This window comes from Comamonas sp. CAH-2 (genome assembly GCF_009668305.1).
Classification (GTDB): Bacteria; Pseudomonadota; Gammaproteobacteria; order Burkholderiales; family Burkholderiaceae_C; genus Comamonas; species Comamonas aquatica.
Genome location: NZ_VSWF01000021.1, coordinates 1 through 56,460, shown reverse-complemented (window position 1 = coordinate 56,460; position 56,460 = coordinate 1). Strand labels below are relative to the sequence as shown.

General features: G+C 66.4%; 50 protein-coding genes and 2 pseudogenes (1 of these 52 only partly in view). 24 read left to right on the top strand and 28 right to left on the bottom strand.

Annotated features, from left to right (window positions below):
* From FYM52_RS12475 to nirB, 3 genes are all read right to left on the bottom strand, one after another.
* Positions 1–1,775, bottom strand: partial view of a nitrate reductase gene (locus FYM52_RS12475; protein WP_154164329.1) — the 5' portion only. It extends 1,051 nt beyond the left edge of the window; the window shows 1,775 of its 2,826 coding nt (coding positions 1–1,775); it begins with the start codon at positions 1,773–1,775; the stop codon falls past the left edge of the window.
* A 63-nt stretch (positions 1,776–1,838) separates the two neighbouring features.
* Entirely contained in the window at positions 1,839–2,225 is a 387-nt protein-coding gene (gene nirD / locus FYM52_RS12470) for a nitrite reductase small subunit NirD (RefSeq protein ID WP_154164328.1), read from the bottom strand.
* Between the two features lie 64 nt (positions 2,226–2,289).
* Positions 2,290–4,782 (bottom strand): nitrite reductase large subunit NirB, encoded by a 2,493-nt coding sequence (nirB, locus tag FYM52_RS12465; RefSeq protein WP_154164327.1) that lies wholly within the window; start codon positions 4,780–4,782, stop codon positions 2,290–2,292.
* Positions 4,783–5,216: 434 nt separating this feature from the next.
* Between nirB and FYM52_RS12460 the strand changes: the two genes are divergently transcribed.
* Positions 5,217–5,657, top strand: coding sequence for a CBS domain-containing protein (locus tag FYM52_RS12460; protein WP_154164326.1), 441 nt, complete (start codon positions 5,217–5,219; stop codon positions 5,655–5,657).
* Positions 5,658–5,867: 210 nt separating this feature from the next.
* Here FYM52_RS12460 and FYM52_RS12455 read toward each other — a convergent pair whose 3' ends face one another.
* The 9 genes from FYM52_RS12455 to bioB form a co-directional block, all read right to left on the bottom strand.
* Entirely contained in the window at positions 5,868–6,680 is an 813-nt protein-coding gene (locus FYM52_RS12455) for an ABC transporter ATP-binding protein (protein ID WP_154164325.1), read from the bottom strand.
* Positions 6,677–7,624 (bottom strand): nitrate ABC transporter permease, encoded by a 948-nt coding sequence (ntrB, locus tag FYM52_RS12450; protein WP_043384215.1) that lies wholly within the window; start codon positions 7,622–7,624, stop codon positions 6,677–6,679. The genes FYM52_RS12455 and ntrB overlap by 4 nt, the downstream gene beginning before the upstream one ends.
* 26 nt (positions 7,625–7,650) lie before the next feature.
* Positions 7,651–8,919 carry a CmpA/NrtA family ABC transporter substrate-binding protein gene (locus FYM52_RS12445; protein ID WP_043384212.1) on the bottom strand — a complete coding sequence of 423 codons (1,269 nt, stop codon included), beginning with the start codon at positions 8,917–8,919 and terminating at the stop codon, positions 7,651–7,653.
* Positions 8,920–9,252: 333 nt separating this feature from the next.
* Positions 9,253–10,524, bottom strand: coding sequence for a nitrate regulatory protein (locus tag FYM52_RS12440; protein WP_154164324.1), 1,272 nt, complete (start codon positions 10,522–10,524; stop codon positions 9,253–9,255).
* Positions 10,525–10,600: 76 nt separating this feature from the next.
* On the bottom strand, positions 10,601–10,960 hold the full coding sequence (locus FYM52_RS12435; protein ID WP_042416739.1) for a 5-carboxymethyl-2-hydroxymuconate Delta-isomerase: 360 nt from the start codon (positions 10,958–10,960) through the stop codon (positions 10,601–10,603).
* 38 nt (positions 10,961–10,998) lie between these two features.
* On the bottom strand, positions 10,999–12,231 hold the full coding sequence (bioF, locus tag FYM52_RS12430; protein ID WP_154164323.1) for an 8-amino-7-oxononanoate synthase: 1,233 nt from the start codon (positions 12,229–12,231) through the stop codon (positions 10,999–11,001).
* Positions 12,232–12,310: 79 nt separating this feature from the next.
* On the bottom strand, positions 12,311–12,985 hold the full coding sequence (bioD, locus tag FYM52_RS12425; protein WP_154164322.1) for a dethiobiotin synthase: 675 nt from the start codon (positions 12,983–12,985) through the stop codon (positions 12,311–12,313).
* Between the two features lie 566 nt (positions 12,986–13,551).
* Positions 13,552–14,883, bottom strand: coding sequence for an adenosylmethionine--8-amino-7-oxononanoate transaminase (gene bioA, locus FYM52_RS12420; RefSeq protein WP_154164321.1), 1,332 nt, complete (start codon positions 14,881–14,883; stop codon positions 13,552–13,554).
* Between the two features lie 664 nt (positions 14,884–15,547).
* Complete coding sequence (gene bioB, locus FYM52_RS12415) at positions 15,548–16,543, bottom strand: biotin synthase BioB (RefSeq protein WP_238826201.1); 996 nt, start codon at positions 16,541–16,543, stop codon at positions 15,548–15,550.
* 191 nt (positions 16,544–16,734) lie between these two features.
* Here bioB and FYM52_RS12410 point away from each other — a divergent pair, with 191 nt between their 5' ends.
* A complete protein-coding gene (locus tag FYM52_RS12410) occupies positions 16,735–16,926 on the top strand; it encodes a hypothetical protein (protein ID WP_154164319.1) in 192 nt (63 codons plus the stop codon).
* 504 nt (positions 16,927–17,430) lie between these two features.
* Here the strand turns inward: FYM52_RS12410 and FYM52_RS12405 are convergent.
* Together FYM52_RS12405 and FYM52_RS12400 are read right to left on the bottom strand one after the other, a co-directional pair.
* Complete coding sequence (locus FYM52_RS12405; RefSeq protein ID WP_238826200.1) at positions 17,431–18,282, bottom strand: ScpA family protein; 852 nt, start codon at positions 18,280–18,282, stop codon at positions 17,431–17,433.
* Positions 18,283–18,427: 145 nt separating this feature from the next.
* Positions 18,428–18,631 carry a DUF3460 family protein gene (locus FYM52_RS12400; RefSeq protein WP_154164317.1) on the bottom strand — a complete coding sequence of 68 codons (204 nt, stop codon included), beginning with the start codon at positions 18,629–18,631 and terminating at the stop codon, positions 18,428–18,430.
* Between the two features lie 47 nt (positions 18,632–18,678).
* On the opposite strand from FYM52_RS12400, the gene bamE reads away from it, so the two are divergent.
* Together bamE and FYM52_RS12390 are read left to right on the top strand one after the other, a co-directional pair.
* Positions 18,679–19,182 carry an outer membrane protein assembly factor BamE gene (bamE, locus tag FYM52_RS12395; RefSeq protein WP_154164316.1) on the top strand — a complete coding sequence of 168 codons (504 nt, stop codon included), beginning with the start codon at positions 18,679–18,681 and terminating at the stop codon, positions 19,180–19,182.
* 204 nt (positions 19,183–19,386) lie between these two features.
* The gene (locus tag FYM52_RS12390; protein WP_154164315.1) at positions 19,387–20,049 is read left to right on the top strand and encodes a YitT family protein; all 663 of its coding nucleotides are present in this window, start codon (positions 19,387–19,389) and stop codon (positions 20,047–20,049) included.
* 110 nt (positions 20,050–20,159) lie between these two features.
* Here FYM52_RS12390 and soxZ read toward each other — a convergent pair whose 3' ends face one another.
* From soxZ to FYM52_RS12345, 9 genes are all read right to left on the bottom strand, one after another.
* Entirely contained in the window at positions 20,160–20,495 is a 336-nt protein-coding gene (gene soxZ / locus FYM52_RS12385) for a thiosulfate oxidation carrier complex protein SoxZ (RefSeq protein ID WP_370513840.1), read from the bottom strand.
* Between the two features lie 13 nt (positions 20,496–20,508).
* Positions 20,509–21,009 (bottom strand): thiosulfate oxidation carrier protein SoxY, encoded by a 501-nt coding sequence (locus FYM52_RS12380; protein WP_154164314.1) that lies wholly within the window; start codon positions 21,007–21,009, stop codon positions 20,509–20,511.
* Between the two features lie 87 nt (positions 21,010–21,096).
* Positions 21,097–22,437 carry an FAD-dependent oxidoreductase gene (locus FYM52_RS12375; protein WP_042416827.1) on the bottom strand — a complete coding sequence of 447 codons (1,341 nt, stop codon included), beginning with the start codon at positions 22,435–22,437 and terminating at the stop codon, positions 21,097–21,099.
* 379 nt (positions 22,438–22,816) lie between these two features.
* Complete coding sequence (locus tag FYM52_RS12370; protein WP_154164313.1) at positions 22,817–23,860, bottom strand: YeeE/YedE family protein; 1,044 nt, start codon at positions 23,858–23,860, stop codon at positions 22,817–22,819.
* Positions 23,861–24,260: 400 nt separating this feature from the next.
* The gene (locus tag FYM52_RS12365; protein WP_154164312.1) at positions 24,261–25,538 is read right to left on the bottom strand and encodes an NAD(P)/FAD-dependent oxidoreductase; all 1,278 of its coding nucleotides are present in this window, start codon (positions 25,536–25,538) and stop codon (positions 24,261–24,263) included.
* Positions 25,538–25,879: a c-type cytochrome gene (locus tag FYM52_RS12360; protein WP_154164311.1), complete on the bottom strand. Its 342-nt coding sequence runs from the start codon at positions 25,877–25,879 to the stop codon at positions 25,538–25,540. The genes FYM52_RS12365 and FYM52_RS12360 overlap by 1 nt, the downstream gene beginning before the upstream one ends.
* 343 nt (positions 25,880–26,222) lie before the next feature.
* A complete protein-coding gene (locus FYM52_RS12355; RefSeq protein ID WP_370513839.1) occupies positions 26,223–26,531 on the bottom strand; it encodes a hypothetical protein in 309 nt (102 codons plus the stop codon).
* 60 nt (positions 26,532–26,591) lie between these two features.
* Positions 26,592–28,700, bottom strand: coding sequence for a methionine--tRNA ligase (gene metG / locus FYM52_RS12350; RefSeq protein WP_370513843.1), 2,109 nt, complete (start codon positions 28,698–28,700; stop codon positions 26,592–26,594).
* A gap of 166 nt (positions 28,701–28,866) precedes the next feature.
* The gene (locus tag FYM52_RS12345) at positions 28,867–29,451 is read right to left on the bottom strand and encodes a restriction endonuclease (RefSeq protein ID WP_043384170.1); all 585 of its coding nucleotides are present in this window, start codon (positions 29,449–29,451) and stop codon (positions 28,867–28,869) included.
* Between the two features lie 145 nt (positions 29,452–29,596).
* Between FYM52_RS12345 and apbC the strand changes: the two genes are divergently transcribed.
* The 9 genes from apbC to FYM52_RS12300 all read left to right on the top strand — a co-directional run bounded on the left by apbC (position 29,597) and on the right by FYM52_RS12300 (position 40,113).
* A complete protein-coding gene (apbC, locus tag FYM52_RS12340) occupies positions 29,597–30,691 on the top strand; it encodes an iron-sulfur cluster carrier protein ApbC (RefSeq protein ID WP_154164309.1) in 1,095 nt (364 codons plus the stop codon).
* Between the two features lie 249 nt (positions 30,692–30,940).
* Positions 30,941–33,355: a penicillin-binding protein 1A gene (locus tag FYM52_RS12335; RefSeq protein WP_370513842.1), complete on the top strand. Its 2,415-nt coding sequence runs from the start codon at positions 30,941–30,943 to the stop codon at positions 33,353–33,355.
* Between the two features lie 52 nt (positions 33,356–33,407).
* Complete coding sequence (locus FYM52_RS12330) at positions 33,408–35,930, top strand: ABC transporter permease (protein WP_154164308.1); 2,523 nt, start codon at positions 33,408–33,410, stop codon at positions 35,928–35,930.
* A gap of 211 nt (positions 35,931–36,141) precedes the next feature.
* Positions 36,142–36,513: a TraR/DksA family transcriptional regulator gene (locus FYM52_RS12325; protein ID WP_043384161.1), complete on the top strand. Its 372-nt coding sequence runs from the start codon at positions 36,142–36,144 to the stop codon at positions 36,511–36,513.
* 192 nt (positions 36,514–36,705) lie between these two features.
* A complete protein-coding gene (locus tag FYM52_RS12320; RefSeq protein WP_042416821.1) occupies positions 36,706–37,110 on the top strand; it encodes a group II truncated hemoglobin in 405 nt (134 codons plus the stop codon).
* A gap of 226 nt (positions 37,111–37,336) precedes the next feature.
* Positions 37,337–37,927, top strand: a complete 591-nt coding sequence (locus FYM52_RS12315) for a LemA family protein (RefSeq protein ID WP_081770741.1) — start codon at positions 37,337–37,339, stop codon at positions 37,925–37,927.
* A 14-nt stretch (positions 37,928–37,941) separates the two neighbouring features.
* The gene (locus FYM52_RS12310) at positions 37,942–38,967 is read left to right on the top strand and encodes a M48 family metalloprotease (RefSeq protein ID WP_154164307.1); all 1,026 of its coding nucleotides are present in this window, start codon (positions 37,942–37,944) and stop codon (positions 38,965–38,967) included.
* Between the two features lie 11 nt (positions 38,968–38,978).
* Positions 38,979–39,677, top strand: a complete 699-nt coding sequence (locus FYM52_RS12305) for a Crp/Fnr family transcriptional regulator (protein ID WP_162524716.1) — start codon at positions 38,979–38,981, stop codon at positions 39,675–39,677.
* A 139-nt stretch (positions 39,678–39,816) separates the two neighbouring features.
* Positions 39,817–40,113 (top strand): DUF4148 domain-containing protein, encoded by a 297-nt coding sequence (locus tag FYM52_RS12300; RefSeq protein ID WP_154164305.1) that lies wholly within the window; start codon positions 39,817–39,819, stop codon positions 40,111–40,113.
* A gap of 174 nt (positions 40,114–40,287) precedes the next feature.
* On the opposite strand, the gene FYM52_RS12295 is transcribed toward FYM52_RS12300, so the two are convergent.
* A complete protein-coding gene (locus FYM52_RS12295; protein WP_154164304.1) occupies positions 40,288–41,283 on the bottom strand; it encodes a tripartite tricarboxylate transporter substrate binding protein in 996 nt (331 codons plus the stop codon).
* Positions 41,284–41,500: 217 nt separating this feature from the next.
* Between FYM52_RS12295 and FYM52_RS12290 the strand changes: the two genes are divergently transcribed.
* The gene (locus tag FYM52_RS12290; protein ID WP_045266339.1) at positions 41,501–42,391 is read left to right on the top strand and encodes a LysR family transcriptional regulator; all 891 of its coding nucleotides are present in this window, start codon (positions 41,501–41,503) and stop codon (positions 42,389–42,391) included.
* A 3-nt stretch (positions 42,392–42,394) separates the two neighbouring features.
* On the opposite strand, the gene FYM52_RS12285 is transcribed toward FYM52_RS12290, so the two are convergent.
* Positions 42,395–43,168 (bottom strand): IclR family transcriptional regulator C-terminal domain-containing protein, encoded by a 774-nt coding sequence (locus FYM52_RS12285; RefSeq protein WP_154164303.1) that lies wholly within the window; start codon positions 43,166–43,168, stop codon positions 42,395–42,397.
* A 142-nt stretch (positions 43,169–43,310) separates the two neighbouring features.
* Here FYM52_RS12285 and pobA point away from each other — a divergent pair, with 142 nt between their 5' ends.
* The 10 genes and pseudogenes from pobA to FYM52_RS12240 all read left to right on the top strand — a co-directional run.
* A complete protein-coding gene (gene pobA / locus FYM52_RS12280) occupies positions 43,311–44,483 on the top strand; it encodes a 4-hydroxybenzoate 3-monooxygenase (protein ID WP_154164302.1) in 1,173 nt (390 codons plus the stop codon).
* Between the two features lie 164 nt (positions 44,484–44,647).
* Complete coding sequence (locus tag FYM52_RS12275; protein ID WP_154164301.1) at positions 44,648–45,355, top strand: substrate-binding domain-containing protein; 708 nt, start codon at positions 44,648–44,650, stop codon at positions 45,353–45,355.
* 107 nt (positions 45,356–45,462) lie between these two features.
* A complete protein-coding gene (locus FYM52_RS12270; protein ID WP_154164300.1) occupies positions 45,463–46,818 on the top strand; it encodes an aromatic acid/H+ symport family MFS transporter in 1,356 nt (451 codons plus the stop codon).
* Between the two features lie 67 nt (positions 46,819–46,885).
* Entirely contained in the window at positions 46,886–47,914 is a 1,029-nt protein-coding gene (locus FYM52_RS12265; RefSeq protein ID WP_154164299.1) for an amidohydrolase family protein, read from the top strand.
* Between the two features lie 120 nt (positions 47,915–48,034).
* Entirely contained in the window at positions 48,035–48,718 is a 684-nt protein-coding gene (ligK, locus tag FYM52_RS12260; protein WP_154164298.1) for a 4-carboxy-4-hydroxy-2-oxoadipate aldolase/oxaloacetate decarboxylase, read from the top strand.
* A 14-nt stretch (positions 48,719–48,732) separates the two neighbouring features.
* Complete coding sequence (locus FYM52_RS12255) at positions 48,733–49,665, top strand: amidohydrolase family protein (RefSeq protein ID WP_154164297.1); 933 nt, start codon at positions 48,733–48,735, stop codon at positions 49,663–49,665.
* Positions 49,666–49,740: 75 nt separating this feature from the next.
* A pseudogene (gene ligA / locus FYM52_RS18925) lies at positions 49,741–50,103 on the top strand (protocatechuate 4,5-dioxygenase subunit alpha); the annotation flags it as partial.
* A 147-nt stretch (positions 50,104–50,250) separates the two neighbouring features.
* Entirely contained in the window at positions 50,251–51,144 is an 894-nt protein-coding gene (locus FYM52_RS12250) for a class III extradiol dioxygenase subunit beta (protein WP_370513841.1), read from the top strand.
* Positions 51,137–52,096, top strand: a complete 960-nt coding sequence (locus FYM52_RS12245) for a Gfo/Idh/MocA family oxidoreductase (RefSeq protein WP_154164295.1) — start codon at positions 51,137–51,139, stop codon at positions 52,094–52,096. The genes FYM52_RS12250 and FYM52_RS12245 overlap by 8 nt, the downstream gene beginning before the upstream one ends.
* Positions 52,097–52,583: 487 nt before the next feature.
* A pseudogene (locus FYM52_RS12240) lies at positions 52,584–52,760 on the top strand (integrase core domain-containing protein); the annotation flags it as partial.
* A gap of 451 nt (positions 52,761–53,211) precedes the next feature.
* On the opposite strand, the gene FYM52_RS12235 reads toward FYM52_RS12240, so the two are convergent.
* From FYM52_RS12235 to FYM52_RS12225, 3 genes are all read right to left on the bottom strand, one after another.
* Positions 53,212–54,150 carry a viperin family antiviral radical SAM protein gene (locus tag FYM52_RS12235; RefSeq protein ID WP_154164294.1) on the bottom strand — a complete coding sequence of 313 codons (939 nt, stop codon included), beginning with the start codon at positions 54,148–54,150 and terminating at the stop codon, positions 53,212–53,214.
* 17 nt (positions 54,151–54,167) lie between these two features.
* Positions 54,168–56,015: a hypothetical protein gene (locus FYM52_RS12230; protein WP_154164293.1), complete on the bottom strand. Its 1,848-nt coding sequence runs from the start codon at positions 56,013–56,015 to the stop codon at positions 54,168–54,170.
* 234 nt (positions 56,016–56,249) lie between these two features.
* Positions 56,250–56,460 (bottom strand): transposase (locus FYM52_RS12225; protein ID WP_162524715.1); only part of this gene is annotated, 211 nt, incomplete at its 5' end.

Below are 56,460 nucleotides of genomic sequence, written 5' to 3'. Positions count from 1 at the left end.
TGCCAGGGCTGGGCGGCAAAGCGGGCGCGGCCATCGGCCGTGGGGAAGATGCCCTCGGCATACAGGCGGGCCTGGCCTTGCTGCGCGCCTTCGGGCAGCGGCCACTGCTGCGGGCCGGCGCGGTCCAGCAGTGCCCAGGACAGGCCGGTGATGTCCAGGTCGCGCCCACGGGTGCTGGCGCGGTGCTCGTTCCAGATCTGCTCGGCGCCCAGCTCGGCGTGCTGGGTGTCATAGGCAAACAGGCTGGGCCGACCGGGGCGCAGGCGGGCCTCCAGGCGCTGGGCGATCTGCGCGGCAATCTGCCAGTCGTGCCGGGCCTGGCCCAGCGGGGGCACGGCGGCGCGCACGCGGGAGATGCGGCGTTCGCTGTTGGTGACGGTGCCCAGCTTCTCGCCCCAGGTGGTGGCGGGCAGCAGCAGGTCGGCGTAGGCGGCGGTGGCCGTGGTGGCGAAGGCGTCCTGCAGGATCACGAACTCCGTGCGCTGCAGTGCGCGGCGCACGGTGGCCTGGTCCGGCAGGCTGTGGGCGGGGTTGGTGCAGGCGATCCACAGGGTCTTGATCTGGCCGTCGGCCGCAGCCTCAAACAGTTCGATGGCGGTCTTGCCGGGCTGGGCGGGCACATCGTCCACGCCCCACAGGGTGGCCACCTCGGCCCGGTGATCGGGGTTGGCCAGGTCGCGGTGGGCGCTGAGCAGGTTGGCCATGCCGCCCACTTCGCGCCCGCCCATGGCATTGGGCTGGCCGGTCAGCGACAGCGGGCCGGCGCCCGGCTTGCCGATCTGGCCCGTGGCCAGGTGAAGGTTGATCAGCGCGGCGTTCTTGGCCGTGCCGCTGCTGCTCTGGTTCAGGCCCTGGCAGTACAGGCTGAGCGTGGGCGCACGCTGCAGCCCGTCGGTGGCCGCACCGCCCAGCGCAAACCAGCGTGCGGCCTGCAGCAGATCCGCCGCGCTCAGGCCGCAGTCGCGCGCCACACGCTCGGGCGTGGCTTCGCGCACCAGGGCCTTGAGGGCATCGAAGCCGCAGGTGTGGCGTTCGATGTAGCCGCTGTCGATCCAGCCTTCCCACAGCATGGCGTGCAGCATGCCGTGGAACAGGCGCACATCGCTGCCGGGCTGCAGGGGCAGGAACAGGTCGGCGATCTCGGCGGTCTCGGTGCGGCGCGGGTCGGCGACGATGATCTTGAGCGCCGGATTGGCGGCCTTGGCGTCCTCGATGCGCCGAAACAGCACGGGGTGGGCCCAGGCCGTGTTGCTGCCGGTGATGAACAGGCAACCCGCGTGCTGCAGGTCGTCGTAGCAGGCCGGGGGCGCGTCGGCCCCCAGCGTGGCCTTGTAGCCGGCGACGGCGCTGCTCATGCACAGGCGCGAGTTGGTGTCCAGGTTGTTGGTGCCGAGCAGGCCCTTGGTCAGCTTGTTGAAGACGTAGTAGTCCTCGGTCAGCAACTGGCCGCTGGCGTAGATGGCCACGGCATCCGGGCCGTGCTGCTGCACGGTATCAGCGATGCGGGTGGCGGCGAGATGAAGCGCCGCATCCCAGGCCAGGGGCTGGGGCGTGGCACCGCGCTGGGCGCGCTGCAGCGGCTGCAGCAAGCGGGTCTGCGGGGCCAGCGCAGCAGCGGCGGTCAGGTGCAGGCTGTTGCCCTTGCTGCACAGGCGACCGAAGTTGGCGGGGTGGTCCGGGTCGCCGCGCACGCCGGTGATCTGAGCCCCCTCGGACTGGATGATCACGCCGCAGCCGACGCCGCAGTACGGGCAGGTGGAACGGGTTTCGGTCATGGCGAGAATTTCCAGTGTTTGAGGGCTTTGGCGCAGGCGGGGCGGGCGCAGGCAGCTATGGTTTCAGGCAGCGGGTGCGCAGCGGCGCGCCGGCCCGGCGATGGGGCGTGCCAGGTCGGTGGCCTTGGTGGCCAGCTCGGCCGCATCCAGGTAGACCATGCCGTCCTGCACCTGCACGGCAAAGCCGGGGGTGCAGCCTTCGTCGGGCGCGGCGGCCTGGCCGTCGCACAGGCCGATGGTCCAGTTGTGCATGGGGCAGGCCACGCTGCGGCCGAACACGATGCCCTGCGACAGCGGGCCGCCCTTGTGCGGGCAGCGGTCCAGCAGGGCGAAGACTTCGTTGTCCGCATTGCGGAACAGGGACACGTCCAGCCCCTGGGGGCGGGCGACGCGGCGGGCGCCGAGGACCGGGATGTCGTCGACGGCGCAGATGGCTTGCCAGGTGGTCATAGCTATTCCTTTGGGAGCTTTTGGCGCTCGTGGGTATTGGGCTGAATGGCGATTGGGTGCTGCATCACGCGGTGACTGCCTGGCCTGCGGGCAGGGCGGGAAGGATGGGAATCACGCGCTGGAACTGGCGCGCATCGACATGCGCCTTGTCCAGCTCGAACCAGGGGTCGGGCTCGCCATCCAGCGCAAACTGCAGCTGGGCCCACAGGGCCTGGCGGCCGGCCGCGTCGTCCAGGATGCGGCGCTTGACATAGTCCAGGCCCACGCGGTGCACGTAGTGCACGGTGCGCTCCAGGTACCAGCCTTCCAGGCGGTACAGCTGCATGAAGGCGCCCGTGTACTCCAGCACCTCCTCGGCGGTCTTGAGCTTGGTGAAGAAATGCGCCACCTCGGTCTTGATGCCGCCGTTGCCGGCGATGTGCATCTCCCAGCCGCTGTCCACGCCGATGATGCCCACGTCCTTGATGCCCGATTCCGCGCAGTTGCGCGGGCAGCCGCTGACGGCGAACTTCACCTTGTGCGGGGCGTACATGCGCCACATGGCGCGCTCCAGGTCCTTGCCCAGCTGGGTGCTGTCCTGGGTGCCCATGCGGCACCATTCGCTGCCCACACAGGTCTTCACCGTGCGCAGCGCCTTGGCGTAGGCGTGGCCGCTGGGCATGCCGATGTCGTTCCACACGGCCTGCAGGTCTTCCTTCTTCACGCCCAGCAGGTCGATGCGCTGGCCGCCCGTGACCTTGACGGTGGGGATCTGGTACTTGTCCACCGCGTCGGCGATGCGGCGCAGCTCGCTGGCCGTGGTCTCGCCGCCCCACATGCGCGGGATCACGCTGTAGGTGCCGTCTTTCTGGATGTTGGCGTGGCTGCGCTCGTTGATGGCGCGGCTTTGCGGGTCATCCTGGGCCTCCTTGGGCCAGGCGCTGACCAGGTAGTAATTCACGGCCGGGCGGCAGGTGGCGCAGCCATTGGGCGTGCGCCATTCCAGGTGGCGGAAGACCGCGTCCGTGGTCAGCAGGTGGTGCTGGGCGATGGCCTCGCGCACCGCCTGGTGGCCGTGGCTGGTGCAGCCGCACACGGCCTTGGTCTTGGGCGTGGCGGAGTAGTCGCCGCCGGCGGTGAACATGATGATCTGCTCCACCAGCCCGGTGCACGAGCCGCAGCTGGCGCTGGCCTTGGTGTGCTTGCGCACCTCGTCCAGCGTGAACAGGCCTTTTTCCTGGATGGCCTTGCAGATGGCGCCCTTGGTCACGCCGTTGCAGCCGCAGACCTCGTCGCTGTCGGCCATGGCCGAGGCCTTGCTGTGCCCTTCGTGGCCGGTGTCGCCGATGTTGGACTCGCCAAACATCAGCCGGTCGCGCAGGTCGGCGATGGAGCGGCCTTCGCGGAGCAGCTTGAAGTACCAGCTGCCGTCCACCGTGTCGCCATACAGGCAGGCGCCGACCAGCTTGTCGTTCTGAATCACCAGTTTCTTGTAGACGCCGCCGCCGGGGGCAGAGGGGTCGCGCAGCACGATTTCTTCGGTGTCCGCGCCGCCCTGGAAGTTGCCGGCCGAAAACAGGTCGATGCCGGTGACCTTGAGCTTGGTGGAGGTCAGCGAGCCCTGGTAGCGCCCGATGCCCCATTCGGCCAGGTGGTTGGCCAGCACCTTGCCCTGCTCGAACAGCGGGGCCACCAGGCCATAGGCCACGCCGCGGTGGGCGGCGCATTCGCCCACGGCGTAGATGCGCGGGTCGGTCACGGTCTGCAGCGTGTCGCTGACCACGATGCCGCGGTCCACATGCAGGTGCATGCGCTGCGCCAGCGCGGTGCTGGGGCGGATGCCCACGGCCATCACCACCAGGTCGGCCGGCACCTCGCTGCCATCCTTGAAGCGCACGGCGCGCACGCGGCCGCCCTCGCCCGCCAGCAGTTCCTGGGTCTGGGCCTGCATCAGAAACTGCATGCCGCGCTCGGCCAGCGACTGCTGCAGCATGCGGCCGGCCACATCGTCGAGCTGGCGCTCCATCAGCCATTCGTTGGCGTGCACCACCGTCACCTGCATGCCGCGCTTCATCAGGCCGTTGGCGGCCTCCAGCCCCAGCAGGCCGCCGCCGATGACCACGGCGTGGCGGTAGCGGCTGGCCGCGTCGATCATGGCCTGGGTGTCGGCAATGTCGCGGTAAGCCAGCACGCCCTGCAGGTCGTGCCCCGGAATCGGCAGGATGAAGGGGTTGGAGCCCGTGGCCAGCACCAGGCGGTCATAGGGTGCGCTGACCTGGCGGCCTTCGGCATCCACGCCGTGCACCAGCCGGCGCACGCGGTCGACCTCGGTCACCGTGACCCCGGCATGCAGGGTGATGCCGTGCTCCTGGTACCAGGCCCAGTCGTTGAGCACGATCTCGTCGAGCGTCTGCTCGCCCGCCAGCACGGGCGACAGCAGGATGCGGTTGTAGTTGGGATGGGGTTCGGCGCCGAAGACGGTGATCTCGTACAGATCGGGTGCGATCTTCAGCAGCTCTTCCAGGGCGCGCACACCGGCCATGCCGTTGCCCACCAGCACCAGTTGGGATTTTTTCATCGTGCCCCCAAGGCAGTTCGCCAAAACAAAAAGGCGTCCACACGCGGGGCGGGCCAAAGGCCTGCTGCGTGGGGACGCCGTCGTCCTGCGAGACTGGTGCACCGTTGCACGCGCCCCGCACGCGGCCTGCATCGGCCGCAGGCTAGCTATGCAAGCTGCGTGCCAGGATGACGGGCCCAGCGTTGCGTCTCCGGGGGCGTGGCGCAGGTGCTCTCCTCAGGGGGCACCTGGGCTGGTGGCCCGCACGCCGGGCTGCGCCGCGTTGGGGCAGGGCTGCACCATGCTGGGGGGCGCCGAGCGCCGGTGTGCTCAGCACGGCGCAGGGGCAAGCGCCGGTGGACGACAGGGACATGGGGATAAAGCCCGGTTGCATGGCGCCCCCGGATGGGCTGAAATGGTTTTTCACATCTGTGTTTTTTGCCCGGAGCTGTTCCATGACCACTGTTGCAGAGATCCTCAAGTCCAAGACCTCCAGCCTGGTGTTTGCCATCGCCCCGACGGCGACGGTCTATGAGGCCCTGCGCCTGATGGCCGAGCAGGGCATCGGCTCGCTGCTGGTGAAGAGCGGCGAGACCATCGTCGGCATCTTCACGGAGCGCGACTACGCGCGCAAGATTGCGCTGATGGGGCGGACGTCGGTACAGACGCGGGTGAGTGACGTGATGACCACCGCGGTGCTGTTCGTGCAGCCCAGCCAGACCAGCGAGGAGTGCATGCAGCTCATGACCAGCAAGCGCCTGCGCCACCTGCCCGTGGTGGACAACGGCCAGCTGGTGGGCCTGGTCTCCATCGGGGACCTGGTCAAGGACATCATTTCCGAGCAGAAATTCATCATCGAGCAGCTCGAGCACTACATCAACGGCGGTGGCCGCTAGGCCGGAAATCGCCCCCTGCGCGGCGGCGCCGCTTCCTTCTCTCGGATGGCTTTGCAATTCGGCAAGGCGGATGCCGCCAGCGTGGCGGTGTGGCCCTGGCGCGGCGGCCTTGCTCTGAGGCACGCCGGTATTGTGCGCACCGCGGCGCAAGGCGAAGAGGCAAAAAAGCCCCGACGGCGTGCCGTCAGGGCTTGATGGGCGGTGGCCGGGTCAGGCGGCCTTTTCGACGTGCCCCTGGCGCGTGTAGAGGAAATCGATCACGGCCTTGCGGCAGCGCTGGTACTCGCGGTCCTCGGCCAGGGCGACCCGCTGGCGCGGGCGCGCCAGTGGCACGTGCAGCACTTCGCCGATGGTGGCGGCCGGCCCGTTGGTCATCATCACGATCTTGTCGGACAGCAGCACGGCCTCATCCACGTCATGGGTCACCATGACCACCGTGCTGTGCGTGCGCGCCACGATCTCCAGCAACTCGTCCTGCAGCTTGGCGCGCGTCAGGGCGTCCAGCGCGCCGAAGGGCTCGTCCATCAGCAGCACCTGGGGTTCCATGGACAGGGCGCGGGCAATCCCCACACGCTGCTTCATGCCGCCCGAGATCTCGCCCGGGCGTTTCTGCGCGGCATGGCCCAGGCCGACCAGCTCCAGGGCCGCATCGGTGCGGGCCTTGAGCTGGGCCTTGTTCTCGCGGGCGCCAAACACGCGCTCCACCGCCAGGTGCACATTGCCCCAGCAGGTCAGCCAGGGCAGCAGCGAGTGGTTCTGGAAGACCACGGCGCGCTCGGGCCCCGGGCCCTTGATCTCCTTGTTGGCGCACAGCAGGGCGCCGGCCGTGGGCGTGGTCAGCCCGGCGATCAGGTTCAGCAGCGTGGACTTGCCGCAGCCGGAGTGGCCGATGAGGCTGACGAACTCGCCCTTGGCAATCTGCAGGTGGATGCCCTGCAACGCGGGAAACAGGCCCTTGGCGGTCTTGAAGGTCTGCTCCACGCCCTGGATCTCGAGGTACTTGGTGGACAGCGATGCGTTCATGATTTCACCTCTTCGAACGTGAAGGCCGAAGCCAGCTTGACCAGGGCCCACTCCAGCAGCAGGCCGACGATGCCGATCACGAAGATGGCAATGATGATGTTCTTGACGTTGAGGTTGTTCCACTCGTCCCACACCCAGAAGCCGATGCCCACGCCGCCGGTCAGCATCTCGGCCGCCACGATCACCAGCCAGGCCGTACCCACGGCCAGGCGCACGCCAGTCAGCAGGTAGGGCAGCACGGCCGGGAACAGGATGGTGGTGGCGATCTTCCACTCCGACAGGTTCAGCACCCGTGCCACGTTCATGTAGTCCTGGGGTACGCGCTGCACGCCGACGGCGGTGTTGATCACCATGGGCCAGATGGAGCAGATGAAAATGGTCCAGATGGCGGCCGGGTTGGCCCCCTTGAACACCAGCAGGCCGATGGGCAGCCAGGCCAGGGGCGAGACCGGGCGCAGCAGGCTGATCAGCGGGTTGACCATGCGCGACAGGAAGCTGAAGCGCCCGATCACAAAGCCCAGCGGAATGCCGACCAGCGCCGCCAGCCCAAAGCCCAGGGCCACGCGCTGCAGCGAAGCCAGCACATTCCAGCCCACGCCCTGGTCGTTGGGGCCGTTGCGGTAGAAGGGATCGCTGAAGACCTCGACGGCCTGGGCCCAGGTGGCCTGCGGCCCGGGGATGGACTGGCCGGTGCTGCTGGCCACCACGGACCACAGGCCGATCAGCAGCGCCAGGCCCAGGGCCGGCGGCAAGGCCCAGGCCAGCAGGGCCTCCAGCCGCCTGCGTGCACCGGGACGGACGGGTGCGGTGGCGGTGGGTGTCAAGGGTTTTTCGGCTTTGGACAAGGTACTGCCTGCGCTGGTAGCTATGGATTTTGGGGAGGTGTGCAGGGCGTCGCCGGGGGCAGAACGCTCACGCGGGGAGTGGAAGACGGCGCTGACCATGGGGGTTCTCCGTTAGCGTGGTGGCCTCAGGCCTTGATCTTGAAACTGTCGGCGTACTGGGCGGGGTTCTTGCCATCCCACACCACACCGTCCATGAGCTTGCTGCTGCGCATCGCGTCCTTGGGCACGGCCACCTTGAGCTGGCTGGCCGCCTGGGTGTACAGGTCGATGCGGTTGATCTGCTTGGCCACGGCCAGGTAGTCGGGGTGGCTCTTGAGCAGGCCCCAGCGCTTGTGCTGCGTCAGGAACCACATGCCATCGCTCAGGTAGGGGAAGTTCACCGCCCCGTCGTTGAAGAACTTCATGTGGTGGGGGTCGTCCCAGGTCTTGCCCAGGCCGTTCTGGTAACGCCCCAGGATGCGCTGGTTGATGGCGTCCACGCTGGTGTTGATGTAGGACTTCTGGGCCACGGTTTCGGCCATCTTCAGCTTGTTCTGCAGGCTGGCGTCGATCCAGCGGCCGGCCTCCAGGATGGCCATGATCACGGCGCGGCAGGTGTTGGGGTACTGGTTGGCAAAGTCCCCTGTGGCGCCCAGCACCTTCTCGGGGTGGTCCTTCCAGATGTCCTGCGTGGTGTTGGCGGTGATGCCGATGCCGTCCATGATGGCGCGGTGGTTCCAGGGTTCACCCACACAGAAGCCGTCCATGTTGCCCACGCGCATGTTGGCCACCATCTGTGGGGGCGGCACGGTGATCAGCTTGGCGCCCGACAGCGGGTTGATGCCGGCGGCCGCCAGCCAGTAGTGCATCCACATGGCATGGGTGCCCGTGGGGAAGGTGCCGGCAAAGGTGTAGTCGCGCGGGTTCTGGGCCATGGCCTTGGCCAGGCTGGGGCCGTCCACGGCGCCCTTGTCGGCCAGGGCCTTGGACAGGGTGATGGCCTGGCCATTCTGGTTCAGGCCCATCAGCACGGCCATGTCCTTCTTGGGGCCACCCACGCCCAGGTGCAGGCCATAGACCAGGCCGTAGAGCACATGGGCAAAGTCCAGCTCGCCATTGACCAGCTTGTCGCGCACGCCGGCCCAGCTGGCTTCCTTGCTGGGGACGATGGTGACGCCGTACTTCTTGTCCAGCCCCAGCACCGAGGCCATGACCACGCTGGCGCAGTCGGTCAGCGGGATGAAGCCGATCCGGACCTCTTTCTTTTCCGGAGCGTCGGAGCCGGCGGCCCAGACGCCACCATGGCCCAGCTGGGTGAACAGGGCGGTGCCTGCCGCCGCTCCTGCGGCCTGGCGCAGGAACTGGCGGCGCGAGGCCTGAGGATCGGCGGGGCGGTGTGGGGCGAGCTGTGCCATGGAGGGCTCCTTGAATGCGTGGGCAAAACCGAAAGACGGTCCCGCCAAGCACAACGGCGTCCCGATCCTTCCTGCAGGCAGGGGATGGGGACGCCGTTGTCCATAGGGGGGAATGGGTGGATCCCTGACCGCCTTTGGCCGAGATTCGCCAAGCAAGAAGCAGAAACTGTGCCAGCTGCCACCGGCCCTGGATGTCCCAGGCAGGGCGGCCCGGTGCAGCCCCGTGTAGCCCATGCGGTTGCTGCAATGCAGCAAAGTGGTGCCGACACAGCCTGTTTTTGGTGCGTGGCCGCCCGCATGCCCCGGGTGTGCGGGCGGCAGGCGCTGCCGGGCTCAGCCGGTGTGGCCGGGCAGGGGCAGCAGGTCGGCCATGGCCAGCATGGCTTCGGCCACGTCGATGAGGCGGCGGTTCTGGTTCATCGCCGTCTGGCGCAGCAGCTTGTGGGCCTCGGCCTCACTCATGCCGCGGTGGGTCATCAGCAAGCCCTTGGCGCGCTCCACGGTCTTGCGCTCGGTCAGCGCCGTGCGCACGGTCTCCAGCTCATGGTGCATGGCCTGCAGGCGCAGCGACTGCTCCTGCACCAGGGCCATCACGGACTGGCCCAGCTGGGGCGCGTAGTCGGTGCCGGGGCGCAGCACCAGGCTGGTGTTGGAGGTGCTGAAGAAGTCCGGCAGGGCCCCGGCCGCATCGCTGGCGCTGTGCAGCATGCTTTGCGGGTGGGCCAGGGCCGCCTGGGCGGCCTGCAGCTGGGTGTGGCAGCGCTGCAGCAGCTCGTCGGCCAGCGTGGTCTCGATCTCGTACATGGTGTCCATGCGCAAGGTGCAGGCGTCAAACCAGATCTCGCCCAGCTCCATGTCCAGCGGGGCGTCGGCGGGTGAGGTGCAGCCGATGCGGCGCAGCCGCTCGATGGTGGTCAGGTGGGGGCTGTGCATGCAGGCGGCCTGCCACAGGGCCAGCGGGGTGGCGGGGGCGCATTCGGTAAAGACCTGCAGGCAGCGCTCCTGCGAGTCGATCAGGTGCAGCCAGTGCTGCTGGCGGGTGGCGGTGCTGGTGCCGCTGCTGAAGACCGTGGCGCCGGTGGCGCGTTCCTGGCCGGCCAGCTCCTTGCCCTGCATGAAGTGCAGCATGGCAATCAGCAGGCGCGAGATGTCGGGGTGGGTGGCGCTGTCGGCGGCCTCGAAGACCACGGCCAGCAGGCCAGCGATCAGGCGGATGTAGGCCTGGGTGGCGGCATCGGGGCTGAGGTCCAGCGCGGCGATGCGGGCGCGCAGCGCCGGCAGTGCATCCAGCCCCTGCAGCACATAGGCAATGTGGTTGCACAGGCGCGCGCCATGGCTGCCGCGCAGCGCCTGCAGGTCCAGGGTGTCCAACACGCTGCGCAAGGAACGTGCGCTGTGCGTGCTGGCCTGGACCTGGGTGTGCAGGGCCTGGCGGGCGCGCTGGCCGTGGCTGGCCAGCAGGATGTTCGACAGGCCGCGCTCTTTCTGCAGTGCATGGATCAACTCGCCCAGCTGGCGCACCAGGGTGCTGGTGCGCTGCAGCCGGTGCAGTTCGTCAATTTCGCATTGCCGGGCGGCAATCAGGTAGTGCAGGGCAGTGGACATGGTGGTCACGGCAGGGCGTCAGTGCCTGCTGCCATGCAAATCGCATGCCGCCCTGCTGCGGCGGCCCGGGCAGGGCTTAGAGCTTGCCCTTGAAGTAGCTGGGCTTGTCCATGTCCACGATGTCGACGCTCAGCTGCACTTCCAGGCCGGCTTGCGCAGGAATCACGGACTTCAGCACCGCGGCGATGCGGTCGGACAGCTCTTTCTTGACTTCGGCCGTACGACCGGCCATCAGGCGCAGTTCCACGTGGGCGAAGGCGCGGCCGGCGCTGTTCAGGCCGATGCGGTAGTGGCTCACCTGGGCGATGCGGGTCTTGACATCGGCCTCGTCGCTGACGGTGGGGTGGCCGCAGACGGTAGCGTTGAGCGCTTCCATCAGGGCGGCTTCGTTCAGGCCTTGCAGGTTGTTGGTGTATTCCACATACATATGGGGCATGGTGTATCTCCTGGAATTGAGGGGGCAAAAGTTGGCGCTCATTGTGCCTCGGCGGCAGGCCCCCGATCGGCCAAGACCTCCAAGACCTCCAAGGCATCCACGAGGGCGGCCACATCCGCAGCCGTGTGCGCGGCCGACAGGGCGATGCGCAGGCGCGCCGTGCCCGTCGGCACGGTGGGCGGACGGATGGCAGGTACCCACAGGCCGCGCTGGCGCAGGCCCTCCATCAGCGCCAGGGCGGCGCCGTTGTCGCCGATGACCAGGGCCTGGATGGGCGTGTCCGAGGGAAGCAGGCGCCAGCCGGTGCGCGCCAGCAGCGGCTGCAGCCCCGTGCGCAGCTGCTGGATGCGGGCCTGCAGCTGCGCACGCAGGGCATCACCGTCTGCGATGACCCGCAGGCTGGCCTGCAGCGCGCGCGCCAGCAGGGCCGGTGCGGCCGTGGCGAAGGTGTAGCTGCGTGTGGTCTGCAGCAGCCATTCGATCAGGTCTTCGCTGCCTGCCACCAGCCCGCCCGCCGCGCCGGCAGCCTTGCTCAGCGTGGTCATGTACAGCACGCGCGGGCTGGCGTGGGCGCCCGTCAGTCCCGCGGCGGCCAGGCTGCCCCGGCCTTGCGGGCCGCGGATGCCCAGGCCGTGCGCGTCGTCCAGCATCAGCAGGGCGTCATGGCGTTCGCACAGGGCCAGCAGGCCGGGGATGTCGGCCACATCGCCATCCATGCTGAACACGGCATCGCTGACCACCAGCTTGCGGGCGCAGGGGCTGGCTGCCAGCAGAGCCTCCAGGGCGGCCAGGTCGCCATGCGGGTAACGCTGGATGCTGGCGCGCGACAGGCGGCAGCCGTCGATCAGGCTGGCGTGGTTCAGCGCGTCCGAAAAAATGCCATCGCCCGCACCGACCAGGGCCGGGATGACGCTGGCATTGGTGGCAAAGCCGGCATAGAAATACAGCGCGCGCGGCAGCTGCAGAAACTGCGCCAGATCGTGTTCCAGCGCTGCATTCGCCGTGCTGTGGCCGCTGACCATGGGCGAGCCGCCCGCGCCCACGCCAAAGTGCAGCGCCGCATCGCGCGCGGCCTCGATCAGCGCCGGGTGCAGGGCCAGGCCCAGGTAGTCGTTGCTGCAGAACTGCAGCATGGGCTGGCCGTTGACGGTGATGTGTGCGCCCTGCTGCGGCGCCACGGTGCGGCGGGTGCGGCGCAGTTGCTGGGCATCCAGCGCCGCCAGCTGCCGGGGCAGGGCCTGCAGCCAGGAGGTGGGGGACAAGGTGTTCATGGCTGGGAGTCCTTTCGAGCAGCCGCTGCCCCTGTGGGGCACGGCGACCGCACGCCGTGGTGGGTGTGGGAAGGAGTTGTCATTGCCACGCGAGGGGCAGTTGGACGGGGACGACGCGCGCATCGGGCTGCGCTTGCCAGGGAATGTCGGCCAGCAGTGGCGCACCCAGGTGCTGGCGCAGGTAGGCCAGGTTGGCCTCGGGTTCGCGCATCTGCGGATCGACGCGGCTGGCGATCCAGCCCGCCAGCGGCAGCCCGCTGGCGCGGATGGCATCGGCCGTCAGCAGGGCGTGGTTGATGCAGCCCAGCCGCAGACCGACCACCAGCACCACCGGTAACTGCAGGGCCACGGCCAGATCGGCGATGCGCAGGTGGGGGGACAGCGGCACCTGCCAGCCGCCTGCGCCTTCCACCACCACGGCATCGGCCTGGGCCACCAACTGCTGGTAGGCCTGCAGGATGGGGACCAGCTGCACGGTGACGCCTGCGCGTTCGGCAGCGATGTGGGGCGAGACCGGGTCGGGCAGCAGCACCGGGTTGTCGAGCTGCGGCGGCACCACCAGCGTGGAGGCCGCGCGCAGCGCCAGGCTGTCCTCGTTGGCCCAGCCGCCCTGGCCATCCGGCTCGGCGCCGGACGCCACCGGTTTCATGCCCACCACCCGGCGGTGGTGCCGCGCCAGGGCGTGCAGCAGGGCGCAGCTGGACAGGGTCTTGCCGACGCCGGTGTCGGTGCCGGTGACAAAGCAGGCAATCATGGTTGGGGGCTCCTGATGGATGGTTTTCTTAGGTGGTTGTTGAGGTTTTGGCGACAGGGGCCGGGAGTTCGCCCCGGCGGGCGAGTGACTTTCTTGTCTGCGACAAGAAAATCACCAAAGAAGCGCGTCTGTCGACGGCTGTCCGGCGGAATTCGCTGCGCGCTTGCAGCGCTGCGCTCACACAGCCGCCGGAAGTCAGAAAAACTTCCACCCAGTGCGCGACGCTTGCGCGCGCACCGGTGGCGCTGCGCTTTTTCACGCCTGCATGCTGCATCACTAGGCTGGTTCTTCCTGCAGACCTGCCGCAGCGCAGCTGCGAGACAGGGCTGCCACCCACCGCCTGACTTGCCGTGGTTGTCCGAGCGCAGCGCCGTAGGCGCGCAGCGAGTTCCACGGCAAAGCACTCGGCAGAGTCGCCTTTTCTTTGGTCACTTTCTTTTGGCGAAGCAAAAGAAAGAGACTCGCCCGCCGGGGCGAAATCCCGGCCTCTGTCCTTCACCATGGCAAGTCGCTCACAAGAAATCAAAATTCTTATATATGTTTTTAGCCTCCAGCCCTTGATGCACCTACGCTGACAGCTCTGCTTCTTGCAGCAAGCAGTCCTCCAGCGCTGCCAGCGCCTGGGTCGCCAGGTGCTGCACTTCGTCGGCATCCAGCACATACGGCGGCATGCAGTACAGCGTGTGGCCGATGGGCCGCAGCAGCAGGCCACGCGAACGGGCGGCGGCGTGGTAGCGCTGGGCAAAGTCGGGCAGGGTGGTGGCAATGTCCCAGGCCCAGACCATGCCCATCTGACGGGCATGGCGCACGCGGGGGTGGGTGTTGAGCGGTGCGAAGGCGGTGCTCAGCTGCGCCGCCAGCGCGCGGTTGGCCTGCAGGGTGTCGAGCTGCTCGAACAGCTCCAGCGTGGCCAGCGCGGCGCGGCAGGCCAGCGGGTTGCCGGTGTAGGAGTGCGAGTGCAGAAAGGCCCGTGCCGCCTCGGTGCCGTAGAAGGCCTGGTAGACGGCGTCCGTGGTCAGCACCGCCGACAGCGGCAGGGTGCCGCCGGTCAGGCCCTTGGACAGGCAGATGAAATCCGGCGTGATGCCGGCCTGCTGGTGGGCAAACAGGCTGCCCGTGCGGCCAAAACCGGTGGCGATCTCGTCGACCACCAGGTGCACCTGGTAGCGGTCGCACAGCGCATGGGCCTGGCGCAGGTAGGCGGGGTCGTACATGGCCATGCCGGCAGCGCACTGGATCAGCGGCTCCACGATCAGCGCGGCGGTCTGGGCGTGGTGCTGCTGCAGCCAGGCTTCCAGCGCCGCAGCGGCGCGGTGGGCCACGTCGGCGGCGGTTTCACCCGGCTGGGCGGCGCGGGCATCGGGGCTGGGCACGGTGGCGGACAGGCGCACCAGGGGCGCATAGGCGCTGCGGAAGATGGGCACGTCGGTGACGGACAGCGCCCCCACGGTCTCGCCGTGGTAGCCCCCGGCCAGACCGACAAAGCCGTTTTTTTCGGGCCGACCGACGTTGCGCCAGTAGTGGGTGCTCATCTTTAGTGCCATTTCGGTGGCCGACGCGCCATCGCTGCCATAGCTGGCGTGGCCCAGTCCGGTCAGTGCGGCCAGCTTTTCCGACAGCTCGACCACGGCCGCGTGGGTGCAACCGGCCAGCATGACGTGGTCCAGCTGCTGCAGCTGATCGGTCAGTGCGGCACGGATGTGCGGGTGGCTGTGGCCGAACAGGTTGACCCACCAGGAGCTGATGGCGTCCAGGTAGCGGCGGCCTGCGGTGTCATACAGCCACGGCCCCTGCGCACGCGCGACGGCCAGCAGGGGCTCGGTCTCGTGCCGCTTCATGGGGGTGCAGGGGTGCCAGACGGCCGCGAGGCTGCGGGTGGCGAGGTCAGAGGGGGTCATTGCAAGAACTCCTGAACGTGTGGCGAGAGGCATGGTTCAGCCGCTTGTTTGTAAAAAGTAGAGCGGTTGGCGCTCGGTGGAACTAGGTTTGATGGCTGAATGGCTTTGAACTTTTGAGAACGCTTTGCGGGTTTTGTCGTCGGAGGCCGGGAGTTCGTCCCGGTGGCCGAGTGACTTTCTTGTCCGCGACAAGAAAGTCACCAAAGAAGCGCGTCTGCCGACGGCTGTCCGGCGGAACTCGCTGCGCGCCTATGGCGCTACGCTCATACAGCCGCCGGAAATCAGAAGGACCTCCTTGAGGTGCGCGACGCTTGCGCGCGCACTTTGGCGCGTTGCCTTTTCACTCGTGCATGCTGGAGCACAGCGCTGGTGCTTCGCAGACCTGCCGCAGCTTTGCTGCGAGACAGGGCTGCCACCCAAGGCCTGAATTGCCGTGGCTGTCTGAGCGCAGCACCATCAGCGCGCAGCGAGTTCCACGGCAAAGCACTCGGCAGAGTCGCCCTTGCTTTGCCTCTTTTCATTGGGCGAGACAAATGAAAGGAGGTCGCCCGTCAGGGCGAACTCGCGGTCTCTGTCCCTGAATGGGGCATGGACGGATGCAAGCCCAATCAGCGTCAAAGCCAGTACCTACGAGCGCAATCAGCTCTTCTTTTTCAAGCCATCCTCATTCCGCCGTGGTCGTGGTCTTCAGCCCCTGCAACCCCAGCTTGCGCAGCAACGTGGTGTCGGCCTCCACATCGGGGTTGCCCGTCACCAGCAGCTTGTCGCCGTAGAAGATGGAGTTGGCGCCGGCCATGAAGCACAGCGTCTGCACGGCCTCACCCAGTTGCTGGCGGCCGGCCGACAGACGCACGCGCGCGGTGGGCATGGTGATGCGGGCCACGGCAATCACGCGCACGAAGTCCAACGGGTCCACCGGTTCGCTGTCGGCCAGCGGCGTGCCGGGCACGCGCACCAGGCTGTTGATGGGCACGGACTCGGGGTAGGGATTCAGATTGGCCAGCTGCGCGATCAGGCCTGCGCGGTGCACCGGTGCTTCGCCCATGCCGATGATGCCGCCGCAGCACACGCTGATGCCGGCGCCGCGCACGGCGGCCAGGGTGTCCAGGCGGTCCTGGTACTGGCGGGTGCTGACCACATCCTGGTAGTACTCGGGCGCCGTGTCCAGGTTGTGGTTGTAGTAGTCCAGGCCGGCCTCGCGCAGCGACTGGGCCTGGTGGGGTTGCAGCATGCCCAGCGTGGCGCAGGTCTGCAGGCCCAGGCCTTTCACGGCAGCGATCAGTCCGTTCATCTTCTCGATGTCGCGGTCCTTGGGCGCACGCCAGGCGGCGCCCATGCAAAAGCGGGTGGCGCCGGCATCCTGCGCGGCCTTGGCGGCGCGGGTGACCTCCTCCACGCTCATCAGCTTTTCGGCCTTCACGCCGGTGTCGAACTCGGCCGCCTGCGGGCAGTAGCCGCAGTTCTCGGGGCAGCCGCCGGTCTTCACCGACAGCAGCGTGGCCAGCTCGATCTCGCCATCGGGCCAGTGCTGGCGGTGCACGGTCTGGGCGCGGTACAGCAAGTCCATGAAGGGCAGGTCCAGCAGTTGCTGGATGGCCTCGACCGACCAGCGCTGGTGGCCACTGTCGGCGACGGGGGCGGCAGGATGGTGCCAGTGCATGGGCTGGGCCACAGGGGGGGCACAAGTCTCGCTGGGGTGGGGCATGGGAATGGTTCCTCGAAAAGCCTGCAAGCAGGGATGCCATTCATTGTCAGCACAAAAAAATCGATTGTCCGCAGCGAAAAGTTGGTGGCTGGGTTTGGCAGGAGAAGCTGTGGGTTGGGTTAATTTTGTCGGTTGGATAAAAGAAGTTGGTTGTTTTTGCAGGGGCGTTGTCAGCGAGCTTTGGCTTTTGTGTGCAACGTGCAGCGATTGGCGCCCAATTGCAGGGAGTGGACGGGCCGCAGTTGCATCAATTGCTGCAAAAAGACGGCATTTGTCGGTATGAATTCGCGGTAGTTACGGTTTTTTGGCAAAAAAAGCCAAAATATTTTGTATTGTGAAATTAAAAAAACTGCAGCCCCTGAAAAACAGTGGTTAAAAGTTGAGTGAATTAACGGGGAATGGCGGTGTGGTGCTGGGGTATTGAAAAACCATAGCTGAAGGCGTAGGTCTTGCAAGGTAAACAGCTTGTTTGGATGGTGACTGCGCGGCACCGATAGGGGACTGGTGCGCGCCACCAGGCCGACAAGGCCTAGCGGTCTTGCGGGGTACCAGCGGGAATGGCGCCGTCAGCGCCGCCGCAGCAGGGTGCGGTGGAGGGGGGGCAGGCCGTCGCCAGTCTTGCCGGCAACCCGGTGGTGGGGTGATGCCTTGTGCTGGAGTCGGAGTGCACGGTGAACCGTGGGGCTGGCCGGTGCCCCTGGTGGCCGCGCGCAGCACGACGCAGCGTGCAATGCTGTCCGGGGGCAAGGCTGGCAGTGGGCCGTCTTGCGGAGGCGGCGGGAGGGGCGATGCCCGACGGAGCGGTGTGCGGCTCAGTGCCTGGCCTTTCGCCCTTGGTCGCCTCAGTCGCGCTCGTACAGCTCTTCTTCGAGTTCCAGCGGGGCGCTGGCGGTCGTCGCGGCCGGGCGGTAGGCCAGGCGCACGTAAATGGGGGCGTAGGCCTCGGCCTGGGTGATTTCGATCAGGGTTTCCTTGCCCAGCTCCAGCAGGGCAATGAAGGTGACGACCAGTACGGTGCTGCCCTTGCTGGGATCGAAGATGCGCTCGAACTCCACAAAGCGCTGGCCTTGCAGTTGCTTGAGGATCTGGCTCATGTACTCGCGCACCGACAGCTCTTCGCGCGTGATGCGGTGGTGCTGGACCAGCTTGGCGCGCTTGAGGATGTCGCGCCAGGCGGCTTGCAGCTCGCCCACCGCCACATCGGGAAAGCGGGGCTGCAGGCTTTGCTCGATGTGCACCTGGGCCTTGAGGAAATCGCGCCCGTACTGCGGCAGGCTGCTGATCTGCTGCGCGGCCAGCTTCATCTTCTCGTACTCGAGCAGACGGCGCACCAGCTCGGCGCGCGGGTCTTCGGCTTCTTCCTCGCCCTCTTTCTTCTTGGGCGGCAGCAGCATGCGCGATTTGATCTCGATGAGCATGGCCGCCATCAGCAGGTACTCGGCCGCCAGCTCCAGGTTGCGGTTGCGGATCTCGTCCACATAGCGCAGGTACTGCTGGGTCACCGCCAGCATGGGAATGTCGAGGATGTTGAAGTTCTGCTTGCGGATCAGGTACAGCAGCAAGTCCAGCGGGCCTTCGAACGCCTCCAGGAACACCTCCAGCGCATCCGGTGGGATGTAGAGGTCGTTCGGCAGCTTGAACAGCGGCTCCCCGTACAGGCGCGCCAAAGCCACCTGATCGACCACGTCGGGCATCAGGTCGGCGTTGGCCGATGCCGCCGTGGCAGGCAGCTCGGCAGGCGCGGTGTCGGGGGCGCTATCGCTCATGCGGATTCAACAACAAGAGCGCCCGGCGCTTGCTGGGCAAGGGCCGGGCCATGAAAACACGGACAAAGTGCTTTCAGTTGTGGTTCTGGTAGACGTAGGGCTGCTGGGCAACACGGGCTTGCTCGGAGTCGGCTTGCACTTCGTAGTTCACCTGCTTGTCCCACAGCAGGGCGCGGCCGGCCAGTTGCTGGGCTTCCAGCTGGGGCTTGTCCTTTTTCATCTGGTTGATGAAATCGGTGACTTCGGATGTGTAGTGGGGACGGGCAAAAATGGACATGGACTGGTAACCTCTCTGGATCAAGGATTCTACCGGGACCACTGTCCATGAACTTTTTCAACCGTCTGACGGCCGCCGTGGCCGCGGTGGCCACCTGTGTGCTGACCCTGGTGGGCTGTGACCAGCAGAAGATCGACACGCTGGAAGAGGGTCTGTCCACGGAGGTCGACGTGCGCAAGGCCTTTGGCGAACCCGAAACCATCTGGCCCGAAAGCGATGGTTCGCGCACCTTCGAGTACCCCCGCCAGCCCATGGGGCACCGCAATTACATGATCACCATCGGCCCGGATGGCGTGATGACGGCGCTGCGCCAGGTGCTGACCCCGCATGTGTTCGAGCAGGTGCAGCCCGGCATGACCCAGGAGCAGGTGCGGCGTTTGCTGGGCAAGCCGGCCCAGCGCATGACCTACGAGCGCAAGCAGGAGACCGATTGGGACTGGAACTGGATCGATCCGCCCAACCAGGAGATGGAGTTCACGGTCACTTTTGGTGCGAATGGCACCGTGAAGAAGAGCGGCAGCCGCATCAAGCAGCAGCAAGGCGACCGCTGAGCCCAGGCCCGCGATGGCGCGCAGGACCGGAAAATGCTCTAATTGCTGCGCTGCAGCAAAATACCTGTCAGCGCCGGGACCCGGTGCTGCGTTGTGAGTCCTGCACCCCTGGGCCGAATCCCGGTGGCGCATTTCTTGCTTGATTGCAGCATTGATGTGTGCGGGGCGGCCACAAGCCGGCTCCGCAGAAAAACGGTACCCGCCATGAGCACCACCACCACTTCGCCCGTTTCCGAGCCTGCGCTAAGTGCGCCAGCCTCTGCCCCTGTCCAGGTCGCCCGGCACGGCCGCTATGAAGATGCCCAGGCCCTGTTCTCGGGCTCGCTGTTCGTCGGCATCGCCATGATGATGTATGCCCAGGCCGGGCTGCTGACGGGCAGCACCGCCGGTCTGGCCTTCGTGCTGCACTACGCCACGGGCCTGTCCTTCGGCGGCATCTACTTTCTGATCAATATCCCGTTTTACTGGTTCGCGTGGAAATACGTGGGCCGGGAATTCACGGTCAAGACCTTTCTGTCGGTGGCCCTGCTGTCGGTGATCACCGAGTTCGGGCCGCAATTCATCCACATCGATTACCTGCACCCCGCCTTTGCGGCGATTGCGGGCGGGCTGCTGATGGGCACCGGCGTGCTGTTCCTGGCGCGGCACCGCTCCAGCCTGGGGGGCGCCACCATCGTCTCGCTGTACGCGCAGGACCGATGGGGCATCCCGGCGGGCAAGGTGCAGATGGCCATCGACTGCGTGGTGGTGGCCCTGGCGCTGTGGGTGGTGCCCTTCGAGCGCGTGGCCTGGTCGGTGCTGGCCGCTGTGGTGATGGGGATTTTCCTGGCTGTCAGCCACCGCCCCGGGCGTTATGCCGGTCAATAAAGAGAGCTAATAGCGCAATCCAGATAAGGGCTGGAAGGCTATTTGATACATAAAAAGCCCCGCAGGCGCAACACCTGCGGGGCTTTGTTTTGGGCCGGGGCCGGCTGCGATCAACCCACCGTGATGGTCTTGCTGGCCGTCAGCGTGGCGCCCTGGTCGTCCTTCCAGAACATCGTCAGCTCGCCGCTGTGGCGTGCCTTGAAGGTGAACTCGATGTAGGGGTTCTGGGCGATGGAGGTGCCGGGGTCCCAGGTGAAGATCAGCTTGCCGCCGAGCTTGGCCTCGAAGTGGCTGAGGATGTGGCGCGGGCGGGCCTTGCCGGTGGCGGGGTCGACGCGCAGGCCGGTCTCCATGACGTGCTCCATCTGCGCGCGCACGCGCAGGATGTCGCCGGCCTTGGGCTTTTCATTGCTGACCCAGACGCGGGCCGGTTTGTTCATGCTCATGGCGTGCTTCCTTTCACATGCCGCAGCCGCTGGCGGCTACGGTGACGGCCTGCTTGGCCGCCAGGACCTTGCCGCTCTTCATGCGCGCCAGCACGTGCACGGTCTGCGACTGGCTCAAGCGGATGCGCACGGCCGCCTCGGCGGTGCCGGTGTCGGCGGTGAACCGCATGCGGCAGGCCAGCGGGATGGGGTTGAGCTCGGCCACCACCATCAGCTCCTCGCACCAGTCCTGCTCGGTGATCGGCAGGGTGACCTTGGCCTTGACGGGCACGGCGCTGGGGTTGTCGGCCAGCACCGGCACGTCCAGTTGCAGCCCTTCGGCCTGCGGTGTGGCGCTGCCGATGAACTGCTCCATGGTTTTCTTGAATTCCACGGGGTTGGGGGCCAGGGGGCCGACCAGCGGCGTTTTCGCCGTGGCTTGGGCCAGCGCCGCACCGGGCAGGGCCAGGCTGGCCCCTGCGGCGGCAGCGCCGGCCACCAGGTGGCGGCGGGTCAGGGAAGATGCAGGTGTCATAGCTGTGCGGGAAGACGATCTGAAGAAAGGGGGCCTTGTGGGCCTCCACCGTCCGGCCGGGGCCGCAGGGTGGAGGGCGCGCTGCGCTCAGATGCCGAGGAAGTCGCTGAACTTGCCGTTGATCCAGGCAAAGTCTTCCTTGACCAGATCGGGCGTGCGCACGTCCATGTCGATCTGGGTCTGGTTGACCTGGCCGTTGGCGTCCACTTCGTATTCGAACTTCACCGAGATTTCTTCCTGTGGGTCGCCATTGACCATCATGTAGCACAGGTTGTCGGGCAGCAGCGGGGTGACCTCCTGGCCGGCCACGCGCTGGGCGATGTTCTTGGCCACGATCTTACCGATGTAGTTGGCCACGTGGGCGCTCTTGGGGTAGTGGCCGAACTGGGGCGAGATGGCCCCCATCAGGTCGCCCACGAAGTACACGCGGTCGTCGCTGTTGGCGGTGAAGTAGCGCACGTTCATGTCGGCCCAGCCTGTGGGCTTGCCGTCGGGGGTCTTGCCGATCAGGTCGGCCCACCACACCATCTCGGCGGCCTGGTGGGGCGGCATGAGGATGGCGTCGTCGAACTGGAACTCGCCGGCTGCCGTCTTGATGCGCTTGTTGAAGGGGTCGACCTCCTGCACGCGGGCGTTGGGCACGTGGGTGATGATGTCCGCGTACAGCTCGTCGAAGGCCTGCTTGTAGCCCACGCCGATGGGCGCGATCTTGGGCTTGGGGTCCAGGATCAGGATCTTGCCGGGGATCTTGTGCTTCTTGATGTGCCAGGCAATCAGGCAGGCGCGCTCGTAGGGCGAGGGCGGGCAGCGGTGCGGTGGCGGGGGCAGGGTCATGACCAGGGTGCCACCCTTGAAGTTCTTGACCTTGCTCTTGAGCGCCAGCATCTCCTGGTTGGGGATGTAGGCGTTGGGAAAGTGCTTGCGCGTGTAGTCGATGGCCTTCTGGTCGTTGCCGAACCAGGCTTCGTAGTCGTTGCGGATGCCGCCGGACAGGATCAGGAAGTCGTACTCGATCAGGCCATGGGCGGTGCGCACCAGCTTCTTGTCGCGCTCGAAGCCGGTGACCTCGGTCTGCAGCAGCTTGTAGCCGTACTTGTTGGCGGGGTGCAGCATGTCGCGGTTCACGAAATCGGTGTTCACGATGTCGATCAGCCACTTGTTGCTCATGGGGCCGGACCAGAACGTGGGGTTGCGCTCCAGCAGCACCACGTCGGAGTTGGGGATCAGCTCGCGCAGGTAGCGCGCGGCCGTCATGCCCCCCCAGCCGCCGCCGCAGATCACGATGCGCGGGCCCTTGCCTTCGCGCGGCAGGATGCGCGATTGGGGCGTCATGATGGTCGGGGCGGCCAGCGTGGCGATGGGCACGGCCGCCGCAGCGGCCCCCAGGGCCATCGCGGGCGGGGTCATCAGAAAGTGGCGTCGTTGCAGGGTCATGGTTCCTCCTTGGGGTGGGAAATCGGGTCAATCCAATCGACAGGCCGGTGCATGCAGGTGCCGCCGCAGGGCTTGCGGCGACCAGATTGCAAAGGGAACAGGGCAGGACCATGCCGGATGACCATGCTGGTGCAACAACACGGGCCGGCGGGCAGTGTTCAGGCTCCTGGCGTGGCAGGAGCCACATCCATTGCGTCAACGAAACTCAGGGCGCAGGCTTGAGCGTTGGGCGCAAGCACTGGGGCAACCAGGTACTTGCGGGCAAGGATGGGTAAATCCCTCTCAGCCGTCACGCGGCACAAGCAGAGCTGTCTGGGGCGCGATTCTAGACCAGGGGGGGCAAAAAGCTACCAATTGCAACTGGTGCGCTCGGTCAAGTGCGCCGGCCCCACAGTTGCAGACACAGGACGCTGCCCAGCACGATGCCGGCCACGGCCGGCCCGGTGGCCCAGGCCAGGGTGGTGATGCCGGTCAGCCCCTGGCCGATGGAGCAGCCCGCGGCCAGCAGGCCGCCAAAGCCCATCAGCCAGCCGCCGATGGCGCTCCGGGCCAGCTGGGCGGGGCTGTTGAAACCTTCCCAGCGTGCGGTGCGGCTGGCCAGGGCCGCGGCCCCTGCGCCCACCAGCACGCCCAGCACCATGGCCGAGGCGGCATCGAACTCGCGGCCCACGGCCACCTGCACATACAGCAGCGTCTCGGCGATGGGGGAGATGAAGCTCAGCGAGGTCAGCCGGGCCGGATCGAAGGGGTCGACGCCGACCGTGGCGCTGATCCACCAGCCCACGGCCACCAGGGCGCCGATCACCAGGGCCGACAGCGCTTGCACCGGGCTGTGGCGCAAGGCCGGGCGGTACAGGGCATAGGCCATCAGCAGCAGTGCAGGAACGATAGCAAGCAGCGCATAGATGGCGGCGGCAGACCAGCCCTGGGCCTGCAAGGCATGGGACACGGTGGCATGTTCGGCGGCGGTGGGCGCCAGGCCCTGGAACCACTGGCGCAGCGGCACCAGGATGCCGGTGGAGCTGGCCTGCGCGCCCAGGGCCAGAAACACCACGGTCACGAGGGCGCGCAGGTTGCCGCCGGCCAGCAGCACCAGCGAGCGCGCACCGCAGGCATTGGCCAGCACCATGCCCAGCGCAAACACGGCGCCACCGAAGAACACCCCGGCGATGGAGAAGTTGGGCCGCACGATCTGGGCCTTGCCCAGGTCCACCAGGCCGGCCCACTGCAGGCCCTGCGAGGCCAGCAGGGCCACGGCCACGGCCAGGGCGAACGCCTGCAGCGCCGGCGCGCTGCCGCGGGGCTCGGCGCCATCCAGTCCCAGGCTCTGGCGCAGGCCGCGCAACAGGCAGAAACGCCCCAGGCGCGCGGCGACACCAAAGGCCACGCCCAGGAAAAAGGTCAACCACAACAACATAGCAATTCCTCAAGCAGCGCGCATGCTAAACCAAGCGGGGCACCAGGCAGAAGGTACGCATGCCAGGGGCGGACAAGCAATCCTCCGGTGCCATGCGGGGAGGCCCGTGGTTGGCGCAGTCCTGTGCCAGCCCGTCCGACCCGAGCGCCATCGGGCGGTCCAGCCCATAAAAAAAGGAGCGCGCACTGCGCTCCTCGGCATGGAAGGGGCTTGAATGCTCAGATTCTCAGGCCCGCACGGCAGGGCGATGCACCCTGCGGTTGCCTGGGATCGCCCCCCCCCGGCCACCGGGGTCAGCAAGCCAGGGCCGCCCTGCAGCGGCACCCGCATCCCCTTTCCCGCCACCCCCAGGGTGGTGCGCCAAGGGGGCGGGCGCATCAGCGCCCCAGGAGCGTCGCCATCAGCGGTCCCAGATGTCCGTGCTGATGGCCTTGTACCAAGCCGCGCCGTAGACTGCCTCGGCCTTGCGGAAGCCCGCATCGGCGTTCGCCGGGCTGACGCCACCGGAGCCGGGCACCTCGATCAGCTTGCCGGCCTCGCTGCGGTACACGCCCGCCACCGAGATGCCGTAGTCCGTGCCGATCAGGCTGTAGCAGGTGTTGGCGAAGGCCGCCTGGGGCTGGGGCTGTCCGGTCAGCTCGGCCGCAATCGCGGCGGCAGCCACCTTGCCCTGGGTGTTGGCGGCAAAGCCCGACTTGGGCATGGGCGCGGCCTGGGTGGCATCGCCCAGCACATAGACGTCCTTCACCAGGGTGGATGCGAAGCTGTCGGGCTGGATCGGCACCCAGCCGCTGGCGTCCGTGACCCCGGCGCGGTCGGCGATGAAGCCGGCCTTCTGCGGCGGGATGACGTTCAGCACGCTGGCCTGGTGCTTGGTGCCGAAGGCGGTCTCCACCACGCGCTGCTTGGCATCCACCCGCACGACCTGACCGTCGTCCGACTGCTTGACCCATTCGATCATGTCGCCGTACAGCGCCTTGTAGCCTTGCAGGAACAGACCCTGCTTGGAGAACGCGTCCTTGTTGTCCAGCAGCAGGATCTTGCTCTTGGGCTTGTGCTGCTTGAAGTAGTGGGCCACCATGGCCGCGCGCTCGTACGGGCCGGGCGGGCAGCGGAAGGGGTTGGCCGGAATCACCATCACAAAGGTGCCGCCGTCTTCCATGGCTTCCATCTGCTGGCGCAGCAGCTGTGTCTGGGTGCCGGCCTTCCAGGCGTGCGGCGCCAGCTGCGCGGCGGCTTCGTCATAGCCTTCCAGCGCGCCCCAGCGCATGTCCACGCCGGGGGACAGCACCAGCTTGTCGTAGCGCAGGGTCTTGCCATTCGACAGCTTGATGCTGCGTGCTGCGGTGTCCACATCGTCGGCACGGGCGTGGACCACCTCCACGCCGGCCTTGCGCAGGCCGTCATAGCCGTGGCCAATGCTCTCGAACGAGCGCAAGCCAGCCAGGTAGAGGTTGGAGAACGGGCAGGTGTAGAAGCGCTCGGCGGGCTCGACCAGGGTCACGCGCACCTGGGGGGCACGCTGCTTCAGGTAGCGCGCTGCGGTGGCGCCCCCAAAGCCGCCACCGACCACCACCACATGGGCGGAGCCGGCCTTGGCCTGCACGATGGAAGGCAGGGCCAGCGTGGCGGCACCGGCCATGGCGCTGCCCAAAACAGTACGGCGATTCACAGTCATTACGGGGCCTCCTTGCTGAACCACTCGGCCAGCGCCTGGATTTGTGCGTCGTCATAGCCCTTCATCAGGCGGGTCATGACCGTGGCGTCGGCGGCGGTGCCGGCCTTGAAGGCCTGCAGGCGCAGCAGCAGGTGGCGTTCACCCACACCGCGCAGGGTGGGGATGCCGCCTGTGGACTGGCCGTTGGGGCCATGGCAGTTGGCGCAGGTGCCGGCGATGACCGAGATGTCCTGCACGCTGGGGCCCGCGGCGGGGGGCGTGGGTGAGGCGGCCATGGCCGCGAAAGGCGTTGTCAGCGCCAGGGCCAGCAAGGCTGGTCGCAGGGGAAGTGACAGAGGCATGCAGTCTCCTGTGGGGCTTGAGCCAGTCTCCGCGCTGCATTCGTGGGGCAGGTGGGGGACGTGCTATGTGTGTCAACAACAACCGCCGTTGCCCTGCACGCAGGAACAACGGTCAAGAGCGGCGGATTCTAGGTAACACCTTGCAACAACGGGTTAGAAGTTTCTGCGCTGTGCCTATATGCCGCCCATCGCCCCCCGGGGGCAAGACGGTGCGTTGAGCGCGCGTGCAGGCTTGTTCTTAAAAAGGTGAGCTGCTGACGCTTATTCAGCAAGCGTTTTGCGGATTTTTTATGCGAATCGGTGTTGTCGGGTAAATGAAATGGATGTCGCGTTACGCGATGGCTTAATTCCAAATTGGAGATGGTTGCGCGACGGGCGGCACCATGCCAGCGGGGGCGGGAGCCGCAGGGGGCTGTGCGTTGGCACCGTCCTCGGACAGCGCATCCACCGCGGCGCCCACGCCGTGGCCCACCACCTTGGCCGTGCCCACGGCCACATCGGCGGCCAATCCCACCGCCGTCGCGGTCACGCTGACCGCGGTTGCAGTGACCGTCACCACGGTGCAGCCGGGCAGCAGCAACAGGCTGCACAGACCAAGAAAAGCCCCCAGGGCACGGCGCCGTGGGGGCTGGCGGGGGGAGCCCATCACCATGCCGGCTGCCTCATCGCCGGGCCCTGGGCGCAGTGTCAGCGCCCTGCAGGGGGCGTGCCATCAGCCGATGCGCATGCCGGGCGTGGCGCCGGGGAAGGGCTCCAGCACATAGATGCCGGGGTGGGCCTTTTCATCGGCGTGGCTGGCGGCCAGCACCATGCCTTCGCTGATGCCGAACTTCATCTTGCGCGGCGCCAGGTTGGCCACCAGTACGGTCAGCTTGCCCTGCAGCTGCTCGGGCTGGTACATGCTGGCGATGCCGCTGAACACATTGCGTGTCTTGCCTTCGCCGGCGTCCAGCGTCAGCTGCAGCAGCTTGGTCGAGCCTTCCACGGGCTTGCATTCGACGATTTTGGCAATGCGCAGGTCGATCTTGGCAAAGTCGTCGATGGTGATGGTGGGGGCAATCTCTTCGCCACCGGGCTTCACGGCCTCGACCACAGGGGCGGCGGGCGGCTCGAACAGGGCGTCCAGCTGCTCCACCACCACGCGCTGCATCAGGTGTTCGTACTTGCCGATGCCATGGCCGGCGCCCAGCAGGCGGTCGGCGTCGGCGAACTGCAGGGGCTGCACGTGCAGGAAGGCTTCCACCTGGCTGGCCACGGCGGGCAGCATGGGCTTGAGGTAAACCGTCAGTAGGCGGAAGGCTTCGATGCAGGTGGTGCACACGTCCTGCAGGCGGGTATCCATGCCTTCCTGCTTGGCCAGCTCCCAGGGCTTGTTGGCGTCGACGTAGCTGTTGACCTTGTCGCACAGGGCCATGATGTCGCGCGCGGCGCGGGCCGTGTCGCGGGCTTCGTAGGAGGCCACGATGCCGTCCTTGGCGTCGCGCAGCGCGGCCAGCAGGGCCTGGCCGTCTTCGCTGACCGCACCCAGCTTGCCGTCAAAGCGCTTGCTGATGAAGCCGGCGGCGCGCGAGGCGATGTTCACGTACTTGCCGATCAAATCGGAATTCACGCGCAGCATGAAGTCCTCGGGGTTGAAGTCGATGTCTTCGTTCTTGCCGTTGAGCTTGGCACCCAGGTAGTAGCGCAGCCACTCGGGGTTCATCTTCAGGGCCAGGTACTTCAGCGGGTCCAGGCCGGTGCCGCGGCTCTTGCTCATCTTCTCGCCGTTGTTCACGGTCATGAAGCCGTGCACGCAGATCTTGGTCGGCGTCTTGCGGCCGCTGAACTTGAGCATGGCCGGCCAGAACAGGGTGTGGAAGGTGATGATGTCTTTGCCGATGAAGTGGTACTGCTCCAGGTCGGGGTCGGCCATGTAGGCGTCGAAGTCCTCGCCGCGGCGGTCCAGCAGTTCCTTGAGCGAAGCCAGGTAGCCCACGGGCGCGTCCAGCCAGACATAGAAGTACTTGCCCGGTGCATCGGGGATCTCGATGCCGAAGTAGGGCGCGTCGCGGCTGATGTCCCAGTCGTCCAGGCCTTCGCTGGTCGAGCCATCGGGGTTGGTGCGCACGCCGAACCATTCCTTGATCTTGGCGGCCACTTCGGGCTGCACATGCTGGCCGTTCTGCGTCCACTCGGTCAGGAATTCCACGGCGCGCGGGTCGGACAGCTTGAAGAAGAAGTGCTCCGAGGTCTTGAGCACGGGCGTGGCGCCCGACAGGGCCGAGAACGGGTTGATCAGGTCGGTCGGCGCGTAGACCGAGCTGCAGACTTCGCAGTTGTCGCCGTACTGGTCCTTGGCGTGGCAGCGTGGGCACTCGCCCTTGATGAAGCGGTCGGGCAGGAACATGTTCTTCTCGGGGTCGAAGAACTGTTCGATGGTGCGCGTCTCGATGAAGCCGGCGGCCTTGAGGTCGCGGTAGATCTGCTGGGACAGCGCGTGGTTGGCCGGGCTGTCGGTGTTGCTCCAGTTGTCGAAGGCGATGTGGAAGCCGTCGAGGTAGGGCTTGCGGCCGGCGGCGATGTCGGCCACGAACTGCTGGGGCGTCTTGCCGGCCTTTTCGGCGGCAATCATGATGGGCGCGCCGTGGGCATCGTCCGCACCCACGAAGTTGACCGCATGGCCCTGCATTCGCTGCGCACGCACCCAGGTGTCGGCCTGGATGTATTCCATGATGTGGCCGATGTGGAAGTTGCCGTTGGCGTACGGCAGGGCGGTGGTGGCGAAAATCTTGCGTTGGGACATGGGAGCCTTCTCGTTGGGCTGTGAAAAGCAACCCTCGATTCTAGAAGCCCTGAAACCGCTGTGCAGTAAATGCGCGCATGGCCCCGGATTCACGGAATTGATAGCTGTCTGCGCAATCTGGATCAGGGCTGAAAGGCCTTTTGACCATGAATACCCCCGGCGCTGTGCGCGGGCCGCCCCGGCCGGGGCGGCGCCTGCGCAGGCCTCAGGGCTGGGCCATCAGCGGCTTTTGCAGCAGCGTGGCCAGGGTCAGGCCCTGCAGGATGGCGATGTGCTGCGCATCGGCAAAGCGCTGCGCCGTGTCCTGCAGCGGGGCGATGCAGACATAGGCGCATTCCTGGGCGTTGTGCGCGGGCATGGCCTGGTGCAGGGCGCGCAGCGGCTCGACGCCATGGGTGCCGGCCTTCCAGCGCTTTGCCAGCACCAGCGTGGTCTTGCCATTGCGCTGCAGCACGAAGTCGGCGGCCGCATCCTTGCTGCGTGCGACGCTGTAGCCCTCGGTGGCCCAGGCGCGTTCCAGGTGCTGGGCAAACTCGTTCCAGTTCTGCTGCGCGGCCGACTCCAGCAGGGCGCGCTGCTGGGCCGGAGTGGGCTGGTCGTACTGGCGCACGAAGGCCACAAAACCCAGGGCCCAGAAGGGCAGCGACCCCAGGATGGCGACCATCTTGTAGGGCTGGGGCACCAGGGCCGCCGCCAGCAGGGCCCAGCCCGCGCCGACGGTAAAGCTCACCCACCAGCGCGAACGCAGCAGGATGGCGAACAGGGAGTTTTCGGCCATTTTGAATTTCATGGCGGCAGATCTTTCAAAGGGGGGAAACCGGGCGCCGGTGCGCCCCAGGAACAAGAGCCCGCTGCCCATATGGGTTGCGGGGCTCCGATAGACTCAGTGCCTTCTGATTTTCTCAGACCCCACCATCCATAAGTACAAAACAGCAATGTCCCTGACCGAACCAAGCTTGCTGGCTGCCCTGGCCAGCGTGAACGATCCGCACACCGGCACCGATTTCGTCAGCACCCGCTCTGTGCGCAATGTGCAGATCAGCGGTGGCGACGTGGCCTTCGACGTGGAACTGGGTTACCCCGCCAAGAGCCTGATTCCCGAGCTGCGCAAGGCCTTCATTGCCGCGGCCAAGACGCTGCCGGGGGTGGAGAACGTGTCGGTCAACATCAGCACCAAGGTGCAGGCCCATGCCGTGCAGCGTGGCGTGCAGCTGCTGCCGGGCGTGAAGAACATCATCGCCGTGGCCTCGGGCAAGGGCGGCGTGGGCAAGAGCACGACCACGGCCAACCTGGCGCTGGCCCTGGCCGCCGAAGGCGCCCGCGTGGGCGTGCTGGATGCCGACATCTACGGCCCCAGCGTGCCCATGATGTTCGGCGTCAGCGGCAAGCCCGAGAGCAGCGACGGCAAGACCATGGAGCCGCTGGAGAACTACGGCGTGCAGCTGATGTCCATCGGCCTGCTGCTGAACAACCCCAACGAGGCCATGATCTGGCGCGGCCCCATGGCCACGCAGGCGCTGGAGCAGATGCTGCGCTCCACCAACTGGAAGGACCTGGACTACCTGCTGATCGACCTGCCCCCCGGCACGGGCGACATCCAGCTGACGCTGAGCCAGAAGGTGCCCATGACCGGCTCCGTCATCGTGACCACGCCCCAGGACATCGCCCTGCTGGATGCCAAGAAGGGCATCAAGATGTTCGAGAAAGTGGGCGTGCCCATCCTGGGCCTGGTGGAGAACATGGCCATGCACGTGTGCACCCACTGCGGCCATGTGGAGCACATCTTCGGCCAGGACGGCGGCAAGCACCTGGCGGCGGAGTGGAACATGGACTTCCTGGGCTCGCTGCCCCTGTCGATGAGCATCCGTGAGCAGGCCGACAGCGGCAAGCCCACCGTGGTGGCCGCGCCCGACAGCGAAGCCGCGCTGATCTACAAGAAGCTGGCGCGCGATGTGGCCGTGAAGATTGCGCAGAAGGCCAAGGACTTCTCCAGCAAGTTCCCCACCATCACCATCAGCAAGAACACCTGATGCCACGGCCGGTGGCCGGCCGGGCGGGAAGCCCTGCTTAAAACTTAGGCAAAGCGCCCCGATTCAGCCGGGGCGCTTTTTTTCCGGCATGCTGTGCGCGTTTTGTCTGTTGCAGCGCCTGGGGCGCTGTTTTTGATCGTGCAAGAACAAGAGCCTGAAAATTCCGCTGGCGCTGGGCGCCGCCTGCTGCGTCCCCTGGTCCAGGGGGGGCAACGGCTGGCCCTTCAGACCCGGTCCGGGTGGGCGCTGCTGCGCCAGCGGGCCACGCAGTCCCCACGCCTGCTGGCCCTGGGGGAATGGCTGCAACCACATGTGCAGCGCATGCGCCGCTGGCGCTGGCAATGGCTGGTGGTGCTGCCCGCCCTGGCACTGGGCTATGCCCTGCTGCTGGTGCCCTTCACCCCCAGCATCAGTGACATCCGCAAGGCCAAGCTGGAGCAGCCCGCCCAGGTGCTGACGGCCGACGGCAAGGAGCTGGCGCTGTTCAAGCGCAGCAACCGCCAGTGGGTGGGCCTGGACGAGATTGCCCCGTCCGTGGTCCAGGCCCTGATCGCCACCGAGGACCACCGCTTCTACGAACACCACGGTATGGACCTGTGGCGCACGGCGGCGTCGGTCTGGCACTCGCTGCGCGGCGATCTGCAGGGCGGCTCCACGCTGACGCAGCAGTTGGCGCGCAACCTGTACCCCGAGGAGATCGGGCGCTCTGCCAGCGTGAACCGCAAGCTCAAGGAGGCCATCACGGCCTTCAAGATCGAGGCGCTCTACAGCAAGCCAGAGATTCTGGAGACCTACCTCAACACCGTGCCCTTCCTGTACAACGCCTGGGGTATCGAGATGGCGGCGCGCACCTATTTCGACAAGCCCGCGGCCAAGCTGTCGGTGCTGGAGGCGGCCACCCTGGTCGGCATGCTCAAGGGCACCAGCTACTACAACCCGGTGCGCAACCCCGAGCGCGCCGTGGCGCGGCGTAACACGGTGCTGGCGCAGATGGTCAAGCGCGAGGTGCTGACCGCGGCCGAGTTCGAACGCCTGAAGGTGCGCCCGCTGCGCCTGGACTTCGAACGCCAGGAAGTGCCTTCGGGCATGGCCCCGCACTTTGCGCAGCAGGTGCGCAAGTGGCTGATCGACTGGGCCGACAGCCATGGCTACAACATTTATGCCGACGGGCTGGTGGTGCACACCACGCTGGATGCCCGCATGCAGGCCTGGGCCACCCAGGCGGTGCGCAACCACACGCGCACGCTGCAAGGCATTGCCAACACCAACTGGAGCAAGCGCGACGGCTGGAACCCCGACAACCCGCTGGTGCACAGCCTGGTGCGCGAGACCACGGCCTATGCCGCCCTGCGTGAAAAAGGCCGCAGCAGCCAGGAGGCCCTGCAGGAGCTGCTGGGCGACAAGGCCTTCCTGCAGCAATTGCGCCAGGACAAGCTGCGCCTGGAAGCCGGCTTTCTGGCCATGGACCCCGGCACGGCCGCCGTGCGCGCCTGGGTCGGCAGCCGTGACTTTGCCCAGGATGCGTTCGACCACGTGCAGCAGGCACGCCGCCAGCCCGGGTCCACGTTCAAGCCCTTTGTCTATGGCGCCGCACTGCAGTCGGGCGTGCCGGCCGATGCGCAGCGCGTGGACCAGGCCGTGGAAATCACGTTGGCCGGGGGCGAGGTGTGGCGCCCCAGCGATGCCAGCCCGCCCAGCGGGCGCAGCATGACGCTGGCCGATGCGCTGGCCTATTCCAAGAACACCATCACCGCCCAGCTGGTGCAGGAAGTCGGTCCGGCCAAGGTGGCGCGCCTGGCGCGCAACCTGGGGGTGCGCAGCAGCCCGCTGGAGGCCGTGCCGGCCCTGGCCCTGGGGGCCAGCCCGGTGTCGCTGCTGGAAATGGTCAACGCCTATGGCAGCCTGGCGCGCGGCGGTCAGTATCGCGCGCCCCTGCTGGTCACACGCATCGAGGACCGCCAGGGCAAGGTGCTGGCCGAGTTTGCCCCGCATCCGGCCGAGCAGGTCTGGGACGAGGAGGAGAACTACGCCCTGGTCGACATGCTGCGCGGGGTGGTGGACAAAGGCACGGGGCGTGACATCCGCCGCCGCTGGGGCATCAAGGACGACGTGGCCGGCAAGACCGGCACCACGCAGAACAACGCCGATGGCTGGTTCATCCTGATGCACCCCGAGCTGGTGGTGGGCGCCTGGGCCGGGTTCAACGACGGACGCATCACCTTGCGCAGCGACCACTGGGGCCAGGGGGCCCGCAGCGCCCTGCCCATGGTGGGTGATTTCACCGCCCAGGCCCTGCGCAGCAAGCTGGTGGACCGCCATGCGCGCTTCACGCCGCCCGAGTCGTCGCACTGGTGGGCCTCGCTGGCCGATGGCGTGCGCCGCCAGATGCAGGCCTGGTGGGGCGCGGAGCGCCAGTCCCCGGCGCCGGTCCCGGGCCGCACCCCGCCGCCGGTGGCCGTGCCGGCCCCAGTGGCGCCTGCGCCGGACAGCGACGTGATCGAGGAGTCCACACCGCCCCTGCCGGTTTCGCAGCTGCCGCCAGCGCCACCGCCTTCCGATGCGCTGGATGCCTGGATGGAGCAGTGGGCGCCACCGCCCGGCACGGCGCCGGACTGGGAGCAAACCCCCCCGGCCGTGCTGGGGCGTCCGGTCGAAGCCCCCTGAACCCTGGGGGTGGGCGCAGCGCCCGGGGCGGGCTTGCGCTATCGTCCTGGGCATGACGATGAGCTTCTGGCAACTGGGATGGCGCACGCTGTGGCGCGATGCGCGTGCGGGCGAGTTGCGCCTGCTGTGGGTGGCGGTCACGCTGGCGGTGGCGGCGCTGACCTCGGTCGCGTTCTTCGCCAACCGGCTGGAAGCCGGCTTGCAGCGCGATGCGCGCCAGCTGCTGGGCGGCGACGTGGTGATCGCCAGCGACGACGGGCAGCTGCAGCGCTTTGTCGACCAGGCCGAGGCCCTGGGGCTGCGCCATGTCACGACCCTGGTCTTTCCCACCATGGGCCGGGCCACCGAGGCGCGCGGCGGCATGGCCAAGCTGGTGGCGCTGAAGGCGGTGGACCAGGGCTACCCCTTGCGGGGCCGCCTGCAGGTGGCCGATGCCGCGGGTGCCGCAGGCCGGGTGACCGCCGAGATTCCCGCCCCCGGCCAGGCCTGGGTGGATGCGGCCCTGCTGTCAGCGCTGGAGCTGCAGGTGGGCGACACCCTGCTGCTGGGCGATGCCAGCCTGCGCATCGCCCAGGTGATCACGGCCGAGCCCGACCGTGGTGGCGGCTTCATGAGCTTTGCACCGCGCGTCATGATCCATGCCCAGGACCTGGCGGCCACCGGCCTGGTGCAACCCGCCAGCCGTATCACCTGGCGCCTGGCCGTGGCCGGCGAGGACGCCCAGACCGTGGCGCGCTACGCGGCCTGGGCCCAGGCCCAGATCGGCGAGGGGCGGCGGGCAGGGCTGCGCCTGGAGTCGCTGGACAGCGGCAGCCCCGAAATGCGCCGCACGCTGGAGCGGGGCGAGAAGTTCCTGAGCCTGGTGGCCCTGCTGGCGGCGCTGCTGTCGGCCGTGGCCGTGGCCCTGGCGGCACGGGCCTTTGCCCAGGGTCACCTTGATGTGGCGGCCATGCTGCGCGTGCTGGGCCTGCCCCAGCGCCGGATTGCCGCCGCGTATGCGCTGGAGTTCGCCGTGGTCGGCCTGCTGGCCAGCCTGCTGGGCGTGGCCCTGGGCTGGGGCGTGCACCACGCGTTTGTCTGGCTGCTGGCGGGCCTGGTGGCCGATGGTCTGCCGCCGCCCAACCTATGGCCCGTGGGTTTTGGCGTGGGCATGGGCATGACCTTGCTGCTGGCCTTTGGCCTGCCGCCCGTGCTGCAGCTGGCCCAGGTGCCGCCGCTGCGCGTGCTGCGCCGCGATGTGGGGGCCATCAAGCCCCTCTCGGCCGGGGTGCTGGGCGTGGGCGTGCTGGGCTTTGGCGCGTTGCTGATGGTGGTCAGCCGCGACCCCAGGCTGGGCGGGATTGCCGTGGGCGGCTTTGCGGCGGCCGCGCTGCTGTTTGCTGCACTGGCCTGGGTGGCCGTCTGGCTGCTGCGGCGCCTGGTGCGCGAGAACGCCGCGCCACGCTGGCTGATCCTGGCCACGCGCCAGCTGGCGGCGCGGCCGGGCTATGCCGTGGTCCAGGTCAGCAGCCTGGCCGTGGGCCTGCTGGCCCTGGTGCTGCTGGTGCTGCTGCGCACCGACCTGGTCAGCAGCTGGCGCCAGGCCACACCGGCGCATGCCCCGAACCGCTTTGTGATCAACATCATGCCGGACCAGGCCCAGGCCTTCCGCAGCCACCTGGAGCAGGCCGGGGTGCAGGGCTACGACTGGTTCCCCATGATCCGGGGGCGGCTGGTGGAGGTCAACGGCCAGGCCGTTCGCCCCGAGAACTACACCGACGACCGGGCCCAGCGCATGCTGGATCGGGAGTTCAACCTCTCCAACGCCCTGGCCATGCCCGACAAGAACACCGTCACCGCCGGCCAGTGGGTGACGGGGGAGGTCGATGGCGCCAGTGTGGAGGACGGCATTGCCCAGACCCTGGGCCTGCACCTGGGCGACACCCTGGTGTTCGACATCGGCGGCGTGCGCCACAGCGCCCGCCTGACCAGCCTGCGCAAGGTGGACTGGGGCAGCATGCGCGCCAACTTCTTCATCATGTTCCCCGTGGCCAGCGTGCCCGACGTGCCCACCACCTACATGGCGGCCTACCGCGCGCCGGCGCAGGCGGGCTTTGACAACGCCTTGCTGCGCCAGTTTCCCAACATCACCAACGTGGACCTGGACAGCACCATCGCCCAGGTGCAGCGCGTGCTGGACCAGGTGATCCGCGCGGTGGAGTTTTTGTTTGCCTTCACGCTGGCAGCGGGGCTGGTGGTGCTGTTTGCCGCCGTCACCGCCACGCGCGAGGAACGCGCGCGGGAGTACGCCATCATGCGGGCCCTGGGCGCGCAAAGCCGCCTGCTGCGCCAGGTGCAGCGGGCCGAACTGGCAGGCGTGGGCCTGCTGGCGGGCTTCCTGGCCAGCTGCGTCGCCATGCTGGTGGGCTGGGCGCTGGCCCGCTGGGTGTTCGAATTCGCCTGGACGGCCGTCTGGTGGGTGCCGCTGGCCGGGGCACTGGCCGGCGCCGTGCTGGCCCTGGGGGCCGGTTGGTGGGGCCTGCGCGAAGTGCTGCAGCGCCCGGTGATGCACAGCCTGCGCGCGGCCGCAGAGTGAGGGCGTACAAAATACATAGCGCTTGACGCATTTGGAAAGACCGTTGTAGGGTGCTTAACCTCCGAAATCGTGGAAGGGTGAGCGCTGGCAGCTCTCGTTTTTGATGAGGCGGGTGCGCCGTCACCGTGCAGCGGCCCCGCCGTTCTGGCTGACGTGCGGATGCGCTGCGCGCTGACCTGGGGGGCGGACGCCGCTTGGCAATCATGGCTGCATGACTGCACTCACACACACCCAACTCCAGACGTTTCGCCACCTCCTGCAGCAGCGTGAACAGCAGTTGCGGCAGGAGCTGGCGGCCGCGCACCAAGAACAGGAACAGCAGGCTGAGGACGCGGAGGACATGCCGCCTGAGCCCGACGCTAACCAGACCCACGAGACGGCCGACCGCGAGGTGCGCTACGCCGAAGCCGTGCGCGACCAGCAGGAGCTGCAGGACGTGCGCGCCGCCTTGCAGCGGCTGGACGATGGCAGCTATGGCGAATGCGTGGTCTGCGGCAAGGCGATCGCCGTGCCCCGCCTGCAGGCCTTCCCCTCGGCCAAACGCTGCATCCAGTGCCAGACCAAGCTGGAGGCCAAGGGCTAGGGACGCAGCCGCTGGTGCGCCACCGTGTCGCTGCGGGCCTGTACGGTAGCCCAGGCCCCCTGCCAGCCGGGCGCCGGCGCCGGGGCAGGGCCGAGACTTAACCCCTGGTCCCCCCCCGGCGGGGCCCAGCTGGCACACTCCCAGGCATGGATGCCTGCCCTGCAGGCTGGTTTGTATTTTTGGGTCCGTGCCATGCAGATAGAAGAAAAGCCCCCGTACGACACACCGTTTGAATGGATCGGCGGGGAAGCCCCCGTGCGCCGCCTGGTGGATCGTTTCTACGACCTGATGGACCTGGAGCCCGGCTACGCCGAGCTGCGCGCCTCGCACGGCAGCACGCTGGAGGATGCGCGCCAGAAGCTGTTCTGGTTCCTGTGCGGCTGGCTGGGCGGCCCCGACCACTATGTGGAGCGTTTTGGTCACCCGCGCCTGCGCATGCGCCACATGCCGTTCGCCATCGGCATCCTGGAGCGCGACCAGTGGGTGGCGTGCATGGACCAGGCCATGCAGGAGACCGAGGTGCCCGAGGCCTTGCGCGTGCGGCTTAAGAGCAGCTTCATGCAGACGGCCGACTGGATGCGCAACAAGGGCGTGTGAGCCGGTCCCTGGCGGCCTGCGGGTGTGCCAGGGCTGTACCACGGGCGCCCGGCCACTGCCTGGTGCGGCCCGCGCGCTTCACCGGCGACCAGCTCCGCATCCGCTCACCCAGGGCATGTGCTGGCGCCACCGCGGGCCTGCAGCGGTGCCGCAGGCGCAATCCAGGTGCGGACCCACCGCTCCACTAAGATAGCTGGCACCAACCAACCGAGAGAGGGAGCTGCCAATGACGACACTGTGGGTCTTGCTGGCCATTGTGGCCGTGCTGGCGCTGTGGGGCATCGCGGTCTACAACCGCCTGCGCCAGTTGCGCAACCGTGTGGACAACGCCTGGTCGCAGATTGACGTCCAGCTCAAGCGGCGCTACGACCTGATTCCCAACCTGGTGGAGGTGGCGCGGGGCTACCTGCAGCACGAAGCCTCCACCCTGGAAGCCGTGGCACGCGCACGCAGCCAGGCGGTGGCGGCCAGCGATGCCGTACGCGATCGTGCGCGAGACGGCCAGGCCCTGGCTGCCCTGTCGACGGCTGAGCAGGTGCTGGGAGGCAACCTGGGGCGGCTGATGGCGGTGATGGAGGCCTATCCCGCACTCAAGGCCGACGCCCAGATGCAGCGACTGGCCGAAGAAATCGCCAGCACCGAGAACCGCATCGGCTTCGCCCGCCAGGCCTACAACGACCAGGTCATGGAATTCAACGACCGGGCCAGCCAGTTTCCGGACCTGCTCTGGGCCCGCCTGCTGGGCTTCATGCACCTGGACATGCTGCAGTCCACGGCCCATGCCCAGGAGCGCGCCACGCCCCAGGTGCGGTTCTGAGCCCCGGCGGCCCCATGCGTTTCTGGGACTGGCAAAGCGATGCCCGGCGCACCACGCGCTGGCTGGTGCTGCTGTTTGGCCTGTGCGTGCTGGCCGCGCTGGCGGCCGTGCATGGTGGCCTGGCGCTGGCCTGGCGGCTGCTGTTTGCGCACCTGGACTATCCCAAGGGCTTTGTGGCCGTGAATGTGGGGGTGACCCTGTTTCTCATCCTCGGCGGCTGGTGGCTGACGCACGAACAGCTCAGTGCCGGGGGGCGCCAGCTGGCGCAGCGCATCGGGGCGCGCGAGGCCCGGCCGGGCAGCACCTCGGCCGAGCAGCAGCTGTGCAACATCGTGCAGGAACTGTGCATGGCCGCGCAGATGCGGCCGCCCCAGGTGGTGGTGCTGGCGCGTGCCGATGCCATCAATGCCTTTGCGGCCGGCTGGGAGCCGGACGATGCCGTGATCGCCGTCACGCAGGGGGCGCTGGACTACCTGACGCGCGATGAAATGCAGGGGCTGGTGGCGCACGAACTCTCGCACCTCAAGGAGGGCGACACCCGGCTGAACATGCAGCTGGCCGGCATGGTCAGCGGGCTGGAGCTGGTCTACCACTTTGGCGAAACCCTGCGTGAGCGCGGCGGCCTGGCCTGGTGGTTTGGCAATGCGGTCATGGCGGCGGGCTTTGTGGGCTGGTGCAGCGGGCGCCTGCTGAAGGCTGCGGTTGCGCGCCAGCGCGAATTGCTGGCCGATGCCCGTGCCGTGCAATGGACGCGCAGCCGCGATGCCCTGGGCGGCGTGCTGCGCAAGGTGATGACGCAGCGCCAGGAGGCCGCGCGCCACCGCGGCGGCTGGCAGGCCGACCACCGCAGCCATAGCGGGCTGCACCATCCGTTGGTGCAGCACATGCTGCTGGCCGAGACCCCCGACAGCAGCCGGCTGGAGCACTGGCTGGACGCCCATCCGCCCCTGGAGCTGCGGGTGGCCCGCATCTACGGCCGGCCGATGCGGCCCCTGCCGCTGCAGCCCACGCCGGCGGTGCGCGAGGCCGATGGTTTTTGACAAGGTTGATGATGCACACGGACACCCCCACGGCTTCCTGGCAATTGTTGCGAACCATGCCGGCCCTGGCGCACCTGGACGTCGAGCGCCTGCGCTGGCTGGCCGACCGCGTGCAGTGGCGCGTGTTGGCTGCTGGAGAGCCTGTGCCTTGCCCATTCAGCGACACGCGCATCCACCTGCTGCTGTCCGGCCAGGTGCAGGTGTGCTGCGCGAATGTGCAGGGCCGGGAACTGCTGCTGGGTGAGCTGCTGCCCGGGCAAATGTTCGGCAATGCGCTGTCCTGCAAGGCCATGCCCCAGGGCGTGCGCATGGAGGCCACCCAGCCGACGCTGCTGGCGGTGATGGAGGGGCATATCGTGCAGGAATGGCTGTACCACGACAGCGCCATGGTGCTGGGCATCCTGCAGAACGTCACCGACCTGCTGTGGCAGCTGGTGGCCCGCGTGGTCGAGATGGGGACGCTGAATGTCCGCAGTCGCCTGCACATGCGTCTGCTGGCCCTGGCGCAGCGCCAGGGTGTGGAGGGCAACCAGGTGCTGCTGTCCCCCAGCCCCACCCAGGCCAGCTTGGCGGCCTACCTGGGCACCACCCGGGAAGAGGTGGCCCGCGAGATGTCGCGGCTGACGCGCCTGGGGCTGCTGCAGCGCCAGGGACGGAGCATCTTTCTTAGTAATCTGGATGGCTTGCTGGCGCTGGTGGAGGCGCAATAGCGTGGTGGTGCGCGCAGGCGCAATTACATCTGTAACGTGAGAAAACGCACAGACGCAAAACCGCCTCTATAAGAAACTTCGACGCCATGGAGTCCAGACGGCGTTGTCTGCTGACTCGGTGGCAGTCAAGGAGTTTCAAATGCGTTACCACCGTATCTTTTCATGTGCTGCGCTGGCACTGGGCCTGGTCTCAGTCGCTCACGCAGAAGGCAGTACCACTTCTTCAACGCGCAGCACGGCCCCGGAGTTGACCCGTGCCCAGGTGTTGGAGGATCTGCAGCAGTGGCATGCCGCGGGCATGAGCTTCGTGCCCCATCCTTCGGGCTACAGCGACAGTGCGCTGCGCCCGGAGTACCAGCGCTACCTGCAAATGCGACAAAGCAAGACCGAGAAGTCCGAGACCCTGGCTGCCACGACCGAGCAGCCACAGCGTTGAAGACCGATCTGCACTTGCAGACGCACCGCCCACTGGGCGGGCCCTTGTGCCAGTCTTCTGAAGTTCAGGATGCACAGCCGATGGCTGCTGGATGAGCGGGTCGGCACAGGGATGGAGAGAGGGGGCCAGCACCGTGGTGCGAGCCCCCTTTTTTTCTTGCCAGGCCCGCAGGGCTCAGAGCGACAGCTGGGCGCGGCGGATCACATCGCCAAAGCGCTTGCTCTCGTCCAGCATGAACTGCTTGAACTCGGCCTCGGTCGGGAAGTAACTCTCGTAGCCGAAGGTCTGGTACTTGGGCTGGATGTCCGGGTCGTGCAGCACCTTGGTCACGTCCTGGCGCAGCTTGGCGACCACCTCGGCCGGCGTTTTGGGCGAAACGGCCAGGGCATTCCAGCCGGTCACGATGGCATCGGCAGGGCCTCCCGATTCGGCAATCGTGGGCACGTCTTCGTAGCCCTTGAGGCGGTGCGGGGCCATCACGGCCAGGAAGCGCAGCTTGCCGGAGCGGGCCAGCGGACCGGCCGTGCCCGAGGACCCCAGGGCAAAGGCCAGTTCGCCATTAGCCACGCTGGTGTAGAGCTGGCTGGTCTCCTTGAAGATGATGTGTTCCATCTTGGTGCCGGTCAGCGATTCCAGCAGGGCCGAGCCCAGGTGCACCGGGTTGCCCACGGACCACGAGCCATAGTTCAGCTGGCCGGGGCGGGCTTTGGCCGCGGCGATCAGGTCGCCCACGGTCTTGTACGGACTGTCGTTGGCCACGCAGACGAAAAAGAAGGTGCGGAACAGCGGCAGCACGACGTTGAAGTCCTGGGCCACGTCATACGGCAGCTTCTTGAACAGCGAGGGGTAGGCAGCGATGTGCACGTTGTCCAGCTGGATGATGTCCGTGCCATCGGTGGCGCCGCGCTTGAAGGCGTCGATGGCGATGAAGCCGTTGCCACCGGGGCGGTTTTCCACCACCACGGGCTGGTTCCAGAGGCGGCCCAGCTTCTCCGACAGGATGCGCGAGGTGCCGTCCGGGCCGCCGCCGACGGGGAAGGGGTTGATGATGCGCACCGACTTGGTCGGCCATTGGGGCTGGGCGCGCAGGCCGCCCATGGTGCCCAAGGCCAGCGCGCCCAGGGCCATGCCGGCGCGGCGGCGCGTCAGTGTGAAATCCGATGTGCTCATGTTGTCTCCTGAAAGCCAAGGGCCCGAGGCTGTGGCCAGCCTTCTTGTGGGGTGGATGGGGCCAGATGGGCGACTGCCATGCGTTGCGGGTATGGCTGCTGACCCGATTTAGATCGAATCCAAGCGGATTGTCTCAGGATGCATGATTCTTTCCAGCGGCAACACCCGCTAACAGCTATATCGGATTAGCATAGCTTGCTAGTACATTCCCTTAATCATGAACCTGCAGCAGATTGAAACATTTGTACATGTCGCCGAGACCGGCAGCTTCAGCAAGGCCGCCCTGTTGCTGGACATTGCGCAGCCGGCGCTGAGCCGTCAGGTGCGTGCCCTGGAGATCGAGCTGCGGGAAACCCTGCTGATCCGCACAGGGCGTGGCGTGGCCTTGACCGATGCCGGTCGGCGGCTGCTGGAGCACGGGCACGCCATCATGCAGCGCGTGGCCCTGGCCAAGGAAGACCTGGGCAGCCACCGCGACGAGCCCGTGGGCCGCATCGTCGTCGGCCTGCCGCCCAGCCTGGCGCGGCGGCTGACGTTGCCGCTGATCGACACTTTCAGCAAGGAGATGCCCAAGGCACGCCTGGCCGTGGTGGAGGGTTTTTCCGTGAACATCGCCGAGTGGCTGACCTCCGGGCGCATGGACCTGGGGCTGGTCTACACGCCGGAGCCCAATCCCAACATCGAGGTGGTGCCGGTGCTGCAGGAGCCGCTGTGCCTGATTGGCCCGGCCCGCGCCTTGCCGGGTCGCCGGCAGGTGGCGTTCAGCGAGCTGTCGGACTTTCCGCTGATCATGCCGCAGCGCGGCCAGATCTTCCGCAAGCTGATGGAGGCCCAGGCCACGCTGTCGCAGGTCAAGCTGAACGTGGTCTGGGAAGTCTCCAGCGTGCCCGCCATCCTGGACCTGGTGCGCAGCGGCTACGGCTATGCGGCCCTGACGGCCAGCGCCGTGAACCATGCCACGGACGATGCCGGCCTGGCCGTGCTGCCGGTGGTGGAGCCGCAGATCGTCAGCACCCTGTGCCTGGCGCAGTCCTCCAAGAAGCAGGCCACACCCTTGATCAAGCGCACGGCGGAAGTGCTGCGCAAGCTCAGTCAGCAGGTGATTTAAAAATCAGAGCATGGGGCGCAGGTCCCGTGCGGCCTCCTGCAGTAAAGGCAGCAAATCCCGCAGCATGGCCTCGGCCGGCATGCGCTGCGGGGCACACACCACGTTCAGCGCCGCCAGCGTGTGCCCCAGCGGGTTGCGCAGGGGCACGGCGATGGCGTGCACGCCCAACTCGTGCTCCTCGCGGGCCAGGCAGTAATCCTGCTGGCGCACGCCATACAGCAGCGACAGCAGGTGCTGGGCCGAGGTCACGGTGTGCGCCGTCAGGCGCGGCAAGGGGTGCTGGCGCAGCCACTGTTCGAGCGCCTCGTCGTCCAGGCTGGCCAGCAGCACGCGGCCGGTGGAGGTGGCGTGCGCCGGCAGGCGGCTGCCCAGGTGCAGGCCGTGGGCCAGGCGGCGCTCGGGCTGTTCGCTGGTGGCGCTGCGTGCCACGATGATCACCTCGGGCCCGTCCAGCACGACGACGGAGCACGACAGCCCGGTCTGCACCGCCAGCCGCGTCAGCGTGGGCTGCACGGTGCGTGGCAGGCGGGCCGAGGCCAGGTAGCTGCCCGACAGACGCAGCACCTTGGGCGCCAGCCAGAAATACTGGCCATCGCTTTCCAGGTAGCCCAGGTGGGCCAGCGTCAGCAGGTGGCGCCGCGCCGCCGCCCGGGTGATGCCGGCGCGCTGGGCCGCCAGGGTGGCGTTCAGGCGCTGGCGCTCGGTGTCGAAGCTTTCCAGCACGGCCAGGCCTTTGGCCAGTCCGGCGATGTAATCCGCGTGGGCGATGTCGGGCATGGGGGTGTGAGCGTGATCTTCTGCGCGATGATCGCGCAATCTGCACGATGATCGCACAAAGCAGCGGGCGGCTGCATGGTGTTTGATGTGCCGCAAAACTAGGCTCGGGGCTTCGCATTGCAAAAACACACGGAGACACCCCATGCGCACCCAGGTTGCCATCATCGGTGCAGGCCCCGCCGGCCTGCTGCTCGGCCAGTTGCTCTACAAGGCCGGCATCGACAACATCATCCTCGAGCAGCGCAGCGCCGACTACGTGCTGGGCCGCATCCGCGCCGGGGTGCTGGAACAGGTCAGCGTGGACCTGCTGGAGGCCGCGGGGGCGGCCGAACGCATGCACGCCGAAGGCCTGCCCCACGACGGCATTGAGCTGCTGTTCGGTGGCCAGCGCCACCGCATCGACCTGCACGAACTGACCGGCGGCAAGCGCGTCATGGTCTATGGCCAGACCGAGGTGACGCGCGACCTGATGGCCGCGCGCGCCGCCGCCGGCCTGACCACGGTGTACGAGGCGACCAACGTGCAGCCGCTGGACTTTGACGGCGACCAGCCCCGCGTTACCTATGAGCACGATGGCGTGTCGCACACGCTGCAGTGCGACTTCATCGCCGGCTGCGATGGCTTCCATGGCGTGTGCCGCGCCAGCGTGCCCCCGCAGCAGATCCGGACCTTCGAGAAGGTCTACCCCTTTGGCTGGCTGGGCCTGCTGTCGGACACGCCCCCGGTCTCCGACGAGCTGATCTACGCCCACACCGAGCGCGGCTTTGCCCTGTGCAGCCAGCGCAGCCTGACGCGCAGCCGCTACTACCTGCAGGTGCCGCTGACCGAGAAGGTCGAGGACTGGAGCGACGAGCGCTTCTGGGACGAGCTGAAGCTGCGCCTGGACCCCGAGGCCCGCGCCCAGTTGGTGACCGGTCCGTCGCTGGAAAAAAGCATGGCCCCGCTGCGCAGCTTTGTGACCGAACCCATGCGCTTTGGCCGCATGTTCCTGGCCGGCGATGCGGCCCACATCGTGCCGCCCACCGGGGCCAAGGGGTTGAACCTGGCCGCCTCGGACGTGGGCTACCTGTACCAGGCGATGACGGAGTACTACCAGCAGGGCTCGTATGAGGGCATCGAGCGCTATTCCGAGCGCTGCCTGCGCCGCATCTGGAATGCCGAACGCTTCTCGTGGTGGATGACTTCGCTGATGCACAACTTCCCCGAAGGCGGCGGTTTTGACGCCAAGGTGCAGGCGGCCGAGCTGGGCTACATCGTGCGTTCGCGCGCCGCGGCCACGGCCCTGGCCGAGAACTATGTGGGCCTGGCGCTGTAAGTCGGGGAGAGGGGGGTTGCGTCCTATGCTGTCAGGGCATAGCTGCTAGCGGCCCCCCTGGCTAGCCGCAGGGCACGTACCTCTTCACAATGGATGAAAAGCCTGCGCCATGGCCTTGCGGCCATGCCGAAAAGCAGCAGGCACCATCGATCGGAGACATTGGCATGCACACCGCAATCACAGGCATTTCTTCCATGGCCACGCGCCGGGTGCTGGCCGAGCTGGCGCAGGCCTGGCAGGCGCGCGGGGGCGCGGCCCTGGCCCTGGAATCGGTGGGCGGCGTGGATGCCGCCCGGCGCGTGCAGGACGGCGAAGCCTTTGACGCCGTGTTCCTGGCCTCGGACGCCATCGACCAGCTGATCGCCAGCGGCCATGCCGTGGCCGGCAGCAAGGTGGACCTGGTGCTGTCCCGCACGGCCGTGGCCGTGCTGGCCGGCACCGAGCCGCCCGACATCGGTACCGAAGCCGCGCTGCGCGATGCCGTGCTGGCTGCGCCCAGCATCGGCTATTCCACCGGTCCCAGCGGCGTGGCGCTGCAAAAACTGTTTCAAGCCTGGGGCGTGGCCGAGCAACTGCAGCCGCGCCTGGTCCAGGCCTGCCCCGGGGTGCCTGTGGGCCAGCTGGTGGCCGATGGCGAGGTGGCCCTGGGCTTCCAGCAACTGAGCGAGCTGATCCACGTGCCCGGCATCACCATCGTGGGGCCGCTGCCGGACGCCGTGGCCATCGACACCATCTTTTCCGGCGCCGTGGTGGCGGGCTCCGCGCAGGCGCAGGCCGTGCAGCAGCTGCTGGCCTTCATGGCCTCCGAGGCTGCCGCGGCGGCCAAGCACCAGCAGGGCATGGCACCGCCTGCCGTCCCCGCCACCCTCTAGAACCGCCGAGGGCGCCGCGTGCGCCCGGCCGCCTGCCTGCGCGGGCAGGCACAGGCCTTCGGCAAGCCAGCATCACCTATAACACCAGAGACAAGCTAGGTTTTCCCATGCGACAAGTTCCCCAGGCCCCAGGCGCTGCCGCGCTGACTGCCGATGTGCAGACCGTGCTCAACGAGCACCCGTTCTCCCGCTTCCAATGGGCGATCTTTGCCCTGTGCTTTGTCATCGTGCTGCTGGACGGCTTCGACACGGCCGCCATCGGCTACATCGCGCCGTCGCTGCTGACCGAGTGGGGCCTGAGCAAGCCCGACCTGGCGCCCGTGCTCAGCGCGGCACTGTTTGGCCTGGCCGGCGGTGCCGTGTGCTCCGGCCCGCTGGCCGACCGCTTTGGCCGCAAGGCGGTGCTGGTGGGGTCGGTGCTGGTGTTTGCCGTGGGCTGCCTGGCATCGGGCTATGCGCACGACCTGCAGACCCTGACCGCGCTGCGCTTTGTCACCGGCCTGGGGCTGGGGGCGGCCATGCCGAACGCGGTGACGCTGATGAGCGAGTACTGCCCCGACGCGCGCCGCGCCATGCTGACCAATGCCATGTTCTGCGGCTTTCCGCTGGGCGCGGCCCTGGGTGGATTCCTGGCGGCCTGGATGATCCCGCATTTCGGCTGGCGCAGCGTGCTGTACCTGGGCGGCGTCGTGCCCTTGCTGGTCGTGGTGCTGCTGGTGCTGGTGCTGCCGGAGTCGGTGCGCTACATGGTGGCCCGGGGCTATGCGGCAGACCGCATCCGCAAGCCGCTGGCGCGCATCGCCGGCGATGCCGTGCTGCAGGTGCAGCAGTTCGTGATGACGGAGCGCAAGGCGGCCGTGGCCGGCAAGAGCGGCATGGGCGTGGTCCTGTCTAAGCCCTACCGCCTGGGCTCGTTCATGCTGTGGCTGGCGTACTTCATGGGCCTGGTCATCTTCTACGCGCTGATGAACTGGATGCCGGTGCTGTTCAAGGAAGGCGGCCTGGACCCGCAGATGGCCACCCTGGTGGCGGCCCTGTTCCCGCTGGGCGGCGTCGGGGCGGTGTTCTTTGGCTGGCTGATGGACCGCTTCAACGCCAACCGCATCATTGCCGTGGGCTATGCGCTGACGGCGGCCTCCATCTGGTGGATCGGCCAGGAGGCGGGCAGCCTGGGCTGGCTGGTGGTGGCGGTGTTCGTGGCAGGCACCCTGATGAACACGGCCCAGTCGTCCATGCCCGCGCTGGCCGCGGCCTTCTACCCCACCAGCGGCCGTGCCACCGGGGTGGCGTGGATGCTGGGCATTGGCCGCTTTGGCGGCATCGCTGGGTCCTTCCTGGTGGCCGAGTTGACGGCGCGCCACCTGGGCTTCAGCCAGATCTTCACCGTGGTGGCCATTCCGGGCCTGATTGCGACGGCCGCCCTGGTCATCAAGCAAGCCACCAGCCCCAAGGACGGGCACTGAGGGCAGGCCGCCCCGGCCTGCCAGCACCCCGACGGGTTTCTTCCACTTTTTTGCGAGGGCTTCCCCCATGATCATCGACGTACACGGCCACTACACCACCGCCCCGGCCGCCCTGGGCGCCTGGCGCGATCTGCAGATCGCCGGCCTGAAAGACCCGGCCCAGACCCCCCAGGCCAGCGACCTGCGCATCAGCGACGACGACATCCGCGAGACCATCGAGACCAACCAGCTGCGCCTGATGAAAGAGCGTGGCTCGGACCTGACCATCTTCAGCCCGCGCGCCAGCTTCATGGCCCACCACATTGGTGACTTCCAGACCTCCAGCACCTGGGCCGCCATCTGCAACGAGCTGTGCTACCGCGTCAGCCAGCTGTTCCCCGACCACTTCATTCCCGCGGCCATGCTGCCGCAGTCGCCCGGCGTTCAGCCAGCCACTTGCATCCCCGAGCTGGTCAAGTGCGTGGAGCAGTACGGCAACGTGGGCATCAACCTGAACCCCGACCCTTCGGGCGGCCACTGGACGTCGCCCCCGCTGTCCGACCGCAGCTGGTACCCCATCTACGAAAAGATGGTGGAGTACGACATCCCCGCGATGATCCACGTCTCCACCAGCTGCAACAGCTGCTTTCACACCACGGGCAGCCACTACCTGAATGCCGACACCACGGCCTTCATGCAGTGCCTGACGTCGGACCTGTTCAAGGACTTCCCGACACTGAAGTTCCTGATCCCCCATGGCGGCGGTGCCGTGCCCTACCACTGGGGGCGTTTCCGCGGCCTGGCGCAGGAGATGAAGAAGCCGCTGCTGGAAGAGCACCTGCTGAACAACATCTTTTTCGACACCTGCGTCTACCACCAGCCGGGCATCAACCTGCTGACCGAGGTGATCCCCACCCAGAACATCCTGTTCGCCAGCGAAATGATCGGCGCCGTGCGCGGCATCGATCCGCAGACCGGCCACTACTACGACGACACCAAGCGCTACATCGAGGCCACGCAGAACCTGACGGCCGAGGAAAAGCACATGGTCTACGAAGGCAACGCCCGCCGCGTGTTCACGCGCCTGGATGCGGCGCTGAAGGCCCAGGGCAAGTAAGACGACATAAAAACCAGAGCTGCTGATGCTCGTCAATCAAGGTTTTCAAATAGAAAACGCCTTGAAAACCAGCAAAGAACAGCACCAACCGCTCACCTTTTGAAAAGACGAGGAAAGACCATGTACGAACTTGGCGTGGTGTACCGCAACATCCAACGGGCCGACCGCACCGCGGCCGACGGCCTGGGCGCCCTGGGCTCGGCCACCGTGCACGAGGCCATGGGCCGCGTCGGCCTGCTGCAGCCCTATATGCGCCCCATCTACCCCGGGGCCCAGGTCTCGGGCACGGCCGTCACTGTGCTGCTGCAGCCCGGCGACAACTGGATGATGCATGTGGTGGCCGAGCAGATTCAGCCCGGCGACATCGTGCTGGCCGCCGTGACCAGCCCCTGCACCGACGGCTATTTCGGCGACCTGCTGGCCACCAGCTTCCAGGCCCGTGGCGCCCGCGCCCTGGTCATCGACGCCGGCGTGCGCGACGTCAAGACGCTGCAGGCCATGGACTTCCCGGTGTGGAGCAAGGCGATCTCGTCCAAGGGCTGCATCAAGGCCACGCTGGGCGCGGTCAACGTGCCCGTGGTCTGCGCCGGCCAGCTCGTCACCCCGGGGGATGTCATCGTGGCCGATGACGACGGCGTGGTCTGCGTGCCCGCCGCCCGCGCCACCCAGGTGCTGGCTGCCGCGCAAAAGCGCGAAAGCTTCGAAGGCGAGAAGCGCGCCAAGCTGGCCAGTGGCGTGCTGGGCCTGGACATGTACCAGATGCGCGAGCCACTGGCGGCAGCCGGCCTCAAGTACATCGACTGAACGGAGGCCCCACGATGAGCACACCCACCACCGGTGACTTCACCAAGACCCCTGGCTGGCTCGACTGGTACAGCGGCCCCAGCCGGCCGCGCTTCCAGCTGCCCGCCGGCGCGGTCGATGCCCACTGCCACGTCTTCGGGCCGGGGGCGGAATTCCCCTACGCCCCCGAGCGCAAGTACACCCCCTGCGACGCCAGCAAGCAGCAGCTGTTCGCGCTGCGCGACCACCTGGGCTTTGCGCGCAACGTCATCGTGCAGGCCACCTGCCACGGCGCCGACAACCGCGCCATGGTCGATGCCTGCCTGGCCAGCGGCGGCCGGGCGCGCGGCGTGGCCACGGTGCGCCGCTCCATCACCGACGACGAACTGCACCAGCTGCACGCCGCCGGCGTGCGCGGCGTGCGCTTCAACTTCGTCAAGCGCCTGGTGGACTTCACGCCCAAGGACGAGCTGATGGAGATTGCCGGGCGCATCGCCCAACTGGGCTGGCACGTGGTCATCTACTTCGAGGCCGTGGACCTGCCCGAGCTGTGGGACTTCTTCACCCGCCTGCCCACCACCGTGGTCGTGGACCACATGGGCCGCCCCGACGTGGGCCAGGGCGTGGACAGCGCAGAATTCGCCCTGTTCCTGAAGTTCATGCGCGAGCATCCGAACGTCTGGAGCAAGGTCAGCTGCCCCGAACGCCTGTCCGTCACCGGCCCCCAGGCCCTTCATGGTGAGCAGGCCGCCTACCGCGACGTGGTGCCGTTCGCCCGCCGCGTGGTCGAGGAATTCCCCGACCGCGTGCTGTGGGGCACCGACTGGCCGCACCCCAACCTGAAGGACCACATGCCCGACGACGGCCTGCTGGTGGACTTCATCCCGCACATCGCGCCGACCGCCGAGCTGCAGCGCAAGCTGCTGGTGGACAACCCGATGCGCCTGTATTGGCCGCAAGAGGCGTAGCCCCCGGTGGGCGTCCGCAGCACCTGCCGACCAGGGCAGGGCCAGCGCCCACGCAGTGAATGACAGCCGCTGTCCATGCCCGCAGGTGCGGGCACCGGACGCAACCAGGAGAACACCATGGCACTGGACAAACCCTACCTCGACGTACCGGGCACCACCATTTTTGATGCTGAGCAAAGCCGCAAGGGCTATTGGCTCAACCAGTTCTGCATGAGCCTGATGCAGGCCGAGAACCGCGCCCGCTTCAAGGCGGACGAGGACGCCTACCTGGCCACCTGGCCGATGACGACCGAGCAGAAGGCGGCCGTGCGCGCGCGCGACCTGAACTGGATGATGCGCACCGGCGGCAACATCTACTTCCTGTCCAAGCTGGGCGCCACCGATGGGCTGAGCTTCCAGCAGATGGCGGGGTCCATGACCGGCATGACCGAAGAGGCCTACCGCGCCATGATGCTGGCGGGCGGCCGCAGCCCCGAGGGCAACCGCGTGCTGGGCGAGGGCGGCAACGCCCAGGGCCCCATGTCCATGTCCTCGGCCTGGAAGGAATGGGAAGCGGTGCAGGGCCAGCTGGCGCTGGCCGATGCGGTGCAGAACGCCCACGGCCAGGGGGCGCAGGGCCAGGCTCGCATCACCGCCTCGGTCTTCACCTCGCACGTGCCGGCGATTGGCGCGGCCATCGACCACGGCAAGACCGGCGACGACTACTGGAAGCCGCTGTTCCAGGGCTACGAGTACTCCAAGCAGTGGATGCAGGACCACCTGCCGGACGTGATCTTTCTGGTCTACAACGACCACGCCACCTCGTTCGACCTGGGCGTGATCCCCACCTTCGCCATCGGTACGGCCGCCGAGTTCGAGCCCGCCGACGAAGGCTATGGCCCGCGCCCCGTGCCCAAGGTGCAGGGCCACCCCGACCTGGCCGCGCACATCGCACAGTCGGTCATCCAGCAGGACTTTGACCTGACCCTGGTGAACACGCTGAAGGTGGACCACGGCCTGACCGTGCCCCTGTCGCTGATGTTCGGCCAGCCCGAGCACTGGCCCTGCCAGGTCATCCCCTTCCACGTCAACGTAGTGCAATACCCCGTGCCCTCGGGCCAGCGCTGCTTCCAGCTGGGCCAAGCCATCCGCCGCGCGGTGGAAAGCTATGACCGCCCGCTGAAGGTGCAGATCTGGGGCACGGGCGGCATGAGCCACCAGTTGCAGGGTCCACGCGCCGGCCTGATCAATGCCGAGTGGGACAACCGCTTCCTGGATCGCCTGATCGCCGATCCCGCCGACCTGGCCACCATGCCGCACATCGACTACGTGCGCGAGGCCGGCAGCGAAGGCATCGAGCTGGTGATGTGGCTGATCGCCCGGGGTGCCATGGCCGATGTGGCCGGCGGCCCCGCGCCCAAGCTGGCGCACCGTTTCTTCCACGTGCCGGCTTCGAACACGGCCGTGGGCCATCTGATTTTGGAGAACCGCAATGACTAAGACGATCAAAGTGGCGCTGGCCGGCGCCGGTGCCTTCGGCATCAAGCACCTGGATGGGATCCGCAAGATCGACGGCGTGGAAGTCGTCTCGCTGGTGGGCCGCCGCCTGGAGCCCACGCAGGAAGTGGCCGCCCAGTACGGCATCGGCCACGTGACCACCGACCTGGCCGAAGCCCTGGCACTGCCCGAGGTGGACGCCGTCATTCTGTGCACGCCCACGCAGATGCACGCCGCCCAGGCCATCCAGTGCATGCAGGCCGGCAAGCACGTGCAGGTGGAAATCCCCCTGGCCGACAGCTGGGCCGAAGCCCAAGCCGTGCTGGACGTGCAGCAGCAGACTGGCAAGGTGGCCATGGTGGGCCACACCCGCCGCTTCAACCCCAGCCACCAGTGGGTGCACCAGCAGATCGAAGCCGGTGCGTTCAACATCCAGCAGATGGATGTGCAAACCTACTTCTTCCGCCGCACCAACATGAACGCCCTGGGGCAGGCCCGCAGCTGGACCGACCACCTGCTGTGGCACCACGCGGCGCACACCGTGGACCTGTTTGCCTACCAGGCGGGCAGCCCCATCGTCAAGGCCAACGCCGTGCAAGGCCCGATCCACAAGGACCTGGGCATTGCCATGGACATGAGCATCCAGCTCAAGGCCGCCAACGGCGCCATCTGCACGCTGAGCCTGTCGTTCAACAACGATGGCCCGCTGGGCACGTTCTTCCGCTACATCGGCGACACCGGCACCTACATCGCACGCTACGACGACCTGGTCAACGGCAAGGAAGAGAAGATCGACGTGTCCCAGGTCGATGTGTCCATGAACGGTATCGAGCTGCAGGACCGCGAATTCTTCGCCGCCATCCGCGAAGGGCGCGAACCCAATTCCAGCGTGCAACAGGTCCTGCCGTGCTACCGCGTGCTGCACGAGCTGGAGCAGCAACTGAACGCCGATTGATTGGTTGGGTATTTGGTGTGAAATAGGCTGCTGACCCAGTGTGGTTATGGGTTGGCAGCTATGGAATGAAGAGTGTGCCGGGGCGCGACAACGGCACATTTCGCACAGCCCCTGGCGCGCAGGCGCTGTGCGCGGGGGCTGGCGCTTTCGTGGCGGCAGCCGCTCAAAAGCAGGCCTGTTGGATGTGCGCGGCAGGACTGGTGGGTTTCAGATCAGAAGTTCTGTGCCGGAGCGGCCACTATCGCTCGCACGAGTTTGGGAATCGTCGCTTTCCCCTGAACTGGAGACTGGATTGCGCTGTGGGCTGGGTAGCAATTGGCGGGCCCACTTTTGCCTGCAGCGATAGGCTTCTAACGACCCAAAGCAGTCTTTGACCGCTGATAATCCTTCTTGTCGACACCAAATTTCAGACGAAAAATGCCCCTTGCGAGGGGCATTTTTTCATTTTAGAAATCAACTTGTAGATGTTGATGCCATCAAGGTCCAACTCAAGCGCCATGACATCCGAATCTCGATGGATGGCAAGGGCGCTTGGAGTGACAACGTCTTTGTAGAACGCTTGTGGCGCTCCATCAAGTACGAAGAAATCTATCTCAAAGCCTATGACAGCGTGTGTGCCGCACGCTGTGCCATTGCCCAATGCCCCCATCAGGCGCACAGCTAGGCCCCTCCTGATGAGGCGTACATTGGAGCATTGCCTTTTGCACAAATGCAGGTTGCATAACCTCGAGGATCTGGCTTAGCAACTGGCTTGAGTTGTTCAAACGACCGGGACCACATCTGCCTCCACAAATCGCCTGGACCGCCGTCGGTCCATGATTGCTGCCCCAGACATGAACCAAACGCCCAGCTATGGACCGGGAAACGATCGGCCGCGAAGGCCAGACTCCGCCGTTGTGCCGGAGCCAATCGTTAAACCCGAGGCTGGACTCGGCGTACGTCCTGCCGAAAGTTGAGGAAGGCCCGCCGATCACTCGGGGTTGAGGGTACGCTTAAAAAGGCTGTGCAGTTGGGTGCGTAAAGCTTGCCGTGGTGACCACCCCACTGGAATTGCCATCCTTCGTGGAGAAGTTGGCGAACCAGGGCGTTTATTTCCTTTGAGGTGCTGTAGCGTTTCATGCGGCGACCTTTTCAAGCGCCCCAAGGTAGCGAGCACAAAACTTGGCTGGATCCATGCCCACTGTAGCAAACGCCTGTGCCGCGCCAACTTCCGGAATCGGGCGACTGTAACGGTAGCGGGATTGGCCCAAGGCATTCTGAAAAAAGCGCCCTAAAGGGTCAATCATCACGTAGGACTCAACCATTTCAGTGTTGTCCTCGATGCACATGAGGTCCCCTAGCGCTTGATGTCGAACTACAAATTCCTGAAAGGCCGCATCGCTAACCATCAGTTGGTTTGTCACAATTGGCAGCATGCGCAGTACCTTCCAGCGCTGAGGCGCCAATTTCAGGATCACGTCGCTGAGATCCTCGTGGCAATTGCTTGCGTTGACGACGGTGTTGATCTTGATCTGCAACTCGGGGTTTCTCCGCCTAGCAGCGCTTATCCCTTCTTGAAGGTGTTCGATCGCTAGTAACTGGCCATGTCGGCTTTGCCGACCGATCTGACGGTTGGTCGTAGAAATGCCCGAATCCAAGCTGAAGCCGAGCATGGAGAGGTTAGGTGCCAATTGTTGAGCAAGCTCAAGCGAGAAAAGGCTGCCGTTGGTGATTAAGGAGGTGTTAAAACCGATCCGTCGGGCGTCGGTAAGAATCCGGTGAACGTGCTCCGCATAAAGGAGGGGCTCTCCTCCTGCCAAATTAAGCCGAATCCCCTTCCAGTCCATCGCTTGCCGAAGCGGGTTAGCAACGTTTTGCGGATGGAAATACTGCCAAAGGTTTTCGAGCATCTGCATAGTGCCAGGGACGTTATGAACGAGCTCACGGTTGTTACCAGTCCAATGCGCATAGCAATAGCGACAGCGATAGTTGCAGGCTTCGGTGATATGCCAATTGATCACTAGTTCTGACAACAACGGGCGTACGCCCCCCTTCCTCGTCAAGGAATGCTTCATGGTCATCTCCTAACGAGTTATGCGTCGAGGTGGGCTACGTAGCAGAGGCGAAAGCCGACCTTCAAGCCCTTGTAACGCATAGTCAGATACGCTGGGCAGCGATCACGGTCAAGAGGACCCGTCATCAGGGCTCTGCCGGTCGCGGCGTTGGCCACAGGGGCATAACCGTCAGCGTAATCCGCTAACCATTCACCAAAATCTACGACAGAGACGAACGGAAGCCCCTGTTGATTCTGCGTCCAGGTGATTTCTTTGCCAAAACGCAGATATCCCCCACCGTCGCAAGCCTCGGGATAACGGTGCGAGGTTTTTCCGCCAGTTTTTCCATCTCCGCCTTCGATGACCCAGGTCAAGTCACCCCAGCCATCTTTCTTGATGTCTTGCGCAGGTGGTGGACTGATTTGTTTCCATTCTTCTACTTCCAGCAGGCGGACGGGAAGTCCAGTTTTTTGCTCGTAGTAACGGCAATAAGCCAAGGCATCAAACCATGTGATGCTTGCCGGCAGATGGTCGTCGTCGTGCAGATTAACAGCGTCGAGATCGGCTTCAAGCTGACTGTTGGCACGCGATGATCGGGAGATGCGGTCATCGCGCCAATCCGAACCCTCGAAGAAACGCCAAAATTCCTGGATCGTTACCGGCGGCGAAACCATCAAGCAGTAATCGTTGAGTCGATGGGGAATAAAGTTCAGGTCATTCTGCCCCTTCGGCTGAGTGGGCACGGCATAGTTACGGCGCGTTGCCAGAAGTTCACGCATGAGCAGCTTGGGGTAACCAGGCCAGGTAGCTACTGTTCCGCCTTCCTCATAGTGGCGGGTTTCTGCGCTGTGCTCCAGCCGCTCATACCATTCACCGGTTGTGAAGTAGAGGTGAGCGTTAAGTTCGGATGCCTTCATCGCTGTCGGTAGTTCGTGACTCTTGAGGATCGGGTGGTACGGATTCCCAGTGAATGCTTCGTCCCGTTGATTACGGATGACCCAGTCAAATGCACCATTTTTCCCTTTCAGGAAAACGAGGTTGTCGTTACCAGGGAAGGGAATCACCTCGACCCAGCCAGATTCGGAGCGTTCAATCTCTTCGCGAAAGATATCGAAGACCCGGCGATCAAAAGCCAATTCCTCCTTGCTGGCGTTGTACAAACGGAACTCTGGTGGCCGCTGCATTGGCGCCACCAGATTGTCTCCAAGGAGGTTGAAGGCGACAGCAACGTGATCAAAACGGTATGACAGAAGCAGCAAGTCACGGCCGGTCAGTTCAAGTAAATCCGACGCATCGGCGTCCCAATCAAATTCACGCTCTAAGGAGAGAACTACTTGATTCGCACGTTCCTCGCACCACTCCAATTCGGCCTCGTCACTGCTGAAAGTTACGCCAGCCAATTGATACATGTCGATACGACCGCGACCGCTAGCGGCGAAAAATTTGGAGCCGACGCCAGTAAAAATTTTTTCAGGAAGTGGCAAGCCTGAATTGAAGATGCGCTCCGAGACCTGACGGGCTGTGAGCCGATGAATGAACATCCGCCGCCAGCTGATCAAGTCGGTAGGTTGCGTCATGCCGTGGCTATTGAGAAACTCGATCAGTTGCTGTTCGCTATGCTGCCAAGCATCGAAAGTTTTGCTGCCCAGAGCTTGCGCGAGTCCATGGCGCAGGCTGCTGAGATGTAGGGATGGGTTATCGGAAACAGGCTGGCCGGGGCGCTTGCGCGCATCCCGAAGGGCTTTTGCAGAGTTCTTGAGATGGACGTGATGTAAGCCATCAAGCCGCATGGACCAGAACCACGGTTCAGCGGCTTCTGCTTGACCGGGACGAGGAACCAAGAGGTAGACAGGGCGGACTGCGCGCAGCAGGGTTTCGGTGTTCATGTGAATCTCCAATCAATCGCCACGACAAAGCCGTGCTGCCTCAGGCAACATTAAAAATGTCAGCAGATTTGGAGATTTAAGAGGGGTGCCCTTTGAGCGATTTCGGCTGAAGAGACAGCTTTCCACCCGCGAGTGCTCACACGCTTTTTATAGGTTAGCGCGATTTCAACCCGATGACAATAGGGTGGTGGATCAGCAGGGCGTGTCCGAACTTTTGTGTAAACGGGGCGGACTTCAGTTGACGGAGATGCGGTCTCCGAACTGAATGGTAAATCGGGTCAACGCTGCCTTCCAATCCCGAATCGGCATGGTCCACTTCTGACTGATGTTGCGCAGGGCCAAGTAAAACAACTTAGTCAGCGCCTCATCGCTGGGGAATGAACCCCGGTTCTTGCTCAGCTTCCTCAGGCCCATGTTGACCGACTCGATGGCGTTGGTCGTGTAA

Excerpts from the sequence above, each read along its gene's own strand:
- FYM52_RS12440 (WP_154164324.1), bottom strand. The coding sequence starts at position 10,524 with ATGTCCACTGCCCTGCACTACCTGATTGCCGCCCGGCAATGCGAAATT.
- FYM52_RS12315 (WP_081770741.1), top strand. The coding sequence starts at position 37,337 with ATGACGACACTGTGGGTCTTGCTGGCCATTGTGGCCGTGCTGGCGCTG.
- FYM52_RS12390 (WP_154164315.1), top strand. The coding sequence starts at position 19,387 with ATGAGCACCACCACCACTTCGCCCGTTTCCGAGCCTGCGCTAAGTGCG.
- FYM52_RS12370 (WP_154164313.1), bottom strand. The coding sequence starts at position 23,860 with ATGTTGTTGTGGTTGACCTTTTTCCTGGGCGTGGCCTTTGGTGTCGCC.
- ntrB (WP_043384215.1), bottom strand. The coding sequence starts at position 7,624 with ATGGTCAGCGCCGTCTTCCACTCCCCGCGTGAGCGTTCTGCCCCCGGC.
- FYM52_RS12265 (WP_154164299.1), top strand. The coding sequence starts at position 46,886 with ATGATCATCGACGTACACGGCCACTACACCACCGCCCCGGCCGCCCTG.
- FYM52_RS12400 (WP_154164317.1), bottom strand. The coding sequence starts at position 18,631 with ATGTCCATTTTTGCCCGTCCCCACTACACATCCGAAGTCACCGATTTC.
- FYM52_RS12345 (WP_043384170.1), bottom strand. The coding sequence starts at position 29,451 with ATGAAATTCAAAATGGCCGAAAACTCCCTGTTCGCCATCCTGCTGCGT.
- FYM52_RS12325 (WP_043384161.1), top strand. The coding sequence starts at position 36,142 with ATGACTGCACTCACACACACCCAACTCCAGACGTTTCGCCACCTCCTG.
- FYM52_RS12290 (WP_045266339.1), top strand. The coding sequence starts at position 41,501 with ATGAACCTGCAGCAGATTGAAACATTTGTACATGTCGCCGAGACCGGC.
- bamE (WP_154164316.1), top strand. The coding sequence starts at position 18,679 with ATGAACTTTTTCAACCGTCTGACGGCCGCCGTGGCCGCGGTGGCCACC.
- FYM52_RS12380 (WP_154164314.1), bottom strand. The coding sequence starts at position 21,009 with ATGACACCTGCATCTTCCCTGACCCGCCGCCACCTGGTGGCCGGCGCT.
- FYM52_RS12330 (WP_154164308.1), top strand. The coding sequence starts at position 33,408 with ATGACGATGAGCTTCTGGCAACTGGGATGGCGCACGCTGTGGCGCGAT.
- apbC (WP_154164309.1), top strand. The coding sequence starts at position 29,597 with ATGTCCCTGACCGAACCAAGCTTGCTGGCTGCCCTGGCCAGCGTGAAC.
- bioF (WP_154164323.1), bottom strand. The coding sequence starts at position 12,231 with ATGAACACCTTGTCCCCCACCTCCTGGCTGCAGGCCCTGCCCCGGCAG.
- bioB (WP_238826201.1), bottom strand. The coding sequence starts at position 16,543 with ATGCACTGGCACCATCCTGCCGCCCCCGTCGCCGACAGTGGCCACCAG.
- bioA (WP_154164321.1), bottom strand. The coding sequence starts at position 14,883 with ATGACCCCCTCTGACCTCGCCACCCGCAGCCTCGCGGCCGTCTGGCAC.
- FYM52_RS12435 (WP_042416739.1), bottom strand. The coding sequence starts at position 10,960 with ATGCCCCATATGTATGTGGAATACACCAACAACCTGCAAGGCCTGAAC.
- FYM52_RS12460 (WP_154164326.1), top strand. The coding sequence starts at position 5,217 with ATGACCACTGTTGCAGAGATCCTCAAGTCCAAGACCTCCAGCCTGGTG.
- FYM52_RS12355 (WP_370513839.1), bottom strand. The coding sequence starts at position 26,531 with ATGGTGATGGGCTCCCCCCGCCAGCCCCCACGGCGCCGTGCCCTGGGG.
- FYM52_RS12305 (WP_162524716.1), top strand. The coding sequence starts at position 38,979 with ATGCACACGGACACCCCCACGGCTTCCTGGCAATTGTTGCGAACCATG.
- FYM52_RS12235 (WP_154164294.1), bottom strand. The coding sequence starts at position 54,150 with ATGAAGCATTCCTTGACGAGGAAGGGGGGCGTACGCCCGTTGTTGTCA.
- FYM52_RS12295 (WP_154164304.1), bottom strand. The coding sequence starts at position 41,283 with ATGAGCACATCGGATTTCACACTGACGCGCCGCCGCGCCGGCATGGCC.
- FYM52_RS12245 (WP_154164295.1), top strand. The coding sequence starts at position 51,137 with ATGACTAAGACGATCAAAGTGGCGCTGGCCGGCGCCGGTGCCTTCGGC.
- FYM52_RS12365 (WP_154164312.1), bottom strand. The coding sequence starts at position 25,538 with ATGACTGTGAATCGCCGTACTGTTTTGGGCAGCGCCATGGCCGGTGCC.
- FYM52_RS12285 (WP_154164303.1), bottom strand. The coding sequence starts at position 43,168 with ATGCCCGACATCGCCCACGCGGATTACATCGCCGGACTGGCCAAAGGC.
- FYM52_RS12275 (WP_154164301.1), top strand. The coding sequence starts at position 44,648 with ATGCACACCGCAATCACAGGCATTTCTTCCATGGCCACGCGCCGGGTG.
- FYM52_RS12445 (WP_043384212.1), bottom strand. The coding sequence starts at position 8,919 with ATGGCACAGCTCGCCCCACACCGCCCCGCCGATCCTCAGGCCTCGCGC.
- ligK (WP_154164298.1), top strand. The coding sequence starts at position 48,035 with ATGTACGAACTTGGCGTGGTGTACCGCAACATCCAACGGGCCGACCGC.
- FYM52_RS12230 (WP_154164293.1), bottom strand. The coding sequence starts at position 56,015 with ATGAACACCGAAACCCTGCTGCGCGCAGTCCGCCCTGTCTACCTCTTG.
- FYM52_RS12405 (WP_238826200.1), bottom strand. The coding sequence starts at position 18,282 with ATGCCCGACGTGGTCGATCAGGTGGCTTTGGCGCGCCTGTACGGGGAG.
- FYM52_RS12320 (WP_042416821.1), top strand. The coding sequence starts at position 36,706 with ATGCAGATAGAAGAAAAGCCCCCGTACGACACACCGTTTGAATGGATC.
- bioD (WP_154164322.1), bottom strand. The coding sequence starts at position 12,985 with ATGATTGCCTGCTTTGTCACCGGCACCGACACCGGCGTCGGCAAGACC.
- FYM52_RS12300 (WP_154164305.1), top strand. The coding sequence starts at position 39,817 with ATGCGTTACCACCGTATCTTTTCATGTGCTGCGCTGGCACTGGGCCTG.
- FYM52_RS12270 (WP_154164300.1), top strand. The coding sequence starts at position 45,463 with ATGCGACAAGTTCCCCAGGCCCCAGGCGCTGCCGCGCTGACTGCCGAT.
- FYM52_RS12310 (WP_154164307.1), top strand. The coding sequence starts at position 37,942 with ATGCGTTTCTGGGACTGGCAAAGCGATGCCCGGCGCACCACGCGCTGG.
- nirB (WP_154164327.1), bottom strand. The coding sequence starts at position 4,782 with ATGAAAAAATCCCAACTGGTGCTGGTGGGCAACGGCATGGCCGGTGTG.
- FYM52_RS12455 (WP_154164325.1), bottom strand. The coding sequence starts at position 6,680 with ATGAACGCATCGCTGTCCACCAAGTACCTCGAGATCCAGGGCGTGGAG.
- FYM52_RS12255 (WP_154164297.1), top strand. The coding sequence starts at position 48,733 with ATGAGCACACCCACCACCGGTGACTTCACCAAGACCCCTGGCTGGCTC.
- nirD (WP_154164328.1), bottom strand. The coding sequence starts at position 2,225 with ATGACCACCTGGCAAGCCATCTGCGCCGTCGACGACATCCCGGTCCTC.
- soxZ (WP_370513840.1), bottom strand. The coding sequence starts at position 20,495 with ATGAGCATGAACAAACCGGCCCGCGTCTGGGTCAGCAATGAAAAGCCC.
- pobA (WP_154164302.1), top strand. The coding sequence starts at position 43,311 with ATGCGCACCCAGGTTGCCATCATCGGTGCAGGCCCCGCCGGCCTGCTG.
- FYM52_RS12360 (WP_154164311.1), bottom strand. The coding sequence starts at position 25,879 with ATGCCTCTGTCACTTCCCCTGCGACCAGCCTTGCTGGCCCTGGCGCTG.